Origin of the sequence: uncultured Tateyamaria sp. (assembly GCF_947496075.1) — a bacterium.
Taxonomy (GTDB): Bacteria; Pseudomonadota; Alphaproteobacteria; order Rhodobacterales; family Rhodobacteraceae; genus Tateyamaria.
Genome location: NZ_CANMBJ010000006.1, coordinates 230,687 through 286,118 on the forward strand (window position 1 = coordinate 230,687; position 55,432 = coordinate 286,118).

At 58.9% G+C, this 55,432-nt stretch carries 56 protein-coding genes, 1 tRNA gene and 1 pseudogene (2 of these 58 cut by a window edge); 30 read left to right on the forward strand and 28 right to left on the reverse strand.

Translation table 11 applies throughout. The features are described from left to right. From Q1A51_RS19995 to Q1A51_RS20015, 5 genes are all read left to right on the forward strand, one after another. A protein-coding gene (locus Q1A51_RS19995; protein WP_299601619.1) for a DUF1365 domain-containing protein crosses the window boundary here: on the forward strand, positions 1–573 show its 3' portion. The gene continues 189 nt to the left of window position 1, outside the view; only the last 573 of its 762 coding nucleotides appear in the window; its start codon lies beyond the left edge, outside the window; its stop codon occupies positions 571–573. After that, positions 570–1,805 (forward strand): MFS transporter, encoded by a 1,236-nt coding sequence (locus tag Q1A51_RS20000; RefSeq protein WP_299601621.1) that lies wholly within the window; start codon positions 570–572, stop codon positions 1,803–1,805. Before Q1A51_RS19995 ends, Q1A51_RS20000 begins: the two co-directional genes overlap by 4 nt. Position 1,806: 1 nt before the next feature. After that, positions 1,807–2,388 (forward strand): DUF3833 family protein, encoded by a 582-nt coding sequence (locus tag Q1A51_RS20005; protein WP_299601624.1) that lies wholly within the window; start codon positions 1,807–1,809, stop codon positions 2,386–2,388. Next, complete coding sequence (locus Q1A51_RS20010; RefSeq protein WP_299601627.1) at positions 2,385–3,122, forward strand: SDR family NAD(P)-dependent oxidoreductase; 738 nt, start codon at positions 2,385–2,387, stop codon at positions 3,120–3,122. Before Q1A51_RS20005 ends, Q1A51_RS20010 begins: the two co-directional genes overlap by 4 nt. 259 nt (positions 3,123–3,381) lie before the next feature. After that, positions 3,382–3,708: a DUF3775 domain-containing protein gene (locus tag Q1A51_RS20015; RefSeq protein ID WP_299203860.1), complete on the forward strand. Its 327-nt coding sequence runs from the start codon at positions 3,382–3,384 to the stop codon at positions 3,706–3,708. 75 nt (positions 3,709–3,783) lie between these two features. Here Q1A51_RS20015 and Q1A51_RS20020 read toward each other — a convergent pair whose 3' ends face one another. From Q1A51_RS20020 to Q1A51_RS20035, 4 genes are all read right to left on the reverse strand, one after another. Next, entirely contained in the window at positions 3,784–4,836 is a 1,053-nt protein-coding gene (locus Q1A51_RS20020) for a saccharopine dehydrogenase (protein ID WP_299601630.1), read from the reverse strand. After that, positions 4,833–5,444, reverse strand: a complete 612-nt coding sequence (locus tag Q1A51_RS20025) for a glutathione S-transferase family protein (RefSeq protein ID WP_299601633.1) — start codon at positions 5,442–5,444, stop codon at positions 4,833–4,835. Before Q1A51_RS20025 ends, Q1A51_RS20020 begins: the two co-directional genes overlap by 4 nt. A 24-nt stretch (positions 5,445–5,468) precedes the next feature. Further along, positions 5,469–6,122: a histidine phosphatase family protein gene (locus Q1A51_RS20030; protein WP_299601635.1), complete on the reverse strand. Its 654-nt coding sequence runs from the start codon at positions 6,120–6,122 to the stop codon at positions 5,469–5,471. A 102-nt stretch (positions 6,123–6,224) separates the two neighbouring features. Further along, positions 6,225–7,268, reverse strand: coding sequence for an AbrB family transcriptional regulator (locus Q1A51_RS20035; protein ID WP_299601638.1), 1,044 nt, complete (start codon positions 7,266–7,268; stop codon positions 6,225–6,227). 150 nt (positions 7,269–7,418) lie between these two features. Here Q1A51_RS20035 and fdhF point away from each other — a divergent pair, with 150 nt between their 5' ends. After that, a complete protein-coding gene (gene fdhF / locus Q1A51_RS20040; RefSeq protein ID WP_299601641.1) occupies positions 7,419–10,184 on the forward strand; it encodes a formate dehydrogenase subunit alpha in 2,766 nt (921 codons plus the stop codon). A 101-nt stretch (positions 10,185–10,285) separates the two neighbouring features. Continuing rightward, positions 10,286–11,473, forward strand: a complete 1,188-nt coding sequence (locus tag Q1A51_RS20045; protein ID WP_299601643.1) for a hydantoinase/carbamoylase family amidase — start codon at positions 10,286–10,288, stop codon at positions 11,471–11,473. Here Q1A51_RS20045 and Q1A51_RS20050 read toward each other — a convergent pair. From Q1A51_RS20050 to Q1A51_RS20060, 3 genes are read right to left on the reverse strand one after another with little or no spacing between them, the layout of a single operon-like run. Beyond that, positions 11,470–11,691 carry a WGR domain-containing protein gene (locus Q1A51_RS20050; RefSeq protein ID WP_299601645.1) on the reverse strand — a complete coding sequence of 74 codons (222 nt, stop codon included), beginning with the start codon at positions 11,689–11,691 and terminating at the stop codon, positions 11,470–11,472. The genes Q1A51_RS20045 and Q1A51_RS20050 overlap by 4 nt on opposite strands. Positions 11,692–11,718: 27 nt before the next feature. Next, positions 11,719–12,420 (reverse strand): response regulator transcription factor, encoded by a 702-nt coding sequence (locus Q1A51_RS20055; RefSeq protein ID WP_299203836.1) that lies wholly within the window; start codon positions 12,418–12,420, stop codon positions 11,719–11,721. Then, a complete protein-coding gene (locus Q1A51_RS20060) occupies positions 12,417–14,309 on the reverse strand; it encodes a PAS-domain containing protein (RefSeq protein ID WP_299601648.1) in 1,893 nt (630 codons plus the stop codon). The genes Q1A51_RS20055 and Q1A51_RS20060 overlap by 4 nt, the downstream gene beginning before the upstream one ends. A gap of 193 nt (positions 14,310–14,502) precedes the next feature. Here Q1A51_RS20060 and Q1A51_RS20065 point away from each other — a divergent pair, with 193 nt between their 5' ends. Beyond that, positions 14,503–16,473: an AMP-binding protein gene (locus tag Q1A51_RS20065; RefSeq protein WP_299601649.1), complete on the forward strand. Its 1,971-nt coding sequence runs from the start codon at positions 14,503–14,505 to the stop codon at positions 16,471–16,473. 188 nt (positions 16,474–16,661) lie between these two features. Here Q1A51_RS20065 and Q1A51_RS20070 read toward each other — a convergent pair whose 3' ends face one another. Further along, entirely contained in the window at positions 16,662–16,826 is a 165-nt protein-coding gene (locus Q1A51_RS20070; protein WP_299203827.1) for a hypothetical protein, read from the reverse strand. An 82-nt stretch (positions 16,827–16,908) separates the two neighbouring features. Here Q1A51_RS20070 and Q1A51_RS20075 point away from each other — a divergent pair, with 82 nt between their 5' ends. From Q1A51_RS20075 to Q1A51_RS20100, 6 genes are all read left to right on the forward strand, one after another. Then, entirely contained in the window at positions 16,909–17,727 is an 819-nt protein-coding gene (locus tag Q1A51_RS20075) for an ABC transporter ATP-binding protein (RefSeq protein ID WP_299203824.1), read from the forward strand. Beyond that, the gene (locus tag Q1A51_RS20080) at positions 17,720–18,163 is read left to right on the forward strand and encodes a hypothetical protein (RefSeq protein ID WP_299601651.1); all 444 of its coding nucleotides are present in this window, start codon (positions 17,720–17,722) and stop codon (positions 18,161–18,163) included. The genes Q1A51_RS20075 and Q1A51_RS20080 overlap by 8 nt, the downstream gene beginning before the upstream one ends. A gap of 118 nt (positions 18,164–18,281) precedes the next feature. Next, complete coding sequence (locus tag Q1A51_RS20085; RefSeq protein WP_299601654.1) at positions 18,282–18,740, forward strand: hypothetical protein; 459 nt, start codon at positions 18,282–18,284, stop codon at positions 18,738–18,740. A gap of 53 nt (positions 18,741–18,793) precedes the next feature. Beyond that, positions 18,794–19,336, forward strand: a complete 543-nt coding sequence (locus Q1A51_RS20090; RefSeq protein ID WP_299601657.1) for a hypothetical protein — start codon at positions 18,794–18,796, stop codon at positions 19,334–19,336. Beyond that, positions 19,336–20,367 (forward strand): branched-chain amino acid ABC transporter permease, encoded by a 1,032-nt coding sequence (locus tag Q1A51_RS20095; protein WP_299203812.1) that lies wholly within the window; start codon positions 19,336–19,338, stop codon positions 20,365–20,367. The genes Q1A51_RS20090 and Q1A51_RS20095 overlap by 1 nt, the downstream gene beginning before the upstream one ends. 79 nt (positions 20,368–20,446) lie before the next feature. Further along, positions 20,447–20,779 carry a hypothetical protein gene (locus tag Q1A51_RS20100; protein WP_299601661.1) on the forward strand — a complete coding sequence of 111 codons (333 nt, stop codon included), beginning with the start codon at positions 20,447–20,449 and terminating at the stop codon, positions 20,777–20,779. A gap of 13 nt (positions 20,780–20,792) precedes the next feature. Here the strand turns inward: Q1A51_RS20100 and Q1A51_RS20105 are convergent, their stop codons facing one another. Further along, entirely contained in the window at positions 20,793–21,122 is a 330-nt protein-coding gene (locus Q1A51_RS20105; protein ID WP_299601664.1) for an SHOCT domain-containing protein, read from the reverse strand. 126 nt (positions 21,123–21,248) lie between these two features. On the opposite strand from Q1A51_RS20105, the gene Q1A51_RS20110 reads away from it, so the two are divergent. The 6 genes from Q1A51_RS20110 (at position 21,249) to Q1A51_RS20135 (ending at position 26,476) form a co-directional block, all read left to right on the forward strand. Beyond that, positions 21,249–22,325 carry a branched-chain amino acid ABC transporter permease gene (locus tag Q1A51_RS20110; protein ID WP_299203803.1) on the forward strand — a complete coding sequence of 359 codons (1,077 nt, stop codon included), beginning with the start codon at positions 21,249–21,251 and terminating at the stop codon, positions 22,323–22,325. A gap of 90 nt (positions 22,326–22,415) precedes the next feature. Then, entirely contained in the window at positions 22,416–23,690 is a 1,275-nt protein-coding gene (locus tag Q1A51_RS20115) for an ABC transporter substrate-binding protein (RefSeq protein ID WP_299601667.1), read from the forward strand. A gap of 68 nt (positions 23,691–23,758) precedes the next feature. After that, positions 23,759–24,583 carry an ABC transporter ATP-binding protein gene (locus tag Q1A51_RS20120; protein ID WP_299203797.1) on the forward strand — a complete coding sequence of 275 codons (825 nt, stop codon included), beginning with the start codon at positions 23,759–23,761 and terminating at the stop codon, positions 24,581–24,583. Between the two features lie 12 nt (positions 24,584–24,595). After that, positions 24,596–24,976, forward strand: coding sequence for a hypothetical protein (locus tag Q1A51_RS20125; protein ID WP_299601669.1), 381 nt, complete (start codon positions 24,596–24,598; stop codon positions 24,974–24,976). A 1-nt stretch (position 24,977) separates the two neighbouring features. After that, positions 24,978–25,265, forward strand: a complete 288-nt coding sequence (locus Q1A51_RS20130) for a hypothetical protein (protein ID WP_299601671.1) — start codon at positions 24,978–24,980, stop codon at positions 25,263–25,265. Further along, positions 25,262–26,476 carry a phenylacetate--CoA ligase family protein gene (locus Q1A51_RS20135; protein ID WP_299601674.1) on the forward strand — a complete coding sequence of 405 codons (1,215 nt, stop codon included), beginning with the start codon at positions 25,262–25,264 and terminating at the stop codon, positions 26,474–26,476. Before Q1A51_RS20130 ends, Q1A51_RS20135 begins: the two co-directional genes overlap by 4 nt. On the opposite strand, the gene Q1A51_RS20140 is transcribed toward Q1A51_RS20135, so the two are convergent. Beyond that, complete coding sequence (locus tag Q1A51_RS20140; RefSeq protein WP_299601676.1) at positions 26,473–26,829, reverse strand: DUF1428 domain-containing protein; 357 nt, start codon at positions 26,827–26,829, stop codon at positions 26,473–26,475. The genes Q1A51_RS20135 and Q1A51_RS20140 overlap by 4 nt on opposite strands. A gap of 204 nt (positions 26,830–27,033) precedes the next feature. Between Q1A51_RS20140 and Q1A51_RS20145 the strand changes: the two genes are divergently transcribed. Continuing rightward, entirely contained in the window at positions 27,034–28,635 is a 1,602-nt protein-coding gene (locus Q1A51_RS20145; protein WP_299602796.1) for an iron ABC transporter permease, read from the forward strand. Positions 28,636–28,713: 78 nt separating this feature from the next. Here the strand turns inward: Q1A51_RS20145 and Q1A51_RS20150 are convergent, their stop codons facing one another. Both Q1A51_RS20150 and Q1A51_RS20155 read right to left on the reverse strand, forming a co-directional pair. Next, complete coding sequence (locus Q1A51_RS20150; RefSeq protein WP_299203782.1) at positions 28,714–28,836, reverse strand: hypothetical protein; 123 nt, start codon at positions 28,834–28,836, stop codon at positions 28,714–28,716. Between the two features lie 103 nt (positions 28,837–28,939). Further along, complete coding sequence (locus tag Q1A51_RS20155; protein ID WP_299601679.1) at positions 28,940–29,779, reverse strand: cysteine hydrolase; 840 nt, start codon at positions 29,777–29,779, stop codon at positions 28,940–28,942. 128 nt (positions 29,780–29,907) lie between these two features. Between Q1A51_RS20155 and Q1A51_RS20160 the strand changes: the two genes are divergently transcribed. Next, positions 29,908–30,819: an AraC family transcriptional regulator gene (locus tag Q1A51_RS20160; protein ID WP_299601682.1), complete on the forward strand. Its 912-nt coding sequence runs from the start codon at positions 29,908–29,910 to the stop codon at positions 30,817–30,819. Between the two features lie 193 nt (positions 30,820–31,012). On the opposite strand, the gene Q1A51_RS20165 is transcribed toward Q1A51_RS20160, so the two are convergent. From Q1A51_RS20165 to Q1A51_RS20175, 3 genes are all read right to left on the reverse strand, one after another. Further along, entirely contained in the window at positions 31,013–31,492 is a 480-nt protein-coding gene (locus Q1A51_RS20165; protein WP_299601685.1) for an aggregation factor core, read from the reverse strand. Positions 31,493–31,714: 222 nt separating this feature from the next. Continuing rightward, complete coding sequence (gene yghU, locus Q1A51_RS20170) at positions 31,715–32,590, reverse strand: glutathione-dependent disulfide-bond oxidoreductase (RefSeq protein WP_299601687.1); 876 nt, start codon at positions 32,588–32,590, stop codon at positions 31,715–31,717. A gap of 95 nt (positions 32,591–32,685) precedes the next feature. After that, the gene (locus Q1A51_RS20175) at positions 32,686–33,549 is read right to left on the reverse strand and encodes a LysR family transcriptional regulator (RefSeq protein ID WP_299601689.1); all 864 of its coding nucleotides are present in this window, start codon (positions 33,547–33,549) and stop codon (positions 32,686–32,688) included. A 96-nt stretch (positions 33,550–33,645) separates the two neighbouring features. Between Q1A51_RS20175 and Q1A51_RS20180 the strand changes: the two genes are divergently transcribed. The 3 genes from Q1A51_RS20180 (at position 33,646) to Q1A51_RS20190 (ending at position 37,568) form a co-directional block, all read left to right on the forward strand. Beyond that, on the forward strand, positions 33,646–34,704 hold the full coding sequence (locus Q1A51_RS20180) for a sodium-dependent bicarbonate transport family permease (protein WP_299601692.1): 1,059 nt from the start codon (positions 33,646–33,648) through the stop codon (positions 34,702–34,704). A 227-nt stretch (positions 34,705–34,931) separates the two neighbouring features. Further along, entirely contained in the window at positions 34,932–36,296 is a 1,365-nt protein-coding gene (locus Q1A51_RS20185; RefSeq protein ID WP_299601695.1) for a hypothetical protein, read from the forward strand. 45 nt (positions 36,297–36,341) lie between these two features. After that, entirely contained in the window at positions 36,342–37,568 is a 1,227-nt protein-coding gene (locus Q1A51_RS20190; RefSeq protein WP_299601698.1) for a glycosyltransferase family 4 protein, read from the forward strand. A 64-nt stretch (positions 37,569–37,632) separates the two neighbouring features. Here the strand turns inward: Q1A51_RS20190 and Q1A51_RS20195 are convergent, their stop codons facing one another. The 7 genes and pseudogenes from Q1A51_RS20195 to Q1A51_RS20225 all read right to left on the reverse strand — a co-directional run bounded on the left by Q1A51_RS20195 (position 37,633) and on the right by Q1A51_RS20225 (position 44,104). After that, positions 37,633–39,387, reverse strand: coding sequence for a helix-turn-helix domain-containing protein (locus Q1A51_RS20195; RefSeq protein WP_299601701.1), 1,755 nt, complete (start codon positions 39,385–39,387; stop codon positions 37,633–37,635). A 221-nt stretch (positions 39,388–39,608) separates the two neighbouring features. Continuing rightward, entirely contained in the window at positions 39,609–40,730 is a 1,122-nt protein-coding gene (locus tag Q1A51_RS20200) for an HEXXH motif-containing putative peptide modification protein (protein WP_299601704.1), read from the reverse strand. Beyond that, a complete protein-coding gene (locus tag Q1A51_RS20205) occupies positions 40,727–41,317 on the reverse strand; it encodes a hypothetical protein (protein WP_299601707.1) in 591 nt (196 codons plus the stop codon). The genes Q1A51_RS20200 and Q1A51_RS20205 overlap by 4 nt, the downstream gene beginning before the upstream one ends. 129 nt (positions 41,318–41,446) lie before the next feature. Further along, positions 41,447–41,890: pseudogene (locus tag Q1A51_RS24385) on the reverse strand (radical SAM protein); the annotation flags it as partial. Between the two features lie 65 nt (positions 41,891–41,955). After that, positions 41,956–42,174, reverse strand: coding sequence for a hypothetical protein (locus Q1A51_RS20215; protein ID WP_299203745.1), 219 nt, complete (start codon positions 42,172–42,174; stop codon positions 41,956–41,958). Positions 42,175–42,478: 304 nt separating this feature from the next. After that, complete coding sequence (locus Q1A51_RS20220) at positions 42,479–42,787, reverse strand: hypothetical protein (protein ID WP_299601711.1); 309 nt, start codon at positions 42,785–42,787, stop codon at positions 42,479–42,481. 18 nt (positions 42,788–42,805) lie between these two features. Then, a complete protein-coding gene (locus Q1A51_RS20225) occupies positions 42,806–44,104 on the reverse strand; it encodes a tyrosinase family protein (RefSeq protein ID WP_299601714.1) in 1,299 nt (432 codons plus the stop codon). Between the two features lie 349 nt (positions 44,105–44,453). On the opposite strand from Q1A51_RS20225, the gene Q1A51_RS20230 reads away from it, so the two are divergent. Continuing rightward, positions 44,454–44,948, forward strand: a complete 495-nt coding sequence (locus Q1A51_RS20230) for a GNAT family N-acetyltransferase (protein WP_299601717.1) — start codon at positions 44,454–44,456, stop codon at positions 44,946–44,948. 106 nt (positions 44,949–45,054) lie between these two features. On the opposite strand, the gene ykgO is transcribed toward Q1A51_RS20230, so the two are convergent. After that, positions 45,055–45,180 (reverse strand): type B 50S ribosomal protein L36, encoded by a 126-nt coding sequence (gene ykgO / locus Q1A51_RS20235; RefSeq protein ID WP_005850168.1) that lies wholly within the window; start codon positions 45,178–45,180, stop codon positions 45,055–45,057. 108 nt (positions 45,181–45,288) lie between these two features. Further along, positions 45,289–45,363 (reverse strand) — tRNA-Val (locus tag Q1A51_RS20240). A 149-nt stretch (positions 45,364–45,512) separates the two neighbouring features. Here Q1A51_RS20240 and Q1A51_RS20245 point away from each other — a divergent pair. Continuing rightward, positions 45,513–46,373: an N-formylglutamate amidohydrolase gene (locus Q1A51_RS20245; protein ID WP_299601719.1), complete on the forward strand. Its 861-nt coding sequence runs from the start codon at positions 45,513–45,515 to the stop codon at positions 46,371–46,373. Between the two features lie 3 nt (positions 46,374–46,376). Here the strand turns inward: Q1A51_RS20245 and Q1A51_RS20250 are convergent, their stop codons facing one another. Further along, complete coding sequence (locus Q1A51_RS20250) at positions 46,377–47,630, reverse strand: DNA polymerase IV (RefSeq protein ID WP_299601721.1); 1,254 nt, start codon at positions 47,628–47,630, stop codon at positions 46,377–46,379. Positions 47,631–47,684: 54 nt separating this feature from the next. Between Q1A51_RS20250 and Q1A51_RS20255 the strand changes: the two genes are divergently transcribed. Continuing rightward, on the forward strand, positions 47,685–48,119 hold the full coding sequence (locus Q1A51_RS20255) for an NUDIX hydrolase (protein ID WP_299601723.1): 435 nt from the start codon (positions 47,685–47,687) through the stop codon (positions 48,117–48,119). 221 nt (positions 48,120–48,340) lie between these two features. Here the strand turns inward: Q1A51_RS20255 and pyrF are convergent, their stop codons facing one another. Both pyrF and Q1A51_RS20265 read right to left on the reverse strand, forming a co-directional pair. Then, positions 48,341–49,057 (reverse strand): orotidine-5'-phosphate decarboxylase, encoded by a 717-nt coding sequence (pyrF, locus tag Q1A51_RS20260; protein WP_299601725.1) that lies wholly within the window; start codon positions 49,055–49,057, stop codon positions 48,341–48,343. 196 nt (positions 49,058–49,253) lie between these two features. After that, positions 49,254–49,565: an orotidine 5-phosphate decarboxylase gene (locus Q1A51_RS20265; protein ID WP_299601727.1), complete on the reverse strand. Its 312-nt coding sequence runs from the start codon at positions 49,563–49,565 to the stop codon at positions 49,254–49,256. 442 nt (positions 49,566–50,007) lie between these two features. Between Q1A51_RS20265 and clpB the strand changes: the two genes are divergently transcribed. Continuing rightward, positions 50,008–52,623 (forward strand): ATP-dependent chaperone ClpB, encoded by a 2,616-nt coding sequence (gene clpB, locus Q1A51_RS20270; protein ID WP_299601729.1) that lies wholly within the window; start codon positions 50,008–50,010, stop codon positions 52,621–52,623. Positions 52,624–53,345: 722 nt separating this feature from the next. Further along, positions 53,346–54,731 (forward strand): hypothetical protein, encoded by a 1,386-nt coding sequence (locus Q1A51_RS20275; protein WP_299601731.1) that lies wholly within the window; start codon positions 53,346–53,348, stop codon positions 54,729–54,731. A gap of 254 nt (positions 54,732–54,985) precedes the next feature. On the opposite strand, the gene Q1A51_RS20280 is transcribed toward Q1A51_RS20275, so the two are convergent. Then, positions 54,986–55,432, reverse strand: partial view of an ABC-F family ATP-binding cassette domain-containing protein gene (locus Q1A51_RS20280; protein WP_299601733.1) — the final stretch only. Its footprint extends 1,131 nt past the window's final position; 447 of the gene's 1,578 nt are visible here — the last part of the coding sequence; its start codon lies beyond the right edge, outside the window — the gene reads right to left on this strand; its stop codon occupies positions 54,986–54,988.

The window sequence follows — 55,432 nt, forward strand, 5'->3', positions numbered from 1 at the left end:
CCGAAGGCTGGTCGAGGTGCGCCGTGGGTGCGCGAGGTGTTGCAGTCCCACCAGATCACCGGGGTCACCAAGATCGAACTCCTGGCCCAGCCCAAGGTGCTTGGCCACGTGTTCAACCCGGTCAGTTTCTGGCTGTGTCGCCGTGCGGATGATCAGATGATCGCGGTCATTGCCGAGGTGACAAACACTTTCGGCGACCGGCACAGTTACCTCGTGAACCATGCCGATCTGCGCCCCATCGCGCCCGAGGATCGACTGCGGGCTACCAAGATTTTTCATGTGTCACCCTTCCAACCCATCGAAGGCAGTTACGAGTTTCGTTTTGATATTCGGGACGACCGGATTGGGGTCTGGATCGACTATTCCCGAGACGGTGAGGGCGGGCTGATTGCCACACTCACGGGACGTCGATGTGCCCTCACCAACCGTGCCATTTTGCGCGCCGCCCTGCGCCGCCCGTTTGGATCACGCCGTGTGCTGGCCTTGATTCACTGGCAGGCGATAAAGCTGTGGTGGAAACGTGCAACGTATCGCGCCCGCCCCGTGCCACCGTCCGAGGAGGTGTCGCGGTGAGCAACACGCAGCCCCAACGACTTCCGGCTTACGCGGTCTTTGCCGCGTTGCTGAGTGCGGCCGGGCTGCCAATCTATATCCATGCGCCGAAATTCTATGTCGACGAATACGGGGTATCGCTGGCGGCGCTGGGCGCCGTTTTGTTCGGATTGCGCCTGCTCGACGTTGTGCAAGACCCGCTGTTCGGACGGCTGTCCGAAGCGCTCCGGTCCCGGCGCGGTGTGGCCGTGCTGATCGGGTGCACCGTCATGGCAGTGTCCATGTTGGGCCTTTTTGCAGTGCCACCGCTGCTGCCCCCTCTGATCTGGTTTGCGCTGATGTTGACCGGTGTGTTTTCGGCCTTCAGTTTCCTAACCATCAACTTCTATGCCCAGGGTGTGGTCAAGGCGGACCGTTTGCCCGGGCAAGGGCACTTGATGCTGGCGCGCTGGCGCGAAACCGGTGCGTTGCTGGGCGTTTGCGTGGCGGCCATTACTCCGGTCATGCTTGGCGGGTTCATGGGCGCGCCGTTTGCCGGGTTTGCTGTTGGATTTGCCGTGTTGGCTCTTGCTGCCATCATGATGATGCGCGGCGAATGGGTGAGTGATGGCTTGCCCCCTTCGGTCGGGTTCAAGGCGGTGCTGGGCGATGCGCTGGCGCGCAAGCTGCTGTTGATTGCCTTGGTCAACGCAGCGCCCGTTGCGGTCAGTTCCACGCTTTTTCTGTTCTTCGTTGAAAGCCGTTTGGACGCACCGGGGTTCGAGGGGCCGTTGCTGCTGTTGTTCTTTCTGTGTGCCGCTATCGCCGCACCCATCTGGGGCCGCTTGGCCGAGCGCTACGGCCCAAAGCCGGTTTTGCTGAGCGCGATGGTGCTGGCCATCCTCGCCTTCGGATGGGCCGTCACGTTGGGGTCTGGCGACTGGATGGCTTTTGCGGTCATTTGCGCCTTGTCTGGCGCAACGTTGGGCGCGGATCTGACAGTTCTGCCCGCGGTCTTTGCCAGCCGCATGGCCCGCATCAGCCCCTCGGCTGCCGAAGGGTTTGGCCTCTGGTCCTTTGTTTCGAAATTCACCCTGGCCTTTGCCGCCGTCACCCTGTTGCCCGCACTTGAGCGGGCAGGGTTCGACAGTGCGGCGGCCACTCACACGCCCGAAGCTCTGATGCTTCTCACGCTGCTTTATGCGGCTGTGCCTTGTGGCCTCAAGGTCGTGGCGATCGCGCTGCTCGCCACGACCGATCTGAAGGAGACCTGACATGGACGCTTTGATTTTTGCACTTTTGGGCGCCGTGGTCGTGACGATGTGCGGCTGGACACGATCACGCTATGCTGACTTTCTCGCCCAAAGCCCGGATGACTATGCCAATGGAAACGGGCTGCAATTCGATGTTCGGACGCATCTCAACGGCCCCATCATTTGCGAGGGCGTGATCTTTGGCCCCACGGGCCGCGTATCGTCACGGTTTATCGGCGAATTCGACTGCAAGTGGGAGGGCAACACAGGTGTCATGGACGAAGTATTCACCTATGATGACGGGTCGACGCAAACCCGAGCCTGGCGGCTGACCATTGGCAATGACGGCAATATCGTAGCACGCGCAGACGACGTCGTTGGTGATGGCACCGGGCAGCAGACCGGCAGCTCTGTCCAGCTTAAGTACAAGTTCCGCCTGCCCGAAGAATCCGGGGGCCATGTACTGGATACCGTTGATTGGATGTACCTCGCGCCCAATGGGACCATTGTGAACCGGTCGCAGTTCCGAAAGTACGGGATCAAGGTGGCTGAGCTGGTGGCAACCATGCGCCCTGCCAATCAAGAGATGAAAGAAGCAGCATGAACGACATGTCCCTGAGCGGCAAACGGTACTGGCTGGTGGGTGCCGGTGACGGTCTTGGCCGCGCGCTTGCCCATTGTGTGAGCCGCGCAGGGCTCGAAGTGATTGTGTCGTCGCGTGGTGAGGACAAGCTGAAAGAGCTGGTCGAGGAGTTGCCCGGCAAGGCATCATACCAGACCGTCGACATTGCCGATGACGAGAGTGTCAAAGCGGCTGCCGAAGCTGTCGGTGACATCGATGGCCTGGTGCTGTTGGCCGGTGTCTATTGGCCGTTTTCGGCCAAGGACTGGAATGCGGAACAGGCCGTCGCGATGGCGGATGTGAACTTTACCGGCTTCATGCGGGTGCTCGGTCAGGTCGTGCCGGCATTCGTGAAAAAGGATGCGGGGCACATTGTCATCACGTCGTCCCTGACCGGTTTTCGGGGGTTGCCGGGATCGATTGGCTATACCGCGTCCAAAGCGGCCACGATGTCGCTGGCTGAATGCATGTATGCTGATCTGCGCCGCACGGGCGTGCGGGTGCAGGTGGCCAATCCCGGCTTTATCAAGACACAGCTGACCGACAAGAACGATTTCAACATGCCATTCATCATGGAGCCGGAAGCGGCCGCGCGCGAAATGTTCGAGCTTATGCTGACGGACAATTTCAAGAAGAGCTTTCCGACCCTCTTTTCATTGCTTTTCCGGGGCTCGCAGTTTTTGCCTGACTGGCTGTACTACCGGATCTTTTCCTAATTCTCAGATGTGTTCAGGGATGTTCGTTGGCATCGCCGCGTAAGTCTCAGGTCTTGCGGGTGAACATGTGAACCTCGGCGAACCTGTCTTAACACCCGGGTTTATGCTAGGGTGCACGCATGCTCTTCCCTGCTTTGGCCAGTCGTCATTTCTGAAGGAAGAGCCTGGCAAAGTCAGTACGCTTGCCGAATACCCATTTGATACGGATCAAGGCGGCAGGTTTGCGAACCGAGCAGGATGAGCTCAGGAGGTTTGAACCATGAATCTTGAGATTGAACGCGCCATCATTGCACAAGTGGTCCTGATGGGCCGTGATGTGGAACGTGCGGAAGGTGAACTGCGGGGGTTGATTGATCGTCTGGACACAGACGAACAAGCCGAACTCGTGGCAGTCATGTGGGTTGGGCGAGGCGCGTTTGAGCCGGGTGATTGGGCAGAAGCGGTTGCCACGGCAGAGGCTGAGGCGACCACCCCCTGTGTTGATTACCTTCTTGGTACGCCGCATTTCCCCGACCATCTTGAGGCCGGGATGGAAGCGCTGGGCCTGCCGCTGGGCGAGGATGAAGAGTCACTGTTGGGCAGGTAGACGCTGACGTCACACACGACGCGGTGAGCGGATTGTCCAATTACGTGTCAGCTGTCCTAAAGTGCCGCCGTCACTTCAGCGACCGACTGCTGAGTCAAAGGTCGCCTTGGCCCGGCCCCAAACACCCGAGTCGCGGTCGGTGAGTGTCAGAAGGCTTGGCAATAGTTGATCTGCATAGTCCTCGCTGCTTTCCACCGGCAGCATTGACGGCAGGTTGTCGATGGCGGTCACATCAAGCGGTGGCGCGTCATGAACGCGCAGCGCGGGCGAGTTCCACGTGGTCGTCCGGTCATAGACCTTGATCGGAGAGAAGTCGCTGTCTGGATCGCAGGCGATGTCCCCGATTACGCTGAGCTTGCGTGCGGTGTGCAGTGTCCCCGCGGGGACAAAAACGGGTGTGCCGGGGCGCGCCAGAATACAATTGAAGAAGATGTCATGCGCAAGCACTTCGGGAAAAGGGCCGCCACGGGCGGTTTCGGCCATGTCCCATCGGGTCGTTGGTACGCCCATATTCGTGCACAAGTCCGCCGCGCCGGCACCGACACGACCCAACGCACCAATGATCAGGGCCGTGGGGCGGTGTGTGCCGGTCGAAACAAGGTCCGATTGCAGGTCCGCCAGCATGTGGTTTGAGCTTGGATAGGACGTGACCGGCCCCGCGATCTGACCTTTTTGCTGTGCAACCCAACACTTGAGCGCAACGGCAGCACCTGCATAACCTGCCCAGTACCCAAAGGCCGCGACGCGCCTTCCGTCCTCGTCCACGAGGTATTCAAGGTCATAAAGCACGCCGCCCCCCGCCTTGAACCGTTCCAGTAGGATCTGGCCCGCCGGTTGCCCCTTGTAAGCATGACCGAACATGATGTGTTTGTGCCGCAAAGGTGTGCCATCATCAGGCAGTTCCTTGAGGCCAAAGATGATCGCACCGTCAGGTGCAGTAGGCCATGTATTCTCGGCCGCGATAGTGGCCCCGGCATTGGCGTATCGGTCGGTGGGTATGCAGCGGGTCTGGCTGTCTTCGACCGTAACCGTGATCCCGGCAGCGATCAGTTTGGCTGCTCCCTCGGGCGTCAGGCCGACGCGGTCTTCGTTTTCTCGTTGCTCGGCCCGAACCCAAAGATGCGTCATCGCATCATGCCCTTGGCGCGCACGGCTTTGACGCTGTCCCGAGCGTCCATCGCTTCCATGAAGGCGCGGATTTTTGGGAAAGGGGCAAGGTCAACGCCGTCGCCCGGCAGCCATGAGCACACCATGAACAGGTAAGCGTCTGCGATGGTGAATTGATCCCCCAAGACGAACGGACCGGTCAGGCATTCGTCTTCAACGAACTGGGCGGAGGCGGCCATCGTTTCGGTGACCTTGGCGGTCATGTCTTGCCAACTGCTTTCCTGATCGGCCCAGCGATGGCCGCGCATCTTGTGGGCGTGGTTCACATGCATGGTTGAGGCAAGGTAGTACATCACACTGCGCGCCTTGGCTGCGTCGATGGCATCGGCGGGCAAAAGGGCGGGAGCTTGGGCCGCGATGTAGTCGAGAAGCGCGCCGGTTTCGGTGAGTATCGTACCATCCACATCAAGGGCCGGAACGCGCCCCTTGGGGTTGACCTTGGCATAGTCGGGCGACTGTTGGTCACCCGCGGCAAAGTTGAGCTGATGCGTGTCGTAGTCAAGCCCCGCCTCTTCCAGTGCGATGGCGACGGCAATCGAGATGGTGCCGGTTGCGTAGTAGAGTTTCATGGGCTGATCCTCGGAGCTGTAGCGTTAGACATGCGTTTGCGCATGATGACGGTCGGGGTGTTCAAGGTGCGGCACGGCGTTGAACATCACCGGCGACCATGTGCCGCCGATGGGGTGCAGCCGGTGCATTGACGTGTTCATGATCGCGAGGGCCACGTTGGCCATGGCCGACACCTCAAGCCCCAGATGCAACCGCATTGTCATGGCAATCAGCCCGCCCGAAGTCACGACAAGCGCGGGGCCTTCACCCTCGCCAATCTCGGTCAGGGCGTCCTTGATCCGTGTCTCAAACTCGGAGAACCGTTCGGGCACGTTTTCGAGCTTGTCGTTCTGCCAGTGAGTGAGAACCTTGGGGAAGTGGTGCACGAATTCAGAAGGTGCTGCCGGGACGGGAATGCCGTGCTCGGTTTCCAATGCCTGCGCCATGGTGAAGTATTCCAGCTCGTTCAGCCGCGCGTCTTCGGTGGCCCTCATCCCCGTTTCCATGCCGTTCGCGGTCTCACGATGGCGCCGCAGCGTGCCGGTGTAGAGACGTGTGTGATTTTGATGTGTGGCACGCATATGGTCACCCAGCCATGCTGCCTGTTGATGACCGAGGTCAGAGAGCTGGTCGTAACTGGCCTCGTCCTTGGCATGGGTGTTGGCTTGGCCGTGGCGGATCAGGGTAATGTGGGACATGGGTGCCTGTGGTTGGTGTTTCGTTTGTTCTAGGTCACGGCGGTGATGCTGGGAAGTGCGGGAGCCTCCGGCGGAAGTTTATTTTGCAAGATGAAGATTGGATCAGGCGCGTTTAAGACGCCCCACGAATGCGGGCAGCAGGATTGTCAGAAAGAGCAGGCGGGAGACATGCGCGGCAGCGACGAAGCCAGGATTTGCTCCCAGCACGACGCCCATGGCGATCATCGTTTCCAACCCGCCGGGGGCGAAAGCGATCAGCACGTGGGTCGGGTTGAAGCCGAGCGCATAGGCCACTGGCACCGCGGCGGCCAGAGCCATGAGGACCGTCAGCGTTGTGATTGTGAGCCCGGCCAGCAGCGACGTCGCCAGTGCCTTTCGTGTGATCCCGTCGAACCGGGCGCCGATCAGCGTGCCCACTGTCATCAACCCCAGGTAGCTAAGCCATGGCGCCATGACCCCCGGTGTCACCTCGACCGCGTGGCCGAGGCTCGAGGCGATCATGCCGCCAATCAGCAGGGGCGCGGGCAGTCCGATCTTGTCCAGAATGAAGCCAAAGGCGAGGCCCGCGGCCAGCAGTACGACAAGGTGCAGCCAAGCCATCGGTGGACCCGGCGGCAACACCTGCCCGGTCATTTCAAAGCCGAAGGCAAGCGCTATGGCAGGTACTGTCAGTGTGAGGGCAAGCAGACGGACCGATTGAATCACAACAATGCGCGTGGTGTCGAGGTTCAACCCGGCCGACAGCCCGACGACAAAACTCAGGTGCCCCGGGGCGGAGGCCAGATACGCGCTGCGACGGTCCAACCCGAACCCGTGTTGCAACAGTCGTCCGCACAGCCATAGCGTCGCCCACAACATCACCCCAAGTGCGGCAAAGGCCAACGGCCAGCGCAGCATGGCATCTGTTGCATTGCTGTCCACGCCACTGCCGATGCTCACGCCCACCAGCAGGAAGACGAGGTTGCGCACCGTGTCGTCGATACCCGTGCGCAGCCCCGCGAGCGCGGCGAGGCTGACGACGAGCGCGGGTCCTGTTAAGACCGCGATAGGTGCGTTCAGAAGCTCGGCGAATGCAGCCCCGATGCCTCCGACGATCAGAGTTTGAGCCGTAACGCGCAAGCTGTCGGGGGAAGGTCTGGAAAGCATGCGCAATCGCTACCCGTGTTGCCGGGGATGGGCAATGGTTGCGGATCGGAAACCTGCGTGGCGCAAAACCGGGGCTTGGTGTCGGGAATGGGAGTCCTACGCGCGTGACTTGCACGCTACATAATATCAGACGGTAGGGAGACGTGCGCGATGACGGACAAGGTGACATTCACGCTGGATGGGCAAGAAGTGCAGGCTGAGGCCGGCATGACCATTTGGGAGGTCGCCAATGGGCGTGGTCTGGTGATCCCGCATCTGTGCCACAAACCTGCGCCCGGCTATCGCCCCGATGGGAACTGTCGGGCGTGCATGGTGGAGATCGAAGGCGAGCGTGTTCTTGCTGCCTCGTGCATCCGGGAACCGGCGGACGGGATGGTTGTCACGACCAATTCCGCGCGGGCCGAGAGCGCGCGGAAGATGGTGGTCGAGATGCTGGTGGCAGATCAGCCCGAGCGGGACGTGGCGCACGACAAGTCCGCGCATCTTTGGGACATGGCCGAGATGAATGGTGTGTCCGAGAGCCGCTTTCCCAAGCTGGAAGAGGGGCGGATTCCGCTGCTTGACGACAGCCACGTGGCGATGTCCGTGAATTTGGATGCCTGCATTCAATGCGGCCTCTGTGTCCGTGCCTGCCGCGAGGTGCAGGTTAATGATGTGATCGGCATGGCGGGGCGCGGCCACGATGCTTATCCGACCTTCGACTTTGCCGACCCGATGGGCGAGAGCACATGTGTCGCCTGTGGCGAGTGTGTACAGGCCTGTCCGACGGGGGCGCTGATGCCCTCGACCGTCGTGGACGATGCGCAGGTTGGAGACAGCGCCGATTATGATGATGAAGTCGAAAGCATTTGCCCGTTCTGCGGGGTAGGCTGTCAGATCTCGCTGAAAGTGAAGGACGGTAAGGTCAAATATGTCGAGGGCATCAACGGTCCCGCGAATGAGGGTCGGCTGTGTGTGAAGGGCCGGTTCGGCTTTGATTACATCCACCACGATCACCGCCTGACAAAGCCGCTGATCCGCCGCGAGGATGCACCCGCGAAGGGGTTGAACGTCGACCCGGGCAGCTGGTCGACCCATTTCCGCGAAGCGTCTTGGGAAGAAGCGCTGGATTTCGCCGCAAATGGCTTGAAGGGTCGTGGGCGTGAAGTGGCTGGTTTTGGATCGGCCAAGTGCACGAATGAAGAGGCATACCTGTTCCAGAAGATGATCCGGCAGGGCTTTGGTCACAACAACGTGGACCACTGCACGCGGTTGTGCCACGCGTCGTCCGTGGCCGCGCTGATGGAGAATGTGGGGTCGGGCGCAGTGACCGCGACCTTCAACGAGATCGAGAATGCGGATGTGGCGATTGCCATCGGCTGCAACCCGATCGAGAACCACCCTGTCGCGGCCACCTATTTCAAGCAGTTCACCAAGCGGGGCGGCAAGCTGATCGTCATGGACCCGCGTGGGCAGGCGCTGAAGCGCTTTGCCAGTCACATGCTGCAGTTCCGGCCCGGCGCGGATGTGTCGATGCTGAACGCGATCATGCATGTGATCGTCGAAGAGGGTCTGTATGACCAGCAGTACATCGACGCCTACACCGAGAACTGGGAGGCGGAGAAGGAGCACCTGGCTGGCTTCCCCCCCGAGAAGATGGCGGAGATTTGTGGGATCGAGGCGGATGTGCTGCGCGATGTGGCGCGGACCTTTGCCGGCGCCAAGTCAGCCATGATCTTCTGGGGCATGGGCGTGTCGCAGCACATTCACGGGACGGACAACTCGCGCTGTTTGATTTCGCTGGCTTTGATGACCGGTCAGGTCGGACGCCCGGGCGCTGGTCTGCACCCGCTGCGCGGTCAGAACAATGTGCAGGGCGCCTCGGACGCGGGCCTGATCCCGATGTTCCTGCCGGATTATCAGACCGTGACGGATGATGGCGTGCGCTCGGCCTTTACCGATGTGTGGGGCTCTGGCGACTTCTCGAATGAGAAGGGTCTGACAGTAACCGAGATCATGGATGCGGTTCATGCAGATGAGATCAAGGCGATGTATATTCTGGGTGAGAACCCGGCAATGTCCGACCCGGATGTGGAGCATGCACGGGATGCACTGGCGAAGCTCGACCATCTGGTGGTGCAGGACATCTTTATCACTGAGACGGCGAATTATGCGGATGTGATCCTGCCTGCATCGGCTTTTGCCGAGAAGACGGGGACGGTGACCAACACCAACCGTCAGGTCCAGATGGGACGGCCTGCCGTACCACCACCGGGCGACGCCAAAGAAGATTGGTGGATTGAGGTAGAGCTGGCAAAGCGGTTAGGCCTTGGCTGGAGCTATGAAAGCCCGGCGGATGTGTTTGCCGAGATGAAGCTGAACATGGCGAGCCTGAACAACATCACATGGGAGCGGCTGGAGGGGCAGAATGCGGTGACATATCCGTCTTTGTCACCCGAAGATCCGGGTCAGGCGATTGTCTTTGGCGACGGTTTCCCCCGTCCCGACGGGCGTGCGCGGTTCACACCCGCTGCCGTCATTCCGCCCGATGACGTGCCGGATGCCGACTATCCGATGATCCTGACAACGGGTCGGCAGTTGGAGCACTGGCACACCGGGTCAATGACGCGCCGGGCATCTGTATTGGACGCGGTCGAGCCCGAGGCCAACTGTTCGTTGCACCCGTCCACTCTGCGCAAGCTGGGTGTGTCTGCGGGTGGCATGGTGCGTTTGACCACCAAGCGCGGGTCGATCGAGATCATGGCGCGTGAGGATCGGGCCGTGGCGCCGGATATGGTGTTTCTGCCTTTTGCCTTTGTAGAGGCTGCGGCAAATATCCTGACAAACCCTGCTGTCGATCCCTATGGCAAGATTCCGGAATTCAAGTTCTCGGCCGTTCGGGTTGAGGCGGTAACCGGGGCCGTCGCGGCGGAGTGATCCGAATGTGCGCCTGACGGCGCGCATGATTCCATCTTGTGAATGAGGGGTTTCACCCCTCAAACTCCCCAAAGTTTGTTTGGCAAGATGAAGGATGCGGGATGGTTGATACGGCGCGCTTTTTGACGGACTTGCATGCTTTGTGCCAGTTCGGTGCTTCGGGCGTTGGCAAGGGGGTGGTACGCCCCGCGTATTCCAAGGCTGACATGGCAGCGCGCGATTGGTTGGCGTCGCGGATGGCCGACGCCGGGTTGACGCCGCGCTTTGATGCGATGGGGAACTTGTTTGGACTGGCCGAAGGGCCGTCATTGCTGCTTGGGTCGCATTCCGACAGTCAGCCACAGGGCGGGTGGTTGGACGGTGCCTTGGGAGTGGTTGCGGCGTTGGAAGTGTCACGGGCAAGCGTCGAAGTTGGCGGGCCTGCCATTTCGGTTGTCTCTTTTCAGGATGAAGAAGGTCGGTATGGCGTCACGACCGGATCCAACGTGTGGTCGGGTGGGCTGTCCTTGGCCGAGGCGGATGCGTTGCTGGATCATGACGATGTTCCGCTTGGGCAGGCGCGGGAGGTGGTTGGGGATCGCGCAGGCGCGCCTGTCGATCCGACGCAATTCACCGGCTTCGTCGAATTGCATATCGAGCAGGGCGCGACGCTGGACACCGCGAGCGAGCAGATAGGTGTCGTAACCGATATCGTCGGCATTCGAGATCGGGTGATCACGTTGACCGGGCAACAGAACCATGCGGGTACCACGGCAATGGCGCTACGGCGGGATGCGTTTCAGGGGCTGGTTGCCTTTTCCAGTCGGCTGAACGAGCGGTTGCGAAATGTGGTCACGCCGCAATCCGTTTGGACTATTGGGCATGTGGCGGTCAGCCCCAATGCGTCGTCCATCGTGCCGGGCCAGGTGCGCTTTTCCATGCAATGGCGGGATGCGGATGTGGCCCGGTTGGCACGGATGGAGGCAGTGATTGAGGAAACGCTGTCCGAGGTAGCGGCAGAACTAGACCTTGGTGTCGAGAAAGGGCCGCTTCTGGGATTGGAGCCCGTGGCGATGGATGTTGATCTGCGCGCGAAGCTTGAAGCAGGTGCCGAGAAGGTCGCACCGGGCAAATGGCGGCGGATGCCTTCAGGTGCCCTGCATGACGCGACAAATGTGGCCCGGTGTGTGCCGGTTGCAATGCTGTTTGTGCCGTCAATCGGCGGGATCAGCCATGCGTTTGAGGAGGATACGGACGAGGCCGATCTTGTTGCGGGCCTGAAGGTGTTGGCCCATGCCGCCGGGCTTTAGGCGGCGCGCGCGTATCCCCGTCTGATGGCCCGTTGTCTGTAGCGGTCGGCGGCGGTTGATGCGGCACGCAGATCGCTGTGGCAGGTTACACGCTGGCAGGGCTTGCCGCCGATCAATCCCCATTCGATGACCACGGAGGCTTCGGCAAACAGGTTCAGTGTGATCTCAACCCGGTAGAACCGGCTGTGACTGGAACGGTAGAGGAGTGCTTCAATCATGTTTCGATTCTGCCACGGGTTGAATCGTCATGTCCACTGCACATCGCCCAAAAAGATGTAACCGGCGCCATAGATCGTTTTGATCAAGCGTGGGTTCTTGGGATCTTCGCGCAGTTTTGTGCGCAAACGGCTGATGCGTACATCCATCGCGCGATCAAAGCTGTCACCGGCACCACCGCCCAGGCTTTCCTGCATTTGCGCCCGGCTGATCAAGCGTTTTGGCGCATCCAGAAACAGGCGTAACACTTCGCCTTCGGCATGAGAGAACGGCGTTTCCTGACCTGCTTCATCGGTCAATGTATAGCTGTCGAACGACGCCTCCCATCCATTGAAACGGGCGATCTGCCCAGTTTGGGTTGCTGCCTTGGGCGTGCGCAGTCGCACCCGGATGCGGGCGACAACCTCGGCTGGATCGAAGGGTTTGATGATGTAGTCATCAGCGCCCAATTCCAGCCCGGTCACCCGGTCCTGCACCTGCGCACGGCCCGAGATGATGATGACCGCAGCCCCTTGTTCGAGGGCGAGTTTGTGGACGAGGGTCAACCCATCGGTGTCCGGCAGACCCAGATCGACAAGGCAGACATCGGGTTTGTGAGTCTTGAGCGCGGCTTCAAACGCCGCGGCGCGGGAAAAGGACAAGGTGCGAAACCCTGCTTCTTCCAAAGCGTCGGCAAGGATTGTGCGGATCGCCGGTTCATCGTCAAGGATGGTGACAAGTGGTTTGGTCATGCCGCATCCGCCTGAAGGAGCGCAGCAAGGTCAGATGCCTCAAACGGCTTGCGCAGAACCGGGGCAGCAAGCGCTGCAGTTTGATACATTGTGTCACCCGGCGGAAGTGAGGTCATCAGAATTACGGGCAGGCTGCCGTGCAATTGGTTTGCGAGGTCAATGCCGGTACGGCTGCCGGACCCAAGGTTGATGTCGGACAGCACAAGGCCAATGTCGGGCAGGTCCGCCGTGAGGGCGATGGCTTCGTCCACACCTGCAGCTTCGATCACGGCATGGCCCATGCCCATCAATAAATCGCGGTAGTGTTGGCGCAAATCCGGGTCATCCTCGACCAGCAGGACGAGCGCGCCTGCCAGCTGTGGGGCGGGGCGGAGGGGTAGGCGCAGACGCACTTGTGCGCCAATCTCTCCGTTGCCCAGTTTCAGATCACCGCCCGCACGCTTGGTCATGTCATAAACCATGGGCAGGCCCATACCCGACCCTTCGGACCCCTTGGTGGTAAAGAATGGGTCGAACCCGTGCTCCAACGCGTCATTGGAAAAGCCGGGGCCGGTGTCGGTGACAATAAATTCCAGCCATGTGTCGTGGACTGGGCGCGCCGTCAGGGTGATGTCCCCCTTAGTGCCGCAGGCGTCGCGGGCGTTCAGGATGAGGTTCAACAGGCTGTCCTTGACCAGACCTGGGTCCAGCATATGGGGACCCGTGACAGTGGTGAAGGTGCTGAGTGTGAGACCTGGCGGCAGGGTCGATTGCGCCATGGTTGTCACATCGCCCAGCAGCGTTTCGATATCAGTCGCGGCGGGGCGCATGGCGCGGCCTGCCGTCATGTCGGCGATTGAGTTGAGCAGTTCGCCGCCGCGGCGGGTGGCGGAGAGGGTGCCGTCGATCAGGTCCTGTGCGCCTGCTGGCAAGCTGCCCATACGGGAAAGTTTGGATTGCAGGCCGAGGATAATGGTAAGCAGGTTGGAGAAGTCGTGGGCCATCCCGGAAGTCATCTGTGCAGCGAGTGTGCGGCGGCGGTTCTGCTGCAGAGCGACGCGGGCTTGTGTTTCTTCGGTAATGTCCATCGACAGGATATAGACGCCACCGGAGGCCTCCGGTGTGAACGCCACACGGATGCGTCTGGCGCTTGCCTCGTCCGTGAATTCAAACACGGATGCCTCGCCCTTGTAGGCGCGGGCCAGGTTCGATGCGATGCGCCCGTAGGCAAAGGTACCAAGTGCATCCGAGATGTGTTGACCGACAATGTCAGATGGGCGGCTGGGAATGACCGTACTAAGCCGTCTGTTAGAGTAGGTATAGTGACCGCTGGCATCCACAAGCGCGATGTGGGCTGGCATCATCTCGGTTGTTAGGCGCGTGCGGGCCTCGGTTTCGGTCAGCTGACGTTTGGCTTCTTCAAGCGCAGAAACGGTTGCGGCCAATTGGCGGTTCGTGGCACTCAGCGCTTCGGTGTGTTGCAGAACCTGATCAGACAGTTCCGTTGCGCGGGCGCGCAGCAGGGCCTCTTGCGCCTTGATATGCGAAATGTCGGTATAGACAGTGACCCACCCGCCCTGTGGCAGGGGGGACCCTTCGACGCTGATGGTGCGTCCATTGGCGCGGGTGCGCTCCATGTAATGCGGTTCAAAGGCAAGCGCCTGATCCACACGTTCCTGCACAAAGCTGTCCAGATCGTCGATCGGGCCGTATTCACCGCGCTTGGCCAGATGCGTGATCGTTTCGCGAAAGGTTGAGCCGGGGGTGACGAGTGCGTCAGGCAAATCAAACATCTGCTGGAACGGCGCATTGCAGACCGCAAGCCGCAAATCCTGATCATAGATCGTCAGCGCCTGCGCGATTAGGTTCAGGCCCGAGGCCGTCAGCGATGCCGTATGATCTTGTGCCATGCCACATGGCTAGCACTGGTTTCCGGGCCCGCACAACGGGGCGCGGTCCGCTTGTTACAATTCGTAAGGTTTGGGAAAACATCAGGAAAAAGTTGACGCGCAGCGTGTGGGCGACATCCTTAGACGTAGAAAGAATCGTCTGAGCGATCATGCGTGCCTCTCGGGAGAAGAGGTGCGCTGGGGAGGAACATACGTGGTCAAGTCGTCTGAGGGCGCGAACGGGCTGAAATCCGTACCTGCGCTGCTACACCGGAACGCCAAGGAATTTGGATCGGCTCCCGCCTATCGCGAAAAAGAATTCGGGATATGGCAAAGCTGGACGTGGGGCCAGACGCTCGAAGAGGTCGAAGCGCTGGCACTTGGGTTGATCGACCTAGGCGTGCAGCCCGGTGATCATATCGCCGTCATCGGCCGCAATCGTCCCTACCTCTACTGGTCCATGATGTCAGCGCAGATGGCGGGCGCAATCCCAGTGCCGCTGTACCAAGACGCTGCGGCCGAAGAGATGGCCTATACCCTCGACCACTCCGGCGCGCGTTTTGTCATCGCAGGCGATCAGGAGCAGGTGGACAAGGTGATCGAGGTACAGGGCCAACTGCCTGAATTTGAGCAGATGATTTACCTCGATCCGCGAGGTTTGCGGAAATACGATCATTCCAAGCTGCATCAGTATAGCCATGTGCAGGACGCCGGCCGGGCCAAGAGGGATGAACTGGCGCCGGAGATGGCCAAGCGCATTGCCGCGCTGGATTACGACAGCACCTGCGTGATGCTGTATACGTCCGGGACGACTGGCAAACCCAAGGGCGTCGTGTTGTCGAACCGAAATGTCATTGAGACATCGAAATCATCATCTGAGTTTGACGGGTTGCGGCAGTCGGACGACATTCTGGCCTATCTACCGATGGCATGGGTCGGGGACTTCATCTTTTCCGTGGGGCAGGCGCTGTGGTCGGGGTTCTGCACGAATTGCCCTGAGAGTGCTGACACGATGCATGTGGACCTGCGCGAAATCGGGCCGACCTACTATTTCGCCCCGCCGCGTGTGTTCGAGACGCAACTGACCAACGTGATGATCCGCATGGAGGATGCGGGCAGCTTCAAGCAGAAGATGTTCCACTACTTCATGGCGCATGCGCGCAAGGTTGGGCCCGCCATTCTGGACGGTAAGTCCGTCGGGTTCATGGACCGCCTGAAATACAGTCTGGGCGAGCTGATGGTCTATGGGCCGCTCAAGAACACGCTTGGCTTCAGCCGTGTGCGGGTTGGCTATACAGCCGGTGAGGCCATTGGCCCGGAAATCTTTGATTTCTATCGCTCTTTGGGCATTAACCTAAAGCAGCTCTATGGTCAGACAGAAGCGACAGTGTTCATCACTGCGCAGCCCGATGGCGAGGTGCGCAGCGACACGGTGGGCGTGAAATGCCCCGGGGTCGAGTTGAAGATCGAGCCCAATGGCGAAGTGTTCTATCGCTCGCCAGGCGTGTTCGTGGAGTATTACAAAAACGCCGAAAGCACGGCGGACACCAAGGATTCCGAGGGTTGGGTGGCCACTGGCGATGCTGGGTTCATCGAGGAAGACACCGGCCATCTGCGCATCATCGACCGGGCCAAGGATGTGGGACAGATGGCGTCAGGTGCGCTATTCGCGCCCAAATATGTTGAGAACAAGCTGAAGTTCTTCCCGAACATTCTTGAGGCCGTTGTGTTTGGGAACGGGCGCAATGAATGCACGGCTTTCATCAACATCGACCTGACCGCCGTGGGCAACTGGTCGGAGCGTAACAACATTGCCTATGCGTCTTATCAGGAACTTGCGGGGCATCCGCAGGTTCTGGCCACGATCACCGAACACGTCGAAGACGTGAACCAGTCCGTGGCTGAGGACGAGATGCTGTCAGGCTGCCAGGTGCATCGTTTTGTCGTCCTGCACAAAGAGCTTGACGCCGATGACGGTGAGTTGACCCGCACGCGCAAGGTGCGCCGACGGATCATTGAAGAGAAGTACGAGGACATCATTGCAGCGCTCTATGATGGCTCGTCCGAGGTGTCGACGGTGACCGAGGTGACCTATGAAGACGGGCGCAAGGGATCGATTTCGGCAACGCTTGAGGTGCGCGCGGCGGTGACATCCGCGGTTGCGCAAAAGATGGCGGCGGAGTGAAGATGCTGGTTCGACGCTCGGCTGCGCCATCGCCCCGCCCACCATCCCGTTTGGCGCATCATGTCATGCTGTGGGCTTGTGAGGCAGACCGGCCCTCCGGGGGGGATTTTTTTGAAACAGGGAATGAGCATCCCGTTGCAAACGCCTTAGGGCGGTGTTTGAGACCTGAGTGGGCGGAACCCTTGAGCTTAGTCTTTAAACACGTGCCGGACTGCGCAGGAAAGTCGGTTGTCGCCAGTGAAATGTCCGATGTTCCGGCGCATGGTTTTTCTCGTTTCTGCCGCACTCAGCCCCTTTCGGCGGCAATCGAATGCGAGTTTCAGCAGGTAGCGGCGTTCAAGTGCATCAAACATTGGGAACCCTCCGAAATGTGTCCTGAGCTTACGCATAGATTGGTTAACATGCCCCCAATACGGCGGGCGATGGAGGTGACGCATGCTTGATCAGACCGAAGGCTACACCACCGCCGATGGCCGCAAGATCGGTGGCGTGGTCATGGAGATGAAGAACATCACCCTGCGTTTTGGCGGAGTCGAGGCGATCAAGGATATCTCTTTCGATATCCGCGAAGGCGAGATCCGGGCCATCATCGGACCTAACGGCGCAGGCAAGTCGTCGATGCTGAATGTCATCTCGGGCTTCTATATCCCGCAAGAGGGGCAGGTGTTTTACAAGGGCGCGCCGCGACCCCAGATGAAACCTTTTGAAGTGGCGCGTCAGGGGATTGCGCGCACATTCCAGAACATCGCCCTGTTCGAGGGCATGACCGTTCTGGACAATGTCATGACCGGGCGGCTGACCCATATGAAAACCGGTCTTTGGGGGCAGGCGATCTGGAAGGGCAAGGCCGAAGCCGAAGAGACAGCCAACCGCGAAGTGGCTGAAAAGATTATCGATTTTCTTGAGATCCAAGCCATCCGCAAGACGCCAGTGGCACGCCTGCCCTATGGCCTCAAGAAGCGCGTGGAACTGGCGCGAGCGCTGGCGGCTGAGCCGTCGCTGTTGCTGCTGGATGAACCGATGGCTGGCATGAACGTGGAAGAGAAAGAGGACATGAGCCGCTTCATCCTTGACGTGAATGACGAGTTTGGCACCACAATCGCCCTGATCGAACACGACATGGGTGTTGTCATGGACCTGTCCGACCGGGTGGTCGTGATGGATTATGGCAAAAAGATCGGCGACGGCACGCCAGACGATGTGCGCAACAACCAGGATGTGATCGACGCCTATCTTGGGGTGTCACATGATTAAGGCGCTGGCGCTTGTCGGAACATTCGTGTCCGGGCCCCTCTGGGCCGGATCGGCATGGGATATGTTCGAAGCGCGCTGTCTTGATCCCTATGAACATTTGACGGAACCAGTTGTTGATGGCCTTGCCGTGCAGCCCGTGGACGGCATGCACGAAAGCCTGCGTGCATATGGCCCGACCGACGATGGTTATCTTTTGGTGCTGGATGCCGCGCCCGCTGCCGGTGAACGCACCTGTTCTGTGTACAAGCTCGGCAACACGGATTTCGAACCTGCTTTCGTGTCTTGGGCAGAGGCCAATAAGATCAGCGGGCGCTATCTGCCAGAGCCCGGGCGCTATGTCAGTAACCAATGGATCGAACCCCAGTTGCACCTGATGGCCGAGATTCGGCCCGAGGGCCTGCACTATCAAGTGGTGGAGACAGACCTTGAGAGTTAGGTCGCTGGCCATATGCGCTGCCCTCTGGGCCGGCCCTGCGCTGGCAGGGGAACCAGCGATCTGTGATCCGGCTCAGCCTGAGATGGCGGGCCTGTGCAACGTGATCGAAACGCGTTGCATGCCCTATCTTGAGGACCCGGCCAGCCTGTCGCCGCGTGATATCATGCCGATCCCGCGTACCTTCCGCCGGTACTTTGAAAGTACACTGAATTCCTATGCGTTGGGCTATCAGGAAACGGACCTGCCCAACACGCTTGTGGTGTTCATGTATGACGAACCCGCCTGCGAGATCATCAGCCACGGGATCAGCTATTCCGATCTGCTGATGGCGTTCAACGAATGGCGGGGCGGGGCCGGTGCGCGGTTCGTGTCGACAACCGCCTTTGAACCCGTAAGCCGAGTGACCATGGATCGTGCTTTTGCCGCGGCATTTCTTGCCGCCCCGCGCCGCGATGGGCGCGTGACCGAGATCACTCTGAACTGGAACCTGACATTCGAAGGGCTGACGCGTCTGCGAGTGAGCTACCAGCCGCTTCGTGATCATACGGCTGACTTGATGGGGGTGGCGTTGAAATGAGGTGGTTGTTCTCTTCACGGCTGCTTTTGCACGTCACTTGTTTGATGATGTTTATGGCCATTTCTGTCCGAGGCGAAGCTGCAACAGATGGGCCCAGCGGCATGATCCAATCATTTTTCGATAGATGCGTCACACCAACCGCATCACATTGGGAGCCCGACATTAGTGGTTTGCTATCGGTCAAAGGCGCCGAACTGAAATCACTCCTGACTGAACGTCCCCGCCTCGCCTCGAAGGGTAGTTACTTTGCGAACCCCGAAGCCACGTGGGTGCTTCAGACTGACTATGGACCGGGTAGGCCCACATGCACAGTGTTCACATTGGATGCCGCAGTTTCCCAAGTGATTGATGTCTGGTGTGCAAAAGTCGATGAGCTCGAAGCCAAAGGTTGGCAGGAATTTGCTTTGGTTCCAACCGAACTCGGTCTGCAGAACCGCGGAAGTCTAGTCGGGTCCGTAAAATACCGTGACGGAGACGACATAACTATTTGGATGCGCTTGGAGCGTGGCCAAAGAAAAAACTACGCAATGATGATGGTGACAGTGGGCCATGTTGGTTCGCACGCCTTCGAAAAATATCCGGGGGAGTGCCGCTGATGTCCGACCAACTGATCTATGCCAGCGAGGTGTTCCTCAACGGTCTGATGGCCGGGGTGCTCTATGCCCTTGTGGCGCTTGGGTTCGTGCTGATCTTCAAGGCGTCTGGTATCTTCAATTTTGCCCAAGGGGTCATGGCGCTGTTTGCCGCGATGACCTTGGTGGGTATCCAGAACGGGCAGGTGCCATTCGCGCACCTGATCAACGCGATCTTCGGAACCAAGATTCACCACTTCGGATGGCATGTGCATTCGGTTGTCGCCATTCTGCTGACGGTTGTGGTGATGATCTTGCTGGCCTGGATGGTGCAGCGCTTCATCTTCAAGCATTTGGTGGGGCAGGAACCGATCATCCTGTTCATGGCGACCATCGGTCTTGCCTATCTGCTTGAAGGCGTCGCGGACCTCATGTGGGGGTCCGAGATCAAGAAGCTGGATGTATGTCTGGCCGAGGGGACGTGCCTGCCGCAAGGCATCAACCTTGCCATCGATGAGGCGACATTCAACCTGTTCGGCTACGGGTTCTTTATCGACAATCTGGATATCACCGCGACGATCATCGCGATCCTGCTTGTGACGGCGTTGGTGATCTTTTCACAATACACCAAACAGGGGCGCGCGATGCGGGCCGTCGCGGATGATCACCAGGCGGCTTTGTCCGTAGGTGTGTCGCTGAACTACATCTGGATTTTGGTGTGGTCAGTTGCGGGCTTTGTCGCGCTGGTTGCGGGCATCATGTGGGGTGCGAAATCGGGTGTGCAGTTTTCACTGTCGCTGATCGCATTGAAGGCCCTGCCGGTGTTGATGCTGGGCGGGTTCACATCCATCCCCGGCGCCATCGTGGGCGGTCTGATCATCGGTGTGGGCGAGAAGCTGTTCGAGTTCTTCATGTCCTCGGGCGATCTGGCGGGCGCACTGTTTGGCTTCACCATGAACGCAACCGAGAACTGGTTTGCTTACGTGCTTGCCCTGATCTTCCTCGTGTTCCGCCCACAGGGCCTGTTTGGGGAGAAGATCATTGAGCGGGTTTAGGTTCGCGCGACCTTTTGCTGTTGCAGCCGTGATCGCTGTATTCGCTGCTTCAGCATCGGCAAAATGCACGCCGATCAAAGTGCCAGAACCGGCGCGCGGCCTTGAGCAGTTCAAGGACTACATTGTCGAAGGGAAGTACAAATTGGCAATGCTCGATTTCGAAATCTCGGACACTGCCAAACAACAACTTGCGGGGGGCCTCGAGGCGCTCGCACCTGATGGCTTCACGGGATGCACAACTATTAAACGCGCCCGGCAAAGTGATCACTTCATTTCCGAAGTCTTCATGACGGAGGGTGATGGCACGGTCCTGTATTGGACCATTTCAGGACAGATAGTCGGGTCAAGCTTTCGAATGATCAACTTCACATACAACGACAAGTTTGAAGAGATCAGAGGGTTGATTTACTGATGTACTTTCATCCTCACCCATCCAACTGCCTGAACAATGTCACCGTCACCGCGGCCAGCACCGTGATGGACAATGTCATCGCCAGCATGAGGTCGCCGGTCAGCAGCAATGTAGACCCTGCACATAATGTCAGCACCAAGATGCAAAGCAGCAGCGTTGGTCCAAGTCGTGCCACAGGCGGCCGGCGTCGTGCGGCACCTGCGCTTGTATGGACAGCAACCTCATCCGCGTCTGGTACGGACTCGAACAGTTTTGCCTTTTCCGCCGCCAGATCGACGGCATTAATTTCACCCCGCGCATGCGCGGCATCCAGACGACGGATGTCGTCAAGTATCGCGGTCATAGATCCCACTCCATTTTCCCACGCTCAGAATGCCATGGGACCGGGGGCGAAATGTGGCAAAACACAGAAACCCAACAGGGTGGTTAAAGCCGCGTTCACCATGCGCGCAATGGGAGGACGCATCTGATGTTCTATCGTGAGGCGGGCGATTTTTCGACGACATATCCGCAGGATAGCCAGACCTTCCCGATCAAGTTCGATCGCTATCGCTACTACTTTGTGCTGGCCGTGGCCGTGTTGGTCATGCCCTTCGTGATGACGGATTATCTGGTCAATTCGATCTTTCTGCCCTTTTTGATTTACGCGATCGCGGCCATTGGGCTGAACATTCTGACGGGATATTGCGGGCAGGTGTCGCTTGGCACAGGGGGGTTCATGGCTGTGGGGGCGTATGCCTGCTACAAACTGATGACCGCGTTCCCGGATGTGAACATCTTTTTCCACGTGATCCTTGCGGGGGGCATTACGGCTCTCGTCGGGACGGCCTTTGGCTTGCCAAGTTTGCGGATCAAGGGGTTCTATCTGGCTGTGGCGACATTGGCGGCGCAGTTCTTCCTTGTCTGGCTCTTCAACAAGGTGTCGTGGTTCTACAACTACTCGGCCTCGGGGCAGATCAACGCGCCCGAGCGTACCGTGTTCGGCATCGAAGTCACCGGCCCCAATACCGAAGCATGGGCGACCTACCTGTTCTGCCTTGTCTTCACCGTGGGCGCCGCGATCCTGGCGCGTAACCTGACGCGCGGATCGATCGGGCGCGAATGGATGGCGATCCGCGATATGGATATCGCAGCCGAGATCATCGGGGTGAACCCACTGCGGGCCAAGCTGACGGCGTTTGCCGTGTCGTCCTTTTTCGTCGGTGTGTCGGGCGCGTTGTTCTTTGCGGTCTACCTTGGCGCGGTCGAGGTGGGTGAGGTGTTCGGCATTACCAAGTCTTTCCTCGTGCTGTTCATGATCATCATCGGTGGCCTTGGGTCGATCTTTGGCTCTTTTGCCGGGGCCGCATTTCTTGTCGTGCTGCCGGTGGTCCTCAAGATCGTGGGTGTGGACCTGATGGGCTGGCCGACAGACATCGTGGCCCACTTCCAGCTTGTGATCGTGGGCGGGCTGATCATCATGTTCCTGATCCTGGAACCACACGGGCTGGCGCAGCTGTGGCGCGTGGCCAAGGAGAAATTGAGATTGTGGCCCTTCCCGCACTGACGGGGGGCCACCAAGAATGGCGGGGTGAACCCCGCCCTACGGATGGGCCTCAGGGCTCGCATCGGACAACCAATTAGGGAGGAATTACCGATGAAATACAAACTAGGCTCCTACGCCGTCGCAGCCATGATGGCGGCAAGCCCGGTGATGGCGGATCTCGTGTTCCCGTCGCTCAGCTACCGGACCGGCCCATACGCGGCGGGGGGTATCCCCTTTGCCGATGGTTATGCGGATTACTTCACGCTGCTGAACGAACGTGACGGCGGCATCGGTGGCGTGGCCGCCCGCGTGCTGGAATGCGAGACGGGCTACAACACCGAAAAGGGTGTGGAATGCTACGAGTCGACCAAGGGCGAAGGCAGCCTTGTCTATCAACCGCTGTCGACCGGCATCACCTATCAGCTGATCCCCAAGACCACCGCTGATGGCATCCCCATGCACACCATGGGCTATGGCCGGACATCAGCTGCCAACGGCCAAGTGTTCAGCCACACCTTCAACTACCCAGCCAACTACTGGAATGGCGCCTCGGGTGCGATCAACTACCTGATGAGCCAGGGTGACATCGCGGGCAAGAAAATCGCGCTGGTCTACCACAACTCCGCCTATGGCAAGGAACCGATCCGCACGCTCGAAGAGCTGTCGGAAAAGCACGGCTTTGAGCTGATGCTGGTGGCCGTCGATCACCCCGGTCAGGAGCAAAAGTCGCAGTGGCTGCAAATCCGGCGTGAGCGTCCCGACAATGTCATCATGTATGGCTGGGGCGTGATGAACCAAGTGGCGATCCAGGAAGCGGCCAACATCCGGTATCCAATGGAAAACTTCATTGGCATCTGGTGGTCCGGATCTGAAAACGACGTGCTGCCAGCAGGTGACGCGGCCAACGGCTACAAGGCGCTGACATTCCACGGTGTGGGCAGTGACTTCCCCGTCTTTGACGACATCCAGAAATATGTTGTGGATGCGGGTAAGGCGGCTGGTGCAGGCGATCAGATCGGCACGGTGCTCTACAACCGTGGCCTCTATGCCGCGATGCTGGCGGCTGAGGCTGCCAAAACCGCGCAGGACATCCATGGTGAGGCCGAGATCACGCCTGCGATGATGCGTGACGGCATGGAAGCGCTGGAAATCACCGAGACCAAGATGACCGAATTGGGTCTGCCCGGCTTTGGTCCATCCTTCAACGTGTCCTGCGCAAACCACGGTGGTCCCGGCCTGATCGGCATGACCCAGTGGGATGCATCGGCGGGCACATGGTCGCTGATCTCCGAGTTTTCGGCCACGGACATGGATGTGATCCAGCCGCTGATCGACGAGGACAGCGCATCCTATGCCAGCGAGAACAACATCGAAGCGGGCTGCTAAGCCTGTGACCCGGCGGCGGCATCTGTCGCCGCTGGGACCCATGAGTATTTTGACAGGACAGGTGGCCCATGCTGGATGCCCAGGCACAGACCGAGACCGTTCTAGAGGTTAACAATATCGAGGTGATCTACAACCACGTGATCCTCGTGTTGAAAGGCGTCAGCCTCAAGGTGCCCAAGGGCGGCATCACCGCTTTGCTGGGCGGCAATGGCGCAGGCAAGACCACCACTTTGAAAGCCATTTCGGGCCTGCTGGCGTCTGAACGCGGTGAAGTGACCAAGGGGTCGATTCACTATCACGGCGAAAACACGGCCGAGAAGGACCCCGCCGATCTGGTCAAGCGCGGTGTCGTACAGGTGATGGAGGGCCGCCACTGTTTTGAGCACCTCACCGTTGAGGAAAACCTGCTGACCGGTGCCTATACCCGGACCGACGGCAAGGGCGCCGTCGCTGCTGATCTTGAGATGGTTTACAATTACTTCCCGCGGCTACGTGAGCGCCGAAAAAGCCAGGCGGGCTACACCTCTGGTGGTGAGCAGCAGATGACCGCGATTGGCCGGGCACTGATGTCCAAGCCCGAGACGATCCTGCTGGACGAGCCGTCGATGGGGCTGGCGCCGCAGTTGGTCGAACAGATTTTCGGGATTGTGAAGTCTGTGAACGAGAATGAAGGCGTGACCTTCCTTCTGGCCGAGCAGAACACAAATGTGGCCCTGCGTTTTGCGCATTATGGCTACATCCTCGAATCCGGTCGTGTCGTGATGGACGGCCCTGCCGCCGAACTGCGCGAAAACCCGGACGTCAAAGAATTCTATCTCGGCATGTCGGATGAAGGGCGCAAATCCTTCCGCGACGTGCGGTCGTATCGCCGCCGCAAGCGGTGGCTGAGCTAAGGGAGAGTTGCGATGAAACACGTCATTCTGTCTGCAGTGGCGCTGCTGATGGCAGGTGCCGCCTGGGCGCAGGACATCCAGCGCGAGGAACTCCGTCGCGCCGATGTGCCGGGGTCCGACACGATGGAAGTTGTCGTGACACGACTGACTGTGCCCGTCGGCGCGACCATCCCGCTGCACACCCATCCCGGTGACGAACATGCCATCGTGATGACAGCCGCCCGGGCTGAAGCGCCCAACGGGAACATTGTCGAATTCGCCATCGGCACGCCGCTCTACTTCCCAGAGGGACAGGTGCATGGCGGTCTGACCAATGTGGGCGACGAACCCATGGTGGCCATCACTACCCACGTGGTGCGCAAGGGCGAACCGCTGACCGTTCTGGCCAACTGAGATGGACAAGGTCGCCTGCCGCACCCCCGCCGAAGGGCGCGATGGGGTCACGAACATCCCGGCGTGGAAGTTCGACGCGGTGCGCGGCGCGATCCTCGGGGCCTTGGACGGTGGCCCGATCCTTTACAAGGACCTCAACGCGGCGGTGCAGGCGCGACTGGATGACCAGACCCTCGCTGACCTCGGCAAACTCGGCTGGCACGTAGTGACCGTGAAACTGGAACTGGAAGTGCGGGGCGAGATCGAACGCCTCGATGTCAAAGGTCCGCAACAGATCAGAGCGGTATGAAAGAGATGCTGGACAAAGTGTATTACGACGATCTGGAAACACGCTCGACCGACGCGCGGCATACGGCCCAGCTTGAGGCGGTGAACGCTCAGCTGGCCCGCGTGGCCGAGGCGGCTGGCAACTGCCTGCCTGATATCGGCAAGCTCAAATACCTCGACGACCTCGCCCACTTGCCGGTTCTGCGCAAATCCGAACTGGCGAAGTGGCAGGCGGAAAAGCCGCCCTTTGGTGGACTGCCGGTGTCCAATGTCGCCCATATCTTCCAATCCCCCGGCCCGATCTACGAACCGGGCGGCATCAGTCATGACTGGTGGCGCATGGGCCGGTTCCTGCACGCGGCAGGCTTTGGTCCGGGCGACGTGGTGCAGAACTGCTTTGGCTACCATCTGACGCCTGCGGGTATGATCTTTGAAAACGGTGCACGTGCCGTAGGGGCCAAGGTGTTGCCTGCTGGTACAGGGCAGACCGAACTCCAAGTGACAGCTGCGCGAGACGTAGGCACCACGGCTTACGCAGGGACGCCAGACTACCTGAAAATCATCCTCGACAAGGCGGACGAGATGGGTGTGACGCTTGGGATTACGAAGGCAGCTGTGGGTGGCGGTGCGCTCTTCCCGTCGCTGCGCGAGCACTACAAAGATCGTGGCATCACCTGCATGCAATCCTACGCCACAGCGGATCTGGGCAACATCGCTTATGAATCCTCGGCCCTCGAAGGGATGATCGTGGACGAAGGGGTCGTTGTCGAAATCGTCACTCCCGGTACAGGTGACCCGGTGCCCGAAGGTGAGGTCGGCGAAGTCATCGTGACCTCGCTCAATCCTGACTACCCGCTGATCCGCTTTGCCACTGGCGACATGAGTGCCATGCTGCCCGGACACAGCCCATGTGGCCGGACCAATATGCGGATCAAGGGCTGGATGGGCCGCGCCGATCAGACAACAAAGATCAAGGGTATGTTCGTCCGCCCCGAACAGGTAGCGGCATTGGTGGCCAAGCACCCCGAGGTCACCCGCGCCCGCGTTATCGCGCGGCGCGACGGCGAACAGGACGCAATGACAGTCCAGCTGGAAAGCCCGGGCGGAGATCAGGCAACCTATTCACAATCCGTGATCGACACCCTCAAGCTCAAAGGCACAATCGAGGTGCACGCCCCGAACACCTTGCCCAAGGACGGCCTCGTGATCGAGGATCAGCGCAGCTACGACTAGTCCGTTATCAGCACGGGCGCGAAGCCGCCAAAGATCATGCGCTGCCCGTCAAAGGGCATTGGGTTCTGGTCGGGCGACATGCGCGGGTCATCCATGACCTTGGCCCAGGCCGCATCCCGCGTGTCCTTGTCGGGCCAAATGATCCAGCCAAGGCACACCTTTTCCCCTTCCTTCACGGCGACAGCCTTGTGCATTGAGGTGACTTCACCCTCGGGCACATTGTCCTCCCAGGCGTCGACAATGACATCGGCGCCGTATTCCTTGAATAGGGCGTGCTGGTCCTTGAGCCACGCAACATAGGTGTCGCGGTCTTCTGTACGCACGGGGGCCATGAAGCCATCAATGTATGACATAACGCGTCTCTCCTGCTTGGTGTGCCCTGAGCATATCAGATGTTGCGCATGTTTCGGGGCGCCTTGCTCCAAGGCGGGCACGCCAAAGGGCTGGAAACCCGATAGAAAACGTAAGATAACCCGACAATCGCAGATGCAGGGTATCACGTGGCGCTGACCTCATTCTTCCAGTCCGACGCACCAAAAGGTGCCGCACCCCGTGCGCTGTCCATCATGGGTTGGACCGTCGCGCTGATCTGCCTTCTGCCCATGCTTGCGGTGGCTCTTGCTGCGCTGACGGGCGGAACGGATACGCTGACGCATCTGCTCTCGACAGTGTTGTGGCGCTACACGGGCAATACGATCCTTTTGGTAGTCCTCGTGTCCACCGGAACCTTCGCCATCGGTGTGGGTGCGGCGTGGCTGGTCACGATGACCCGCTTTCCCGGTGCGCGCCTGTTCGAAATTGCGCTGGTATTGCCTCTCGCCTTTCCGGCTTACGTGCTGGCCTATGCCTACACCCATATCCTCGATCACCCAGGGATCGTGCAGACAACCTTGCGTGACGTAACGGGCTGGGGACCACGCGACTACTGGTTCCCCGAAATCCGTTCTCTGGGCGGGGCGGCGGCCATGCTTGTGCTTGTGCTCTATCCTTACGTCTACCTGCTCAGCCGCGCGGCCTTCCTGCAACAAAGCGGGTCGACCTTCATGGCGGCGCGTGCGCTCGGATCCCGCCCGCTGGTGGCCTTCTTTCGGGTCAGCCTGCCACTTGCGCGCCCGGCCATCGCCGCGGGTGTCCTTCTGGCGGTGATGGAGACGATCGCCGATTTCGGCACCGTCGCCTATTTCGGCGTGCAGACCTTTGCCACCGGCATCTACACCAGCTGGTTCTCTTTGGGCGACCGGGCCGGAGCCGCGCAACTGGCGCTGTGCCTCCTGTCCTTCGCGCTGCTACTGGCGATCCTCGAACGGATGCAACGGGGGCAGGCAAAGTACCACGATCCCAGCCGCGGACAACGGCACCACCCGCCGCTCAAGCTGACGGGGTGGTCGGCTGGGGCCGCCATCACGCTCTGCGGCATCCCGGTGCTTTTCGGCGCGCTCTTTCCCATCATCGCCCTGTTCAACATGGGGCTCGGGTCCGAGCAGGTGCTGACCAGCACACGGTATCTCGGCTTCATCCGCAACTCGCTTGTCCTGGCTTCCACCGCCGCGGTCCTGACGCTCGGGGCGGCCATAGCAGTTGGATACTACATGCGCAGCCGCCCGGGCCGGTCCTCGACAACAGCAGCCTATATCGCGCGGCTTGGCTACGCCGTGCCCGGAGGTGTCATCGCGGTTGGCCTGCTGGTGCCCTTCGCCGCCTTCGACAACGCGCTTGATGCCTGGATGCGGGCGACCTTCGACATCTCGACCGGGTTGCTGATCACCGGGTCGATCTGGCTCCTGGTCTTTGCCTACATGGTCCGGTTCCTCGCGGCCGCGCTGGGCGCTTATGAAGGCGGACAGGCGCTCGTGCACGCCAACATGGATGCCGCCAGCCGGTCGCTTGGCAAAGGCCCCTTTGCCACCCTGCGTCGCGTGCACCTGCCGATCCTCACGCCCAGCCTGCTGACAGCCCTGCTGATCGTCTTCGTGGATGTGATGAAAGAGCTTCCGGCCACCCTGATCATGCGCCCGTTCAACTACGACACGCTGGCGGTGCAGGCATACCGGCTTGCGTCTGACGAACGGCTGAACGGCGCAGCGGTGCCCAGCCTCGTCATCGTGGCCGTGGGCCTCTTGCCCGTGATCCTGATCTGCCGCCAGGTGGGGCGGCGATAGGGCGCATGACACTTCTGCCTTCCGAAGCCGAGGGCGACTAGGCGCCCATTGCACAGAAACTTTGATCTGAGCCCGATATCAGAGCTTCAAATAGGCCCAGTAGATGAACATGGCCACAAGGACCAGAACCACTTGCAGAAGCATGGCTTTGATCAAGAATTTCGAACGTTTCAGATCAGCGTCGACGTCAATCTTCTTCATGTTCTCTTACTCCTTGGGGATGCCACCGGCTGTGTCGCTAACTTTAATATGGTCGTGATGCCCGCCCCGCTCAAGCGGGGCGGATGCACATTGGGGGCGGTGATTATGTCGCAGCCCTGATTTGTGCGACAGCTTCTTCCGTGCTCCAGACGGCATTGGCCATGTAACGGAAGTTGATCAGGGCGGCGAGGTAACCGTCGCCCTCTGGCAACATCGCGGCCGCAGTTGCGTCGCGCACAACAGCAACCTCGAACCCGTCTTCAAGCAACTCACGCATGTGGCTTTCGGTGCAAAGGTTGGCCGACATCCCGGCAAGGATGACCTGATCCACGCCCTGTTTCCGCAATTGCAGTGACAGGTCGTTGGTGTCGTTGCCATAGACCTTGTGGGGCGACGTAACGATGGTTTTGCCGTCCTCGATATACTTCTTGTACTGCGGCATCCAATCGGCGCCAGATCCTTCGAAGCCATCCAGGTTCAGCGGGCCTTTGCGGTCGAACATGCCGATCTTGTGCATCAGTTTTTCCAGCGCACCCTCGAATTTCCAACCGTGATCCGTCGGATAGTAGTAGTGCGGCGAAACAGCTGTGGTGATATCGGCGGCCTTTGCGGCCTTGAACAGCGTTTCGATATTTTCCACCGTGTTGTGCTCTGTCACGCTGGCACCAATGACACCCCATGTCACACCCTTGGGGTGCAGGAAGTCGACTTGCGGGTCCGTCACAACAAGCGCTGCGCGCGACAGATCAAGTTTCATATTGGAAGGGGGCAGGGCGGGTTCGGCTGGATCGGCATAGGGATTGGCCTGCTGCGCGCTCGCGGAATGCGCTCCGACCGCCACAGACGCCGCAGTGGCTGTCGCGGCAACACCACCCCGAAGAGCCGCCCGTCGCGTGATGTTGGTGCGATCGTGTTTGTGATCAGGATCATTGCAGTTGCACATTGGGTCATTCCTTCCGTTTCGCTTCGATGTTTCATAGCTATGAAACGGACTGTGCCTTTGCGTCTTGAATACGTGCCCGAGGGGACTTTTAGGTGCCTTTTCGTCTGGTTTCCGGATACTGACGCCGCATGAAGTATGACCACATCTTCGATGAGCTGGACATCGCTACGGATCCGTTTGCGTTATGTGAACTGCGCGGGGCCTGCGACCTTGGGTTGGGGCGCGATGCCTCTGCTACCTTGCACTATATCTTGTCAGGTGAAGGTGAAATCAGCTTGCGCGACCATGAGCCAATCCAGGTGTCGCGCGGAATGCTTGTTTTTGTACCGGCTTTGCAAAGCCATGCCTTGCGCAGTTTTGGCGAGATCAATGATCCGGTGCCAGAATGCAATCCGGCTGATTTGAAGTTGGCCAGCCTGCTAGCTGGCACGGACCAAGCGGACACGGGCCAACTCACGGCTCTTTGCGCCCGCGTTACCGTCGGGTTGCGCGGAGTTGCGGACATTATTGACCTCATTCGCGAGCCAATGATCGAAGACGTGCCCTCGCCCAGTGAGGTACGCCCGACCTTGCAGGCCTTGCTGACCGAAATCTCATCCCCTCGACTGGGAAGCCGTGCAATGATCCGTGCGCTTTTGATGCAATGTATGATCGAGATGTTGCGCAAGCGGTTGGCCAAGGATGAAAGCTCGTTCAGATGGATGGCGGCGCTGGCCGATCCATCCATCTGGAGCGCGCTCAAGGTGATGCTGGACGCTCCAGGCAACAATCACACCGTTGAAAGCTTGGCCGGACATGTTCGTATGAGCAGGGCGGCGTTCGCCAAGCGCTTTGCCGGTGCCTATGGATCAGGGCCAATGGAATTGCTCCGCGACTTGCGCATGAATCGCGCGGGCCAGTTGCTCCGACAAACCGATTTGCCGGTTAAGCGCGTTGCAGATCTGGTTGGGTTCGCCTCACGCAGCGCCTTTACCCGCGCATTTGAGGCCAAGACCGGCCAGGCACCGCGCGATTTTCGCGCCTCACATCAAAACAAGTGAGAGCAGGCTATTCAGTGCCTTGCGGTATCAAAAAGATCAAATGCCAGCTGCCCGATAGCTCTTCATCATGACGTAGTCGCTTGCATGACGAAATGAACCGCAACGTGGTGCAAGGACAGGACAACCGGCGCTACGCAACACTTTTCACCCAAGGCTGATTGCGCCGTCGCACGGGGCAGAGGACACCTCCGCCTTACGACAGGCAGTTTTGCAATTTGACCGTGGCCGCTCCGGAGGCGTCAAAGACCGCCGCCTGCCCGCCTGCGCGCAGCATGGCTCCGGCCATCTCTGACCCATCCACCGTGATCTGGCGGGCGCTGGTCGTGTCGTCGATATCCGCAGTAAAGGCCCAGCTTGCCCCCGGTTCCACCCCATCCAGTGACATGGACAGAACAGTATCCCCATCCGTGACCTGAGAGGTGCGCGCTGTGCCGGATACCCATTCCAGCGGCTGGAACACTTCAACCCCGGCTCCTGCGCTCGTGGTGTCAAAGATCAGCCCGGCAGGCGCTGCCCCAAGGTCGATCTGCACGTCCAATTGGTCCAATGCACAGGCCCCGTCATAGCTGATCGTAAAGCGATCCTTGGGCGCGCCGTCACGGAAACTGACAGTCAGATCAGCCATGGCAGCAGAGGGGAGGGCGATCAAAAGGGCAAGGGCAGCAAGGCGCATGGGTCAAGTCTCCGGATCAGGTATGATCCCAGTGAACTAGCCTGACCTACGCCCCCGGCAAGCGACGGCGCCCCGTCGGGCACGAGTGTGCGATCAAAGTGGTTAAAATGCGCTACCACACCGCGCGGTGCGGCAGCGCCTTGTTTCGGCGTCCATTTTAGACACCGCTTGATATTCGGTATCCTCATCGCACGCCTTGTCCCCGCGGGGACAGATCCGGGTTCAGTCGTCCTTAGGCCCGATTTTGTCCTGCGTCTGGGTGTCAAAATCTGATGCATCATGGCGTTCATGCAGCTGCAATTCCGGTTCGCCAAACGCCCGGTTCACCATCCGTCCCCGCAGGGTCGCGGGCCGTGCGTCGATGGTCTTGGCCCAGGCCAGAACGTTGGTGTAGCTCTCGACATCCAGGAACTCCGCCGCGGAGTAGAGCCGCCCGAGGCAAAGCTGCCCGTACCAGGGCCAGATCGCCATGTCGGCAATCGTATATTCGTCGCCCGCGACGAACGGTTTGTTCGCCAGCTCGCGGTCCAGCACGTCCAACTGCCGCTTGCTCTCCATCGCGTAGCGGTTGATGGGGTATTCATATTTCTCGGGCGCGTAGGCATAGAAGTGACCGAACCCACCCCCGAGGAACGGGGCAGAGCCCATCTGCCACATCAGCCAGTTCAATGTCTCGGTCCGCGCGGGACCGGAGGCGGGGAGGAACTTGCCAAACTTTTCCGCGAGGTGGATCAGGATCGACCCGCTTTCGAACACCCGCAGTTCCGTGTCGCCTGAGCGGTCGATCAGCGCTGGGATCTTGGAGTTGGGGTTTGCATCCACAAAGCCCGATCCGAATTGGTCGCCGTCACCGATGTTGATCAGCCACGCATCGTATTCGGCATCCGTGACACCCGCCGCCAGCAGCTCTTCGAACAGCATGGTGACCTTGACCCCGTTGGGCGTCGCCAAGGAGTACAGCTGGAATGGGTGCTTGCCGACGGGCAGGTCCTTGTCTTGGGTGGGACCAGCGATGGGGCGGTTGATGGATGCAAACTGGCCGCCGCTTTCGGCGTCCCATGTCCATTTGGCAGGGGGCGTGTAGGTCGGATCGCTCATGCGCGAAGAGCCTTTCTGTTGGTTCATTATCGCAACCTATGGCGTTGCGCGGGGGCCGCAAGGGGCGGGCCTGTGCCGTGCTGCACAACACCACCTCAATCGGGAAGCAACACGTCAAGCATCGGGTGTGGAAAGCTGCGCTGCGTGGTGACGGCATAGAACGTGTCAGTGATGCCAGTGTCGAAGGGGGCAGTCACCAATTGCCCGGAGGCAATTTCGTCGGCCAACACGATCTCGGGGGCGAGGGCGAGGCCAACCCCTTCACGGGCAAGCAAGCGGACCATCGCCATGTCGTCCACATCGGCGATGATGCGGGGCTGGACCCCGAGCCGTGCGGTCAGGCGGTTGAAACCGGTGCGGATCGCGCTCTCCGTCGGTACGACAACCGGTTCCGATTCAAGAAGTGTCGTCAGTGACTTATGCCCCATTCGGTTGGGCGTGCCATGCAGGCTGACGGGATGCCCGGCGAGGCGATGGGCGATGAAATCGGAGCCAGCGGCGCTTGTGGGTGCATCCGTGGTCAGCACAACATCCAATGCCAGTTCAGCGAGCGAGCGCAGCAGGGGGGTGTTTTGACCGGACTTCAGGACAATATCGACTTCGGGGTGATCCAGAATGGGACGCAGAAACTGGATCTGGAAGTTGCGCGACAGGGTCGACAGCGCGCCGACGCGCAGAGGTGGGGCGTGGTCAGCGCTGCGGTTCAACGTTTCCATCAATTCCTGCCCGGTGCCAAAGATGCGGTCAGCGTGGTCAAGGGCGATGCGTCCAACCTCGGTCAGTTTCAACTGCCGTCCCACACGGTCAAACAGGTCGTGACCCAACCGCGCCTCCAACGCCTTGATCTGCGTGGATAAAGCGGACTGAGACAGGTTCAACTTGTCCGCGGCGCGGGTCAAGTTGCCCTCGTGGGCGACAGCGCGGAAATAGCGTAGATGGTGGTAATTCAGCGTCTCCATACATTCATAATATAGAACGATTATTGGCAATAGTTATATTTTTTATCTAATTTGGGTTGGCCTATCTCATCCGGAGCAAAGCAAGCGGGGCCCGCCATGGACATCATCACCGACATTGTTCTGACCATCCTAACCCAGATGCAGAAGCCGACACTCGCCTTTCTGATCGGAGGGATGATGCTCGCGGCCCTTGGCAGCAAATTCGAAGTGCCGGAACCCATCTACAAATTCATTGTGATCCTGCTGCTGCTCAAGGTGGGGATTGGCGCGGGCATCTCGGTGCGTGAGGCTGACTTTGTTGCGCTGGCGGTGCCCGCACTGCTTGCTGCGGGGATCGGGATTGCCATTGTTGTTCTGGGGCGCGCGACGCTGGCCCGTTGGCGGGGCGTGTCGCAGCTGGATGCGACAGCCACAGTTGGTCTGTTCGGGGCCGTCTCAGCCTCGACGCTCGCGGCGGGCATGGCGGTGCTGGATGACGAGGGCATCGCATATGAAGGATTTATCGGTGCGCTTTACCCTTTCATGGACGTCGCGGCACTGGTGACAGCGATCGTGCTGGCACGAATGGCGGCGGCACGGAAAGCCGCGAACGTGCAAGGCAATGGTACAATGACGATGGGCGGTGTTGGCGGCACCGGAGGCCCGGCGATCGAGCAAGGCCTGATCAAGGGGATATTGTTGGACACATTGCGGTCGCCCGCCATCTCGGCACTGATCCTTGGATTGGCGCTGGGCCTGTTTGCACGGCCCGAGAGTGTCTATGCCAGCTTTTACGAGCCGCTGTTCCGGGGGTTGTTGTCCGTGCTGATGCTGATCATGGGGATCGAGGCGTGGTCACGGCTGTCCGAGCTGAAGGGGGTGGCACATGCCTATCTGTTCTATGGGCTGACGGCACCGCTTGTGCATGGTGCGCTGGGGTTTGGTGCGGGGCTGATCGCGCACCACCTGACCGGGTTTTCGGCGGGCGGTGTGGTGTTGTTGTCGATCATGGCAGCGTCGAGTTCTGACATCTCTGGTCCGCCGACCATGCGTGGCGCATTGCCCGAAGCGAACCCGTCTGCCTATGTCGGGGCATCCACCGGCCTTGGCACACCGGTCGCCATTCTGAGCATTCCACTGTTCATGGTGCTGGCGGATTACTTCATCGGATTCTGATGGGGACCGCAGGGATGCGTTGCTGACGGCCTGAGCTTGATATGGAGCGGATGTGCTGGCGCAACTACAGGCCATGACGCGTTGTGAATGCGCCTGATCGGACAAAATCATGCGCATCCGAGACAATCTTTCTATCCCAGGTTGCTGAATGGCGGGGGCGGGGTACTCCAAGATATCCCGCCAAGTGAGTGGGTCTTCAAACAGCAATTTCTCTGGAGGATAGAACGATGGTTGGAATTCTTGCTGCCGTTGGAACCGCAGTTGTAACGGGGTTGGTTTCGGGCGCCGCAAAGGAGGCCGGGGGGTCCGCTGCTGGCTGGGTTCTGGGTGAGATTTTCGGTACGCCCGACACCAGTCAGGCGGACGCGATCAAGGATTTGGGCGATCAGTTGGACAGCATTGCGACCGCTGTCGAAGCATTGACCGATCAGCTCGCTGAAGACATGAAAATGATCCAGAAGGAGTTGAGAGCGATAGAGCAAGAGCAGCTCTATCTTGCTTGGGAAATACGCGACAACGATCTGCAGCAGTACATCTCGAGACTGAATGTACAGTACAAAACGTTCCTAACCTATGCCGCCAATCCGGACAGCACGAGCCAGCAAGAGGTCACCAACCTGGTCGAGGAGATCCTTGACACCAATCAAGGTGCGAAAGTGGTGATTGCCGAAGTGAATACCTTGCTTGTTGGCGGCGGTGGCAACAGCAGCAGCAAAGGCGTTCTTCAGCTTTGGTCCGAAATGACCGAGCCGCTGATCAAGGCTGGCAAGATGTCCTGTTACGCGGCGCTTGAAACATATTTCCAGTACTATGTCGCGTCGGCCTATGCCCAGCAGCGGGCGCTGTATCTGGTCATTGAGGCGTATCACCAGAGTGGCAATGATCCGGCGGCTCAGGAGGCGCGCCGCACCTATCAGGACTATGTCAAAAGCCAGGAGATACCATTCGTTCAGAACATCGATGCGATGCTGCGGATGCAGCTGCAGGGCGGAGTTCATGCGGCATCATCGGGCAAAACCTATGACTTCGACTATGTCAAAGCCCTGCAGGAGTATTCGAGCAGCGGATTCTGGGTAGGTGCCTACACACCGTCGGCGACGCGCGCCCGAGCGGAACGCATCATAACGAATTCCATGTGCCTTGCCGATGATAAGAACCGATTGGTGATCTGGATGATTTACCCGCCCGTCAACACTGGTGGTCAGAACACCCCCAAATCGGTCGATTTCAACAACGTCTCGGTCGAGGTGCAAGTCGCGGGCAACGAGGCCGGTGCGTCATATCCACCGGCCTACATCAACGACATCGTGACCAATCCCGTGCCGGGCATCAACAACCCGTCGGACTACTTCAAGCAGGCCCACTATGCGCGACGCATGGTGTTCGAGGATTTGCCCGGTGGCAGCTATGTGATGAAGGACAAGAATGGGCAGGACGGGCTTGATCCCGTTTCCGGGTCGAACCAAAAGACGGATTACTTTCAGGCGCCACAGTATCTTGCCCATCAGATGATACTGAACGGCACGGTAAAGGGGGCTTGCCTGGATTTCTCGATCTACGCCGATATGAAAAGATCTGTCTACTGGACTTGAGATGTGTCGGAGCAACCATGACTGCCGCATGGATCGATGGGCTGCGTGACCGTATCCATACGAGATAACAAGACCAGGGACCGGCGGCTTTTTGTGGCCGGTCTTGGCGTCGGCGGTACAGGTCTGTGCCATGTGTCCATGCGTCTGGCAGAGGAACTGCGTGCGCGGTGGTCTGTTACACTGTTTCAGTATGACCGCGTCACAGCACCTCCGTCCATCGACGCTGTATCTGTGGTCGGGGCGCACCCGTCTTTGAGCGACCCCGCTGTGGACCCGTATCTGGCGGATGCGCTGCGGCAGGCCGACCCGGACGTTATCCTTCTTGTGGATCAGCCGTGGAAATACCCGGATGTGCTGCAGCGTTTTCGCAAACACGCGCCGCGGTCAAAGCTGGCCGTCTACATGGCCGTTGAAGGGCGACCGGTCGGCGACAGGATTCATGACGCTCTGATGCCCGCCGATCTGTGTATCACCTATACCGACTTTGTCCGCAGGCATTTGGTTGCGACCGCGCCGCAGCCGATTGATACCATTGCCATACCGCATGGATTGGAGCCCGATCGCACCCTGCGCTATCCGCCACCGATCGACAGACGCATGGTGCGGAAGGCGCTGTTTTCTGATTGGCAAAACCTTGTTGATCTGCCGATGATCCTGAATGCAAACCGGCTGTATCCCCGAAAACGCATTGATCTTACGCTTGAAGGGTTTGCCATCGCTCTGTGTTCGCACCCTGCAAATCTGTATCTGCATCTTCCCGGCCTGACACGATACGAGGAACGGCGCCTTGGAGCCCAGATTTGTGCCCTTGGGATCGAGCATCACGTCTATTGGAACGTTTTGAATCCCATGGGCGAAACACTCCCGTTTCAGCGGCTGGTGGAGCTCATGCGTGCGGCTGACATTGGCCTGACAACGGCAATGGGTGAAGGTTGGGGTTTGGGGACGTTTGAACATGCCGCGACCGGAGCTGCACAGGTTGTGCCGGATCACAGTTCGTTTCGCGAGAACTGGGCGGGTGCCGCCACGCTCTTTCCGGCGGCAGAGACGTTCTACATGGAGCATGAAAGCGCTGAGATGTACGTGTCCCGCCCCGCGGACATTGCGGAAGCGCTGATCAGTCTTCTTGGTGATCCGGCTCAGTTGGCGATCATGTCGGTCAACGCGCGCGCCCATGCGTTGCAACACCGGTTTTCCTGGTCAGCGGTGGCCGAGGCCTTTGATATGGCGCTGTCCCAGCTGATCGAACCCGCGCTCGTGTCATCATCGTAGGCGCATTCGGGACTTGCGAAGCACGTGGGTAAGCGCAACGGAGGCCTTGATTGGCGATCCGTGGTCACTGAATGCTTCGAAACAGACTTATTGATTTTCCTGGCGTCTCTCCAAACTCCTCTCGGTAGAGTTTCGAGAAGTGACTGACACTAGCGAACCCGGCAGCGGCGGACACCTCTGAGACCGTTTTGTAACGGTGCAGCAGAATGAGATTGCGTGCGAAACTCAGACGGACGGATCTGATGAATGACGCGGGAGAATGTCCGTTGGCTTCCTTCAGCCTGCGACCGAGTGTTTTGTGACTGACGGCAAGCTCGGATGCCAGTTCCATCACGCCAAAATCCTGATCGCTGATGTTATCCAAAACGCTCTCCGTTGCGCGTTCAAGGAACTGTTGCTTGACCGACAGATGCTGCCGGTTGTTGGGATCATTGGCCAATGCAGTTTCCAGGGCTTCAAGGCGGGCCGAAGTCACCTCTTGCACTTCGTTTTGCTCTTTCTTGATCGTTTCGAACTGGTGTTCCAGTGCCGCCAGTTCAACAACTGCGGCTTGCCGTTCGGTCTGCATCGCGCGCACCATTGTCGAAATGGCCAGCATCATGAACAGCGTTTCACCCATTATTGCGAGGGAGTAGGACAGCGCGAGGGGGCGCAAGACAATCAGTTCGTAGGCGAATGACGCCTGCGGAATGCCTGCTGGAAACAGAAAGGAGTAGAAGGCGACAAAAAGGCCGACGCTGAGGGCTAGCAGTGATGCCGATACAGGCCAAGCCTGAGGGAGGCCTGCCCTGATCTGTTGGATGGCAAAGGCCAGGAGGATCATGGGACTGACGAAATAGATCAAGTGCAGCCCGATCGTCAGTCGCCAAGGATCAAGCACAGCCAGACCAGTCACCAAGATGACCACACCGGAAAGGCATTTGAACGACACCTGCCACGCCCAAGGGGCGGCATCCGCCTTCAACAGGATACGGCAGTACTGAACATTGGCGAAGTTGCCCAACCCGGTAAAGAACAGGAACACGGGCGCTGCCAATGTCACTGGTAGGGTCACGCCGAACAGCTTGGTCAACCATCCGTCATAGAGGAAGGTGAATATGAACAGGCACAGCATGTAGAGCGTGTAATACTTGTAAAATCGCACCGCGATGTGTCGAAAAACAATCAGGCTGACCAGCGCTATGACACTCAGATAGGCGAGCGTCAGCCCGGACATTGAGAATTCCAACGTGGTCCAATCGTCGAAGAACCCTGGGGACATGAGCATCGCCGTTACGGTTGGTGCAAACGTGCCGCGAATGCGCAGGTAGAATTCCATGTCTTGGCCCGCTTTCGCGATGATGGGAAACCCGACCTTGATCGCAGTATCTGCCTTTGCCGGAGACGGAAGGGTGCGCCCATTCCGGGCGCGTTCCTTGAGTTCTCCGTTGTGCAGTTCGAACAGGACGACCTCGTCCAGGATGTATTCCACGAAACCAAGAACGCGGCGTTCGTCCAGCGCGTGCGGGTTGAACACGACAAAGCGCAACCACAGCGTTTGGGGCGGCGTGGGCGCGTCAAAAATCCCGCTGCATAAGCCCGGCTGAAACATTTGGGCGGTGATGTTGTCAGTGCCAAATGTGCTGGTTTGGTCCAGAAAATACTCGGCCATCAACGGGCGCATCTGATCCTGCGCCTCGGACGTAAGCGTATTGATCCGCGCCAACCCATCATCCGCATCGCCGCACACAGCGCCTTGCGCATGAGCCCTAGCACCGAGCAAAGTCATACCGAGTGACAGCACGAGCAGCGCGCACGCGAGAACACATGTCTTGATCATCGGAACCCAATCAAAGCGCGGGTTGCATGGGTGTTCGCAGCATTCGGTTGCATCCGTCCGAGCCAGAATTGAACGGTGCTGGAAAAACCCGGTCTATCCGCCGTTTATTGCATTTCAGAATTGTCTTCTGGATGCATGAAATGGGCTTGAGTTTCAACCATGGCGCGCATCGTATGTCATCTGGCGGCTACGCCAGTCTGACACAGAGCAGGCGTTGGCGCCTAAGCATCAGCAGCGATGTCCGGTAAGGTGCTGATCCGTTCCTGTCTGCTTTGGCGCAATGTCGTGAAAATGGTGCGCCCCAGTTCAGACAGGCCCTTGTTGTTGTCGAGATAGCTTTCGAGGACAGCCACCTCTTGGCTGAAGCTCTTGTAGCGATTGTGAGAAAGCTGATCGCCGAGCGACATGTCGAACGCGCATTCGTAATATGTGAGGACATTCGCGAATGCGTGATAAGCTATCAGTATCATATCCAGCGGACGGTCGCGGCCAACCGGGGGCGAGAAATACCGACCATTCTCGGTATCGGTTTTCATGGGGAACACCCGGCAGGCCAGGTGAAAATGCTGATGGGCACATTCGTGTATTAGGACCTCTCCGACCTCGAGCAGGGAATTGGGTTGGGACATGTAGACTGTCCCTGATGTGTCGGACCAACTGCCTGAACACGTGCGGTTTTCAAGCCGCTCGGTCAGGATCAAGGTATTGAGAAGGCGCCGTACCCAGATTTCGTAGTTTGGGTTGACGGTGGCCATCAGGTTGATGCCTTCGGACACTTCGGCTGCCCAACCAAAGTTGTCGACCTTCGACATGTCCAGAGGCACCGCTGGCTCACCATCATTACACAGCGAATCCACCGATTGTTTCGTTTCGACCATTGCAATCGCGCCATCGATGGACAGTGCCAGGCCATCATCCAGGCCATGAACGGTGACCCGATCGTTCTCTTTCATCAAATGCACCGGCTCCGTCGCCGTGTGTATGCGACCGTCATAAACGACCGGTAGCCCGCTGCTTAGCTCAAAAACATAATCCGCACTGTCCAAGCTGCTGCTTAGATCCAGCAGCAACCTGCCCGCACGCTCGGGATCGGGCCTTTGACCTTCGTCAAAGATACGCCGGCCAAGCTTTGACACGCTTGCCTGCCACGTCGTGGTCAAAGGCTGCAATTGGCCCATCCAGCACTGAAGCGCTGCGGTCAGACCATTGCGCCCTGTCTCTTCGATTACCTTGGAGATCACAGAATTTGCGTAACCTTGGGCAACCAGCCCGAATAGGGGGTTGGGGCCGGCGCTGTCCGCACGGGCAAAGCAATCGAACGCAGAGAAGTCAGGGGATGTCATGCGGCAACCTCCTTGGTTTTGATCATGCTGGCGGGCAGGGAAGAGGCAATTGCCTCCCTGATGCGTGCTGACAGGGCAAACAGTGTTTCGCAGTACAGGGATGTGTTGTCGAAACCGGCCCCGTCCCAGCGGTGCGGCAGGTAGCCTCCGTTGCAGGCTGAAAACTCGGGACAAGAGGTGCAAGTGGCGCAGGGTTTCTGAACCAGATCGACGTCCAGTTTTTCGACATGCTCATCCAGGCCGGTGTCCCAGACATTTATCAGATCGGTGCCGCTGTATCCGCCGCACACGCTGATAACGTCCGAAATGCCGATGGCACCGTTGGTTTCCACGACGCACAGCGCGCCAAGATCGCCACCAAGGGCATCCAGTTCGGGTTTGTATCCCAAATGCGCGCGGATCATCATTTCGAAGAAACGGATATGCGGTGCATCGCCGTCCAGCGCCCACCAGCGTTCGAACGCGTCGAGCATGTACCTCGTATAGGGCTCGGGGCCAGTCCATCCTTCCGGTGGGTTGGCCCGGTTGCCAAGCGGCAGCAAAAGGTCCGCATACATGATGTCGTTGTCCACAAACCAATCTATCATGTCCGCGCCGGGGATAGATGGGTCGATGACGGCAAGGCAGCCGTGCGTAAATGGCCTGTCGGGATGAGATTTTACCGAAGACAGGCGTCGCAGCACATCGTTGGTCGAACCTTTGCCGTTGTGATAAAACCGTTTCTGATCCGCGAATTCGGCAGGGCCATCAACGCTGATGCCTACGGCAACCGCGTGTTCTGCCAAGATGTCGCTCCACTCCTGATCCAGCAGCGTGCCATTGGTCTGCATCAAGAACTTGATGAGCAAGGGCGCGCAGGCGGATCGGATCCGCTCAACAATCTCAACAAACCGTGCCTTCCCGACGAGCATAGGTTCGCCGCCATGGAGTTCGATGACAAATTCGTCAATGCCGTATTGCGCACAGTGTTCAACAATGAGTTTGCAAACGCGATCAATGACATCGTTGCCCATTTGTTTGGGTCGCGATTTCCAGCTGTCATCTCCGCGATTGTAAACGTAGCAATAAGAACAATTGAGATTACAGCGTTGATGAATCTTTAAAATAATCCAACGCAATGGCGCACGATCAGGCATTGCCCGAAAGGACATGCTATTCATATCGTTTAACCTTGTAAAAATTTATTGGGTCGAACCAAATTGAATATGAGGTTCGACCCACCCGATTAGCGGTTTCCGGGGTTCACTCTTCCTGCGAGGGCCGCGACGGCATCCGAATGATTTGTGTGATTGGACCCGTGGCTGTCATACATCGCGGTCGGGTCAGCCTTTGCCTGAATGTCCTGGACAATGCGGCCCATAATCATGCTTTGGATTTTCTGCAGGTCTGCCAAAGAGGCGGTATCAACGTCAAATTTAAGGTTCTTACGATCAAGCTCAGCCATGTCATCAGTTCCTTTAAAATAGGTATATCAATACCAGTATCCTAACACATTTTTGGCCTTTTTTGTAGGGCCGGGGCGTGATGCCGGATTTGTAAAGCAGCCCAACCGCTTGGGGCCTGCCACGCATCTTTATCCGGTAGTTGTCACACAAAGGCGCTCACCCGACGTTACAAGGGTGATTCTGCGCGCCGATTGCTGCCAGATGCTTCGCTTGAAACGCTGCGTTGCTGAGGGGCGGCCAACCGCCCATCACCGGCCCACTCTAGCATCATGGACCGGCGCTCAATGGCGATTGCGGGACGCTTTACTCGATCTCGAGAACATCAAACTTGAAGGCTCCGTTTTCATCGCCCTCAAGCCGAATTTCCAACGCGTCACCGACAGATATCAGACCAGCAAGCTCATCCATGTTCAGTCGGAACACCAACATTGTGCGCTCGCTGGCCGTGGAACCTGATCCACGGCCATAGAGGGTCGCAGACGCCACGGGTGTTGAGATGTTTGGGTTGTTGACCGCATAGGCGTGCACGATCCCGCCTTCGTCGGGGATCCTGCGGAGCCAAACCCTCAGCACCCCCTCCTTTAACGCGTTTTCTGTCAGTGCAAGTTCCATGATCAGTCCAAACTGAAGTCAATCCTTGGCGAAAGTCCTGAGAGAACACTGATCATAACTGACAGCCTCGGACGAGACGCGTTTGCCAGCATCATCCACAATGACAAGATAGGCTTTCAAGTTCTTCACAGACTTCTTCCGACCAATGAAGCGGCGCAATCCGCGGGTTATATCCACACGATAGCGGGTATGTTCATGCCTGAGGGGATGTTTGGCGCGCAAGTCATACTCATCCCGTATCGCAAGGTCCGGATTGCAATGTCCGGGCGCCCCATGACATGGGCCGTGCCCGAAAAAGACGATGCGCCCGCCATATGAATCGTCCTTGTAGCCGGTCGAGGCGTCGCAAGATGGGTTGTCGATGTAGACCCGAAGCTCGAAGCTGTCGCGTGGTGGGCGGAGTTTGTGGAACTCCATCTCGGCGCGCACGAACCCTGCCTCGACCGTGCCAAGTTGAACCTCTTTTACTTGGCTGGCCGCGGCTGACAGTGCGGCGGCCGGTGCTGTGTCGGACGTGCCCAAAGCGCCGATGGCGGCTTCCACGGAATCCTCGGAGTAGATGTAACGAAGCGAATTTTCGTTATCGATCAGGTCAGCGCCAATCCTGCCGTCGTAGACCACCGTGTCGAGCACGTGCTGGGGGATGTTGGCGTTGGGCCAGATCTGCTGCCAATCGGCCCAAACCTTGTCACACATGGCGTGGTGAAGCCAAAACACCGGATCATACGCAGCAGAGACCGTGCGCCCCATGTCGCGTGCCGGAAAGGGCAGAGGTGACGCCGGATCGCTGCCACCGACCACCACGTGAACATGCCCATGGGCGGCAAAATTGAAATCGTCCTGAAACGCGCTGAAGCTGGGGTTGGTCAGGTATCGGTCGACCTCATTTTTCAACAAGGGGATGTCGCCCCGCAATCTGGTGGGCAGACGACTTGTGTACTGGTCGTCGCCGGTAAGACCCAGACCAACGATGCGGAACAAGCTTTTGGCACGCGCCAATGGGTTGGGAACCTCGTCGCCTTCGGCGTTCGTATAGCTTTCGTCATCAATAACTTTGGGCAGGCCATTCGGGGCATGGGTCGCCGTCAAAAACTGTGTCCAGTCCCAATACGGCAACGTTAGCTCAAGCTCGTTGTCCTGCCGTTTCCATTGCAAGGCACTGTTCAGCGCTTTCTCGAATGAATAGACGTAAGATCTGTGCCAAGTGAGAAAGATACGGTTGTCATTGTGGCATAGGTCGAGATCATACCCATGCCCGCGCGCATATATATAATACCCACGATTATCCCCTTGTGCGATATCGGAAATTTCGTACATCGCCGCATACGCATCACGCAAATCTTGAATGTCTTCGTCCCTCAGACGCGTCAGGTCAAACCGTATCAGGGGAAGTCCGGATTGCTTTCTAAGATAATTTAATTTCGCGATTGTTGTCATAATGAAACTCCAAAGTCTTAAATCAACTATGGAATAGCGTACCATAAAAAGGAGCTTGGGCCAAAAGTGCTATTGATCGAAGCTGTAATTCACTGTGTTGCGAACGTCCAAGTTTCTCCAATCGACCTTGGTCGCCTCAAATGTATTTTGGCTTTGATCGTCCCGTTCGGGTGATGATGTGTTGGGAATATCCGTTGCTCACACCAGAGCGCAAAGATAGCTTTGCCACATGCACTATACACTCGAGCGACCGACAGAAGGCCATGCAGAGCAGATTTGCGCAGTTTGGGCGTCTGGTTGGCACGAGGCACATGCTGATATTGTTCCGCGCAGGCTGTGTGAGTTACGCACCGAGGACAGCTTTCGGGAACGTGCTTTGGAAAACCTTGCCTGCACTCGGATCGCTGTTGATGGTTCGAACTTGCTTGGATTTTGCATGGTCAAGGATGACGAGCTTTATCAGATGTATGTCTCGCAAGTCGCGCGTGGGTCCGGTGTCGCCCAGGCGCTGATAGGTGACGCGGAGGTCCGCGTAGCGGCGAATGGGCACGACCTGGCATGGCTCGCCTGTGCTGTCGGCAATCATCGGGCCGGTCGCTTTTACGAGAAATCCGGTTGGATCAACGCGGGTCAGCGGAGGGTCGACCTTGATACATCGGAAGTGGCTTTCCCATTGGATGTGTGGCGATTTGAGAAGCAGGTTGATGCGGGCGGCGTCAGCTAAGGCCGCAAAACCACCGGTCGCCGATAGGGCCCAACGTCACACGTCTTGCCAAAGAAAAAGGCCGCTCCAAAACGGAACGGCCTTCTGACATTCTGTCGCTTGGGTCTTAGCCCTGGCGTGCTTTGAACCGGCGCTGCGTCTTGTTGATGACGTATACGCGGCCCTTGCGACGCACAACGCGGCAATCACGGTGCCGGTTTTTCAGCGAACGGAGCGAGTTGCGAACCTTCATGGCGCTTCTTCCTCATGTTTCATGGCGCGAAGCAGCGCCGGGTTGCGTTCTGGCACATGCGTGCCGGTGTTTTGGTGCCGTGCGGGTTGCCCCGGTTGGCGGAATAGGTGGTGGGCGATACAAGGATCGAACTTGTGACCCCTTCGATGTCAACGAAGTGCTCTACCGCTGAGCTAATCGCCCACTGTGACCGTCCCGAATTGCCTGCCCACAAAGAAAGCGGGCGCGGAAATCCGCGCCGGGTGAGGGGCGTATAAAAGGAGTCGAAGAGAGGATCAAGGGCTTTTGGCTTTCCCAATTCTCAGGCTATGTTGGAAACCAGAGGAGGGTCCATGCCAAAGGTTGCGTACGAAGTCCTGCACCCGGAGCGCCGCACGTCATGCGCGGTGTTCGCGTCGCCCCATTCCGGGCGCGACTATCCGTGGAGTTTCCTGCGCAGGACGGTGCTGGACGAACGCATCATACGGTCATCCGAAGATGCCTTTGTAGACAAGCTGTTCGACATGGCGCCGCAGCACGGTGCGCCCTTGCTCAAGGCAGGTGCGCCGCGTGCCTTTGTGGACCTGAACCGCAGTGCGGATGAATTGGACCCCGCCCTGATCGAAGGGGTGCGCCGCCAGGGGCACAACCCACGTATCGCCAGCGGTTTGGGTGTTATCCCCCGCGTGGTGGCCAATGGCCGTGTTATCTATCGCGGCAAGTTGCCCATGCGCGAGGCAGAGCGGCGGATTGATCTCTATTGGCGCCCCTATCATCAGATGCTTCAAAAGCTGCTGGACAGTGCCCATCAGCATCACGGTTTGGCCGTCTTGATTGATTGCCATTCGATGCCGCACGAGGCGATGGACGGCATTGCCCAAGGCGCGCGGAAGCGTCCCGACGTGGTGTTGGGGGATCGTTTTGGCGCAGCGGCTGGTGGCGACATCATGGATGTTGTCGAAGCGGCCTTTGCCTCTGCCGGGTTTACCGTGGCCCGCAATGCGCCCTTTGCCGGCGCCTATGTGACGCAAGCCTATGGCCGTCCGTCCCGCAATCAGCATGCCATTCAGGTCGAGATTGACCGATCCCTCTATATGAACGAGCGTTTGATCGAGCCCAACGCTGATTTTGATACGGTTCGGGACCAGTTGCGTGCCGTGGTGGCCGAGGTGTCACGGGTCGGCCAAAGCCGTTTGCCGCTCGCCGCGGAATAGCGGTCAGCGCAGGGCGCGCCCTTTGACGATGGCATCAGGTCCAAAGCGATCCCGAATCGCGTCGGTTGCTCGTTCTGCCTGTCCGCGTTTGCGCGCGTCCGGGTCAAGCAGGTCGCCGGATGCCTGTACGCTGTCTGCATCCACGAGGTCAGAGATACCGCAGCCAAGGAGCCGGTACGGCCCCTCGTCCCCCACTTGGTCGAATAGCCCGCGCGCTGTGCGGTAGATCGTGTCGGCCAGTTGCGCCGGGTCGCGCAGGGACACCCGCCGCGTCAGCGATGAATGGTCGTGCCGCTTGAGTTTGAGTGTCACCACCCGGCCTGCAAGCCCGCGTACCTTGGCCCGGCCCGACACTTTCTCGGCCATGCGCCAAAGGTGCCCATCCAGAATGTCAGGGTTGCTGGTGTCTTCGCCGAAGGTTGTTTCGTTGCTGATGGATTTCATCGGCGCATTGCGCGTGACCCGGCGTGCGTCTTTCCCCCGGGCGAGGTTCCAGAGACGGTCGCCCATGGATCCGAACCGCGCCACCAGATCTGTCTGTTCCCAGCGCAGGAGGTCGGCGAACGTACGAATCCCCGCCTTGTCGAGCGATGCTTGTGCTGCCGGACCAATGCCCCAGATCAACCGCACAGGCTTGTCCCGCAGAAAGTCGGCGGTTTCAGCGGCTCCGATGATCGAGAAACCGTGCGGTTTTTCAAGGTCTGAGGCGACCTTGGCGAGGAACTTGTTGTGGGACAGCCCGATGGAGCCGGTCAGGCCAAGCTCATCCCGCATACGTTTGATGAGCCGTGCCAGTATCACGGCTGGCGGTGCGCCGTGCAGGCGGGCGGTGCCGGTGAGGTCGAGGAACGCCTCGTCCAGCGACAGGGGTTCGATGGCCGGTGTCATCTCTTCCATCATGTCGCGGATGGCGCGCGAGGCTTCGGCATAGGCCTCCATCCGCGGCTTGATCACGATGGCCTCGGGGCACAGCTTGAGTGCCTGGAACATTGGCATGGCGGATCGGACGCCACGAATGCGGGCCACGTAACAGGCGGTCGAGACAACGCCGCGCCGCCCGCCGCCGATGATCACCGGCTTGCCTTCGAGGCTGGGATCGTCCCGCTTTTCGACCGAGGCGTAGAACGCGTCGCAATCCATATGCGCAATGGACAGATCAAAGAGTTCCGGATGGCTGACCACGCGCGGCGCACCACAGGACGGGCAGCGGGAACCCGCTTCAAAGGTCGTCAGGCAATCTCGGCATAGGCTGGGCATGGGGCGGCTTTGTGGCTAGTCCTTTTCCTGTAGCAAACTGGTGAGGGGTTGAACATGGCTGGACGGTTGATCGGGGCGAAACTCGCCCTGTTTGTGGGCGATCGCCTGGCGACACTCTTGCGCGATGACAAGCCCGGACTGCTGTGGCCCAGTCACTGGGATTTGCCGGGCGGTGGCTGGGAAGCGGGTGAGACACCCTTGCAATGTGCCTTGCGGGAAACCCAGGAGGAGTTGAACCTGAGGATCAATCCTGACCTCGTGCGCTGGGGCCGCGATTATGGGTCCAGCAGTGGAAAGATTTCATGGTTTTTCGCGGCACACGTGCCTGCGGACATGGCCAGCCAGATCTCTCTTGGGGATGAAGGACAGGCGTGGGATCTGATGGATGTACAGACGTTCCTGGACCACGAATGGGTCGTGCCACAATTCAAGCCGCGCCTGCGCGACTACTTGGCCGGTGTCATGTCTGCGACGATTGAAAGACCCTGACATAAAGCCCCCCGCGCGGAGCGGGGGGAGGTGACGAACCTCAGGAAGAGCCGGTTCGTCGGGGAGTATCACCTAAAGTCAAGTTACCACCTTTACGGGAGTTTTCCGAGTCCGGATTTCCTGACCTTTCCAATATCCTGTGGTGCGTTGCTTAAATGGCACAAACTGTTGATGCAGCCACCGCATGGCGACTGCCAAGGGTTAAGAAAAGCTGCGTGAACTCAGTGGTTTGGCGCAGATGCCTGCGGACTAAGCATTTCTGACAAAATCGCCTCGGCTGCGGCCTTTGGGCTGGGTGCTTTCCAGATCGGGCGCCCCACCACGACATGATCAACGCCGTCTGCAATGGCATTCGCTGGCGTCGCAACGCGCTTCTGATCGCCCAGATCGGCCCCTGCCGGGCGGACGCCGGGTGTGACAATCAGCCGACCATCTGCCTCGGGCAGGGTGCGGATCGCGCGTGCTTCATGGGGTGATGCAATGACACCGTCAGCACCGGCCGCAAAGGCGCGCCCCGCTCGTTCCGTGACCAGATCAGAGATATCGCCGGCCCGGATCAGGCATTCGTCCAGATCCGCCCGATCCAGCGATGTCAGGACGGTCACGGCCAGAATCTTGAGGTTGCTGCCCGCAGCCCCTTCCTTGGCGGCTTGCACCACGTGGGGATCGCCATGCACCGTCAGGAAATCCAGGTCGAATTGCGCAAGGCCCCGCACCGCAGCCTCGACCGTGGCGCCAATGTCGAACAGCTTCATGTCCAGAAAGATGCGCTTGCCCCGTTCCTGTTTCAGCTCATTCGCGAGGGCAAGGCCGCCACCTGTCAGCATGCCTAGCCCGATCTTGTAGAAACTTACGCTGTCCCCCAGTTGGTCAGCCAGTTCTAACCCGGCCACAGCGTTTGGCACGTCCATTGCCACGATCAACCTGTCGTCTGCCATGTCTGGTCCCCCGCATCTGGCGTTTGGATGGTCTTAGGGCAGGTTGAAGACGAAAAAAAGCCCGGATGCAGGACGCACCCGGGCCAGTTTCAGAGACTTAGCAGGCAGGCACCTGTCTCTGTTTGGTTCCGTTGCGATGGGGTTTGCGCGGGGACAGAAGCTGCGCAAAGCCCGTGGGGCAACGGAACGAGGGAAATCAGGCCGCGCGTGGGCGCAGCGCGGCAAACGTATCAATCGTCATACGGCGCAAACCGGCAAGCCGGTTGGCGCGGCGCGGTGCCATGGCGGCAGGCATGTGTGTTACTTCAGAGCGGCCTCGTGTGTGACGGCGCATCGCCTGGGTTGCGAGGCCGTTGGCGGCATCCGCGAACTCCATCGTAATGGGCGCATTGATGGCGCAGGCATAGCTGCGCGCGCCTGTGGCGTCGTGCACGGTTACGAGTGCTTCGAAAGACTGCGTGGCGGCGTTGTAGATCACATCGCTCAGTTGCAACGGAACAGTCTGCATTTGGGTCACCTACATGTTGTGGTTCTGCTCGTGTGCCATTCAACATGGGTGAGAGATTTCAGGATTTAAGGGGGAATCCCCGTCACGTTGAGTCACAGACCTGTGCCCAACGTTTCAGATTAAGCGGCTGATTTTAAGCAAGATTCTGAAATTGTTAGCTTTTTGGCAACGGATGCGTATGGTAAATGGCGTTTCTTCTAACCCATTGAATCGGCGAGGTTTTGCCAAAAGCCGTGAATGGGCCGTACGAATGTGAAGGATTGACGTGATGCTGACGCGTAGAAGCGCGACCGATAGCGGCCCTGAAAAACGTGTGGGAATTCCACCTGTGGCACTTGTGCAACGTTTGGCGGTTCCCCATCTTGTTTTCGTAGGCCCGCTGGGCCGCGTGCCTCCGGGAGGGCGCGGCTTGAAAAGGGCGCTGACAAAGGAGAAATAACCCATGGACTTATCGAAGTTCACGGAGCGGTCGCGCGGCTTTGTTCAGGCAGCGCAGACAATCGCTGCACGCGACAGCCATCAACGGCTGGCCCCCGAACATATCTTGAAAGCACTGATGGATGACGAGCAGGGCCTTGCATCCAACCTAATCACACGTGCCGGTGGTGATCCTGCCCGCGTCCTGACCCATGTGGATCAGACGCTGGCGAAGATGCCCAAGGTGACGGGCGATGCCGCACAGGTCTATCTGGACAATGCGACAGCGAAGGTATTGGCCGAAGCCGAGGCGCTGGCCAAGAAGGCAGGTGATAGCTTTGTGCCCGTCGAGCGCATCTTGATGGCGCTTGGCATGGTCAAATCCGGTGCGAAGGATGCGCTTGCGGCGGGCAAAGTGAACCCGCAGGCTTTGAATTCCGCCATCAACGACATTCGCAAGGGACGGACCGCTGACAGCGCAAGCGCCGAAGAAGGGTACGACGCGTTGAAGAAATACGCGATGGACCTGACCGAACGCGCCGAGGCGGGCAAGATTGACCCGATCATTGGCCGGGACGAGGAAATCCGGCGTGCCATGCAAGTGTTGAGCCGCCGCACCAAAAACAACCCGGTTCTGATTGGTGAACCCGGTGTCGGTAAGACGGCCATTGCCGAAGGGCTTGCCTTGCGCATCGTGAATGGTGATGTGCCCGAAAGCCTGAGCAACAAGCGGCTGCTGGCTTTGGACATGGGCGCCCTGATTGCTGGCGCGAAGTATCGCGGTGAGTTTGAGGAACGGCTGAAGGCGGTTCTGACCGAAGTGACCGAAGCCGCGGGCGAGATCATCCTGTTCATCGACGAGATGCACACGTTGGTGGGCGCGGGCAAAACGGATGGCGCGATGGACGCGGCGAACCTAATCAAGCCAGCCTTGGCGCGGGGTGAGTTGCACTGTGTGGGTGCCACGACCCTTGATGAATACCGCAAGTATGTAGAGAAGGACGCCGCACTGGCGCGTCGGTTCCAGCCGGTCATGATCGCTGAGCCGACGGTCGAGGATACGATCAGCATCCTGCGGGGCATCAAGGAGAAGTACGAACTCCACCACGGTGTGCGCGTGTCGGACAGTGCGCTGGTAACTGCTGCGACGCTGAGCCATCGCTATATTACTGACCGGTTCCTGCCGGACAAGGCCATCGACTTGGTGGATGAGGCCGCGTCGCGCTTGCGGATGGAAGTAGACTCCAAGCCCGAGGAATTGGACGCACTCGACCGCCAGATCCTGCAAATGCAGATCGAGGTTGAGGCGCTGCGCCTTGAGGATGATCAAGCCTCGAAAGATCGGCTTGAGACGCTTGAAAAGGACTTGGCCGATCTGCAGGAGCGCAGCGCCGAGATGACGGCGCAGTGGCAGGGCGAGCGGGACAAGCTGGCCTCGGCCCGGGACATCAAAGAGCAGTTGGATCATGCGCGGGCGGCTTTGGATATCGCCAAGCGTGAAGGCAATCTGGCGAAAGCGGGTGAGCTGTCCTACGGCGTGATCCCTGATCTTGAGCGCAAGCTGGGCGAGGCCGAAGGGGCCGAGACCGATGCCATGGTGGCGGAGGCTGTACGGCCCGAGCAGATCGCGAGTGTTGTTGAACGTTGGACCGGTATTCCAACCTCCAAGATGCTCGAAGGCGAGCGCGAGAAGCTGTTGCGTATGGAAGAGCAGCTGCACAACCGTGTGATTGGTCAGGACAGTGCTGTGCGGGCGGTGGCCAATGCGGTGCGCCGGGCGCGAGCGGGTCTGAACGATGAGAACCGGCCGCTGGGCTCTTTCCTGTTCCTCGGGCCGACCGGTGTGGGTAAGACCGAGCTGACCAAAGCGGTGGCCGAGTTCCTGTTTGATGACGAGCACGCGATGGTTCGGATCGACATGTCGGAGTACATGGAGAAGCATTCGGTCGCGCGGCTGATCGGGGCTCCTCCGGGGTATGTCGGGTATGACGAGGGTGGCGCGCTGACTGAAAGTGTCCGGCGCCGACCGTACCAGGTGGTGCTGTTCGATGAGGTCGAAAAAGCGCACCCGGATGTGTTCAACGTTCTGTTGCAGGTTCTGGATGATGGGGTGCTGACCGATGGTCAGGGCCGGACGGTCGACTTCAAGCAGACGCTGATCATCCTGACATCGAACCTGGGGGCGCAGGCGCTGAGCCAGCTGCCGGACGGGGCGGATGCGAGCGATGCGCGGCGGGATGTGATGGATGCGGTGCGGGCGCATTTCCGGCCCGAGTTCCTGAACCGCCTGGACGAGACGATCATCTTTGATCGGCTGGGGCGGGACGATATGGACGGGATCGTGGACATCCAGATGGCCCGGCTTCTCAAACGGTTGGCGGCCCGGAAAATCGAGCTGTTGCTGGATGAGGGGGCCCGGACGTGGCTGGCCGATGAGGGGTATGACCCTGTGTTTGGGGCGCGGCCCTTGAAACGGGTCATCCAATCGGCGCTCCAGAACCCGCTGGCAGAGATGCTGCTGGCCGGTGATATCAAGGATGGAGACACGATCGAGGTGACCGCTGGATCCGATGGGTTGCTCATCGGGGACCGGGTTTCGGGGACCAATCGGCCCCGCCCTGAGGATGCGGTGATCCACTGATCTTGATGGGCCCCGGATGGGGCCTTTTGGGGGGTGTCCCACGCTGGGACATCCCCCGTTCCCATAGACTTCAATGGGTTACAGAGGTGGGTTTAGGATTTGTTAGGGTTTGGAGCGTCACACCAGCGTGACTTGCCTGACTTGTGGTGGCCTTTCGTGCGGGACATTTTAGTGGCAGTTGCCAGTCCAAAGCCGACGCCGCTGGATCGACCCATGCGTTAGATCTGCGGGACGAAACCGCGTTCATTCAAATCACTGACCAGACCGGAATCAAGCCGCAGGCGCCGGTCCAACACAAGCCCGTCCCGGCGGGCTGGTGTTTTGGTGCCTGTGCCGAACAGAATTTCTGTGGAATGTGCTTGGCGACCATAAAACGCTACCGAATGAGCGGTGCGACACCACCCCACGGGCTTGTATTGGGCCGGTTCAAGGGACGGAGTTGCCTTTACCCCTATGCTGTCAAATGACTGCTCTCAGCCCGAAGCAGACTTTCAAAACCTGATCCATTCTATCGACGAACATTCAGCAGGTGAAAGACGTGTTTTGTCGTGAACCTTTTCCAAGGCTGTGAGGACTCAACTAGGCATAACCTCCAGCCCGTCGTGGACAAGAGGTTCTCCAACTCCCGTATCAGGCGGGCCAAAGGGCGCGTCTGTCGCCTACTTGTCGGAATCGCGCCCTCAAATGGCTCTCTTGCACAACGTCAAAAAAGGAAAGGCAAAATGACAAACCCCATCATTCTTTATAGAGCCGGTGAATCCGGAAAAAAAATCGGATCATTTGACGCCAGCGGCGGCATCGATGCCATTGTGGCTCACCCTCAAGTGCTGCCACTCTTCCGTTCGCATGTGGCGGGAAACACCAGTGCTGTAAATACACTGGATTTTATTATTGCTCTAAAGGATCAGAAAGATCCGGTTGAGATCGTTCAAACCTTTATCGAACCAGGCGCAAAGCGTCAGATCAATGTCAGCGGTGCGAACCTTTGGGAGTTCAAGTCACTGTTTAAGAATCCCGACGCAGGTATGGCCGACATGCCGGGATTTGGCCCTCCTGGCGAGGAAGAGCCCTTGGACGGCGGATCGATCCAGGGAGGCGTTGATCTGGATGGTTCCGTTGATGACTTTGCAACCTTGATGGCTGAAGGTGACGCCCAAGACACAACGGAACTGGATCTCAAAGATCCACAACTCTTTCAGGCCATACGTCTGGACGCTGGAAATTTTTTAGTCGCGAATTATGTCTCAATCTTTTACTCGTCAGACAGCCCATTTATGGATTATTGCTACTCAGTGATTGGCAAGCCAGACGCTTTTGCGACCCAATTGGGCCTGAGGGACAAAGCCGATGTGGAGATGTTTGGCATCTTCAGGATCGCTGTCACGATGAAAAACCGCAGAGTCATCAGCGAGGTCGGCCCTGAACTTGCCAAGACACTGCATATCGATCTCAAACAGCTCGTTTTGACAACGAATAGCAAGATCGAACAAAGGACTGCGGAGAAGAGTTCGGAGGCCTCTGATTGGAAAAAGAAGATTTGGGAAAATGGCACCTTCGAGATTGCAGTTAAGCAATTTGTCGAAGCGCAAGTAGCGGGGCAGAAGAAAGGGATGGCTGCTTCCCTGGATACCGCTCACAGTGTTGCATCCATATCATTGAACATGCCTTCACTGACCAAAAAGATGATTCTTGACGAAATCTTGAGCTACGCAAAAAATAGGGCGAAAACAACGGGTGGTGGTCAACAGGACGGCGCGGACGCAGCGCGGGCAAAAAAAGACATCCAGCCACATTTGGACATTTCCTTGGTCACTCAGGTGAAGTGGCAAGAATTCCTCAAGATCTACGGGCTTGAACCGGAAGATGAAAAAGAAGTTCGCAAGCTCGCCCAGATATACGTGAAGCACGGAAAAGACGAGGCAAGGACCCTTTCGCAAAGTTTGTTTAACAAACAGAAGAAGAGAAAGAGCAGATCCTTCAGATTCGCAAATGCGGAGCATGTTGAAGCTGCGTTGGCCAACACGCTAGAACTCAAACAGAACGGCAAAAACCTGAAAAAGCCTGTGAAAGCATCTCAGGCCAAAGGGTTTGATGATGCGGAGGAATGAGGGGTATTTTATATGTATCGCGGACCCCGATAAGATATTGACCGCGGTAAAGTAGAGTTTGTCCGTAAACTACTCGTTGGCTGTCCGATCGGTTTCTCACCTGCGGCGGACTGCTGGTTCGACGTATAGCGCCGCAGCATGACAGCTGCATCATGTAAATCTACTATTGGCGGTACCTATCTGGAAAGCCGCCGATAGTCTGAAACTTTGCAAAGTCCGCTTCCTGCGCAACCCGCGGTATTGGCGATGCGGGATCATGGCAAGGTGAGCCTGCGCTCTATTCCAATCCGGTCCAGAAACTCCTGGTCATGGCTGACCACAAGGATTGCGCCGTCATATGCGCTGAGGGCGGCCTCCAATGTCTCGACCGCTTCGATATCGAGGTGATTGCTGGGTTCGTCGAGTAGTAGGAGTTGGCGCGGCTGGCTGTGTCCGAGGGTACAGGCTAATCCGGCGCGCAGGCGTTGTCCACCGCTGAGCGCGCCGATGCGTTGGTGGGCATCATCCCCCCGAAAGAGGAAGCGGGCGAGGGCGGCGCGTCGGGTGTTTTCGCTGGCCTCCGGGTCGATGCGGGCGAAGGCGTCGCGGACCGTTTCCTCTGGATCGAACAGGCTGAGGTCCTGATCGAGGAGGGCCGCCGGGACATGGAGTGCGATGGAACCGGCCTGCGGGTGCAGATCGCCGTGAATGCAGGCAAGCAA

What these genes read in the sequence shown, in the direction of transcription:
- Q1A51_RS20005 (WP_299601624.1), top strand. Translation starts at nt 1,807, where the DNA reads ATGGACGCTTTGATTTTTGCACTTTTGGGCGCCGTGGTCGTGACGATG.
- Q1A51_RS20010 (WP_299601627.1), top strand. Translation starts at nt 2,385, where the DNA reads ATGAACGACATGTCCCTGAGCGGCAAACGGTACTGGCTGGTGGGTGCC.
- Q1A51_RS20015 (WP_299203860.1), top strand. Translation starts at nt 3,382, where the DNA reads ATGAATCTTGAGATTGAACGCGCCATCATTGCACAAGTGGTCCTGATG.
- Q1A51_RS20020 (WP_299601630.1), bottom strand. Translation starts at nt 4,836, where the DNA reads ATGACGCATCTTTGGGTTCGGGCCGAGCAACGAGAAAACGAAGACCGC.
- Q1A51_RS20025 (WP_299601633.1), bottom strand. Translation starts at nt 5,444, where the DNA reads ATGAAACTCTACTACGCAACCGGCACCATCTCGATTGCCGTCGCCATC.
- Q1A51_RS20030 (WP_299601635.1), bottom strand. Translation starts at nt 6,122, where the DNA reads ATGTCCCACATTACCCTGATCCGCCACGGCCAAGCCAACACCCATGCC.
- Q1A51_RS20035 (WP_299601638.1), bottom strand. Translation starts at nt 7,268, where the DNA reads ATGCTTTCCAGACCTTCCCCCGACAGCTTGCGCGTTACGGCTCAAACT.
- fdhF (WP_299601641.1), top strand. Translation starts at nt 7,419, where the DNA reads ATGACGGACAAGGTGACATTCACGCTGGATGGGCAAGAAGTGCAGGCT.
- Q1A51_RS20045 (WP_299601643.1), top strand. Translation starts at nt 10,286, where the DNA reads ATGGTTGATACGGCGCGCTTTTTGACGGACTTGCATGCTTTGTGCCAG.
- Q1A51_RS20050 (WP_299601645.1), bottom strand. Translation starts at nt 11,691, where the DNA reads ATGATTGAAGCACTCCTCTACCGTTCCAGTCACAGCCGGTTCTACCGG.
- Q1A51_RS20055 (WP_299203836.1), bottom strand. Translation starts at nt 12,420, where the DNA reads ATGACCAAACCACTTGTCACCATCCTTGACGATGAACCGGCGATCCGC.
- Q1A51_RS20060 (WP_299601648.1), bottom strand. Translation starts at nt 14,309, where the DNA reads ATGGCACAAGATCATACGGCATCGCTGACGGCCTCGGGCCTGAACCTA.
- Q1A51_RS20070 (WP_299203827.1), bottom strand. Translation starts at nt 16,826, where the DNA reads ATGTTTGATGCACTTGAACGCCGCTACCTGCTGAAACTCGCATTCGAT.
- Q1A51_RS20075 (WP_299203824.1), top strand. Translation starts at nt 16,909, where the DNA reads ATGCTTGATCAGACCGAAGGCTACACCACCGCCGATGGCCGCAAGATC.
- Q1A51_RS20080 (WP_299601651.1), top strand. Translation starts at nt 17,720, where the DNA reads ATGATTAAGGCGCTGGCGCTTGTCGGAACATTCGTGTCCGGGCCCCTC.
- Q1A51_RS20085 (WP_299601654.1), top strand. Translation starts at nt 18,282, where the DNA reads ATGCCCTATCTTGAGGACCCGGCCAGCCTGTCGCCGCGTGATATCATG.
- Q1A51_RS20090 (WP_299601657.1), top strand. Translation starts at nt 18,794, where the DNA reads ATGGCCATTTCTGTCCGAGGCGAAGCTGCAACAGATGGGCCCAGCGGC.
- Q1A51_RS20095 (WP_299203812.1), top strand. Translation starts at nt 19,336, where the DNA reads ATGTCCGACCAACTGATCTATGCCAGCGAGGTGTTCCTCAACGGTCTG.
- Q1A51_RS20105 (WP_299601664.1), bottom strand. Translation starts at nt 21,122, where the DNA reads ATGACCGCGATACTTGACGACATCCGTCGTCTGGATGCCGCGCATGCG.
- Q1A51_RS20110 (WP_299203803.1), top strand. Translation starts at nt 21,249, where the DNA reads ATGTTCTATCGTGAGGCGGGCGATTTTTCGACGACATATCCGCAGGAT.
- Q1A51_RS20115 (WP_299601667.1), top strand. Translation starts at nt 22,416, where the DNA reads ATGAAATACAAACTAGGCTCCTACGCCGTCGCAGCCATGATGGCGGCA.
- Q1A51_RS20120 (WP_299203797.1), top strand. Translation starts at nt 23,759, where the DNA reads ATGCTGGATGCCCAGGCACAGACCGAGACCGTTCTAGAGGTTAACAAT.
- Q1A51_RS20125 (WP_299601669.1), top strand. Translation starts at nt 24,596, where the DNA reads ATGAAACACGTCATTCTGTCTGCAGTGGCGCTGCTGATGGCAGGTGCC.
- Q1A51_RS20130 (WP_299601671.1), top strand. Translation starts at nt 24,978, where the DNA reads ATGGACAAGGTCGCCTGCCGCACCCCCGCCGAAGGGCGCGATGGGGTC.
- Q1A51_RS20135 (WP_299601674.1), top strand. Translation starts at nt 25,262, where the DNA reads ATGAAAGAGATGCTGGACAAAGTGTATTACGACGATCTGGAAACACGC.
- Q1A51_RS20140 (WP_299601676.1), bottom strand. Translation starts at nt 26,829, where the DNA reads ATGTCATACATTGATGGCTTCATGGCCCCCGTGCGTACAGAAGACCGC.
- Q1A51_RS20150 (WP_299203782.1), bottom strand. Translation starts at nt 28,836, where the DNA reads ATGAAGAAGATTGACGTCGACGCTGATCTGAAACGTTCGAAATTCTTG.
- Q1A51_RS20155 (WP_299601679.1), bottom strand. Translation starts at nt 29,779, where the DNA reads ATGTGCAACTGCAATGATCCTGATCACAAACACGATCGCACCAACATC.
- Q1A51_RS20160 (WP_299601682.1), top strand. Translation starts at nt 29,908, where the DNA reads ATGAAGTATGACCACATCTTCGATGAGCTGGACATCGCTACGGATCCG.
- Q1A51_RS20165 (WP_299601685.1), bottom strand. Translation starts at nt 31,492, where the DNA reads ATGCGCCTTGCTGCCCTTGCCCTTTTGATCGCCCTCCCCTCTGCTGCC.
- yghU (WP_299601687.1), bottom strand. Translation starts at nt 32,590, where the DNA reads ATGAGCGATCCGACCTACACGCCCCCTGCCAAATGGACATGGGACGCC.
- Q1A51_RS20175 (WP_299601689.1), bottom strand. Translation starts at nt 33,549, where the DNA reads ATGGAGACGCTGAATTACCACCATCTACGCTATTTCCGCGCTGTCGCC.
- Q1A51_RS20180 (WP_299601692.1), top strand. Translation starts at nt 33,646, where the DNA reads ATGGACATCATCACCGACATTGTTCTGACCATCCTAACCCAGATGCAG.
- Q1A51_RS20185 (WP_299601695.1), top strand. Translation starts at nt 34,932, where the DNA reads ATGGTTGGAATTCTTGCTGCCGTTGGAACCGCAGTTGTAACGGGGTTG.
- Q1A51_RS20195 (WP_299601701.1), bottom strand. Translation starts at nt 39,387, where the DNA reads ATGATCAAGACATGTGTTCTCGCGTGCGCGCTGCTCGTGCTGTCACTC.
- Q1A51_RS20200 (WP_299601704.1), bottom strand. Translation starts at nt 40,730, where the DNA reads ATGACATCCCCTGACTTCTCTGCGTTCGATTGCTTTGCCCGTGCGGAC.
- Q1A51_RS20205 (WP_299601707.1), bottom strand. Translation starts at nt 41,317, where the DNA reads ATGATAGATTGGTTTGTGGACAACGACATCATGTATGCGGACCTTTTG.
- Q1A51_RS20215 (WP_299203745.1), bottom strand. Translation starts at nt 42,174, where the DNA reads ATGGCTGAGCTTGATCGTAAGAACCTTAAATTTGACGTTGATACCGCC.
- Q1A51_RS20220 (WP_299601711.1), bottom strand. Translation starts at nt 42,787, where the DNA reads ATGGAACTTGCACTGACAGAAAACGCGTTAAAGGAGGGGGTGCTGAGG.
- Q1A51_RS20225 (WP_299601714.1), bottom strand. Translation starts at nt 44,104, where the DNA reads ATGTACGAAATTTCCGATATCGCACAAGGGGATAATCGTGGGTATTAT.
- Q1A51_RS20230 (WP_299601717.1), top strand. Translation starts at nt 44,454, where the DNA reads ATGCACTATACACTCGAGCGACCGACAGAAGGCCATGCAGAGCAGATT.
- ykgO (WP_005850168.1), bottom strand. Translation starts at nt 45,180, where the DNA reads ATGAAGGTTCGCAACTCGCTCCGTTCGCTGAAAAACCGGCACCGTGAT.
- Q1A51_RS20245 (WP_299601719.1), top strand. Translation starts at nt 45,513, where the DNA reads ATGCCAAAGGTTGCGTACGAAGTCCTGCACCCGGAGCGCCGCACGTCA.
- Q1A51_RS20250 (WP_299601721.1), bottom strand. Translation starts at nt 47,630, where the DNA reads ATGCCCAGCCTATGCCGAGATTGCCTGACGACCTTTGAAGCGGGTTCC.
- Q1A51_RS20255 (WP_299601723.1), top strand. Translation starts at nt 47,685, where the DNA reads ATGGCTGGACGGTTGATCGGGGCGAAACTCGCCCTGTTTGTGGGCGAT.
- pyrF (WP_299601725.1), bottom strand. Translation starts at nt 49,057, where the DNA reads ATGGCAGACGACAGGTTGATCGTGGCAATGGACGTGCCAAACGCTGTG.
- Q1A51_RS20265 (WP_299601727.1), bottom strand. Translation starts at nt 49,565, where the DNA reads ATGCAGACTGTTCCGTTGCAACTGAGCGATGTGATCTACAACGCCGCC.
- clpB (WP_299601729.1), top strand. Translation starts at nt 50,008, where the DNA reads ATGGACTTATCGAAGTTCACGGAGCGGTCGCGCGGCTTTGTTCAGGCA.
- Q1A51_RS20275 (WP_299601731.1), top strand. Translation starts at nt 53,346, where the DNA reads ATGACAAACCCCATCATTCTTTATAGAGCCGGTGAATCCGGAAAAAAA.